We start from the raw sequence: 55573 nt of genomic DNA, 5'->3' as shown, positions 1-55573 counted from the left end.
GGGCCTGGGCCTGCTGCGTGGTCTGCGCCGCGCACGGCGCGAGCCCCTTCCAGGCCACCAGCACCGGCGCGGTGATCCGCCGCATCGTGGACACGGGCCCGGCACCGGACGCGCTCGCCGCCGTACGTGCCCTGGACCCGGCCCTGGCGGAGGCCGTCACCCGGGCCCTCGCCCCGGACCCCGCCGCCCGCCCGGCGGACGGGACGGCCCTGGTCACGCTCCTCACGGCGGACCGGGGCCCTGCGGACATCCGCGCCGAGATCACCCGGGGCTGGCAGACCCTGGCGGTCTGACCCCGGGGGCTGCGGAGACCCGCCCGGGAAGCCCACCCCGGACGCCCGCCCGGGCGGCGACGCGGTGCGGGTCACACCCGGGAGCTGTTCCGCCCCACGCCCCGCACGGCCTATCGTCGGCGCATGTTCGCCGCATACGCAGCCCGCATCGACCGCGACCAGCCCCTCAACGGCCTTGAACTGGGGGAGCGCCCGGAGCCCGAAGTCCGCCCCGGGTGGACCACCGTGACGGTGAAGGCCGCGAGCCTCAACCACCACGACCTGTGGTCCCTGCGCGGGGTCGGCATCACCGAGGACGCCTTCCCGATGATCCTCGGCTGCGACGCCGCCGGAATCGACGCGGACGGCAACGAGGTCGTCCTGCACTCCGTCATCGGCGAGAGCGGCCACGGCGTCGGACCGTACGAGAAGCGCTCGATCCTCACCGAGAAGTACCAGGGCACCTTCGCCGAACGCGTCACCGTACCCATCTGGAACGTCCTGCCGAAGCCGCCGGGCATCAGCTTCGAGGAGGCCGCCTGCCTCCCCACCGCGTGGCTGACCGCGTACCGCATGCTCTTCACCAACGCGGGTGTCCGCCCCGGCGACGCGGTCCTCGTACAGGGCGCGGGCGGCGGCGTCGCGACCGCCGCGATCGTCCTCGGAAAGGCGGCCGGCCTGCGGATGTACGCCACCAGCCGCGACGAGGCCAAGCGGAAGCGGGCCGTCGAACTGGGCGCGGTGGACGCCTTCGAGCCGGGCGCGCGGCTGCCCCAGCGCGTCGACGCCGTGATCGAGACGGTCGGCGCCGCCACCTGGTCGCACTCCGTCAAGTCCCTCCGCCCGGGCGGCACCCTGGTCATCTCCGGCGCGACCAGCGGCCAGGCCCCCTCCAACGCCGAGCTGAACCGCATCTTCTTCCTGGAGCTGAAGGTGGTCGGCTCGACGATGGGCTCGAAGGACGAACTCGAAGACCTCCTCAACTTCTGCGCGGCGACGGGCGTACGCCCCGTGATCGACCAGGTCCTCCCCCTCGACCGGGCCCGCGAGGGCTTCGAGCGGATGGCCGGCGGCGAGCTCTTCGGGAAGATTGTGCTCACCGGGTCTTGAGAGACGCGGGGGGCACTGTTTGGATCACCGGCATCATCTGCGTCATCTGACTTGCGATGCCGGACGGCCGAGGAGTGCCCCCATGCGCAGCAGCAGCAGCAGTACGTACGGAAGATTCGCGCTTGTCGGAGTGAGCTGCGCGGCCCTGCTGGCCGGCCCCACCGCCGCCCACGCGGCGGAGCCGAAGCCCTCGCCCGCGATTCCCAAGCTCACCGACGATCAGGGCCGCACCCTCACCCTGCGCGGCTGGAACGTCGAGGACAAGACCAACCGGGGCGAGAAGGCCCTCACCCTCATCACCGAGAAGCACTTCCGCGACATGAGCGCGCAGGGCTTCAACTTCGCCCGTCTGCTGGTCTATTGGGACGACATCGAGGCGGTGCGCGGCCGCTACAGCGAGTCCTACCTCCGCAAGATCGACCGCATTCTTGCCTGGGCCCACAAATACAACATCAAGGTCCTCCTCGACGGCCACCAGGACGTCTTCGGCCCTGCCTTCGGCCACCGGGGCATCCCGGAGTGGGCGACCCGCACCGACGGCCTCCCCTTCACCCCCAACCCCGACGACTGGTTCTCCGAGTACTTCCAGCCCGCCGTGCAGCGCGCCTTCACCCACCTCTACGAGGACAAGGACCTCCAGCAGGCCCAGGCCAAGGTCTGGCGCCTGCTCGCCGACCGCTTCGGGGACCACCCCGCCGTCTTCGGCTACGACTTCCTCAACGAGCCGATGGGTGAACTGAAGGAGGGCGAGGACCTCCCGACGGCGGCCCGCCGCATCGAACGCGACCAGATCACCCCGATGCACAACCGCCTTGCTGCGGCAGTCCGTTCGGTCGACCGGAGCAAATGGCTGTTCGTCGAACCGACCCCGATCGTCGGCGAGGGCGTCCCGACGGGCCTCGGCGCCATCAAGGACCCCAAGCGCAAGGTCGTGTACGCCCCGCACTTCTACAACACCGCGATGGAGGCGGGCGCGGACTACGACCCGAAGGAGCAGTGGATCGAGCGCTACGAGGCGGCCGTCACCCAGTATCCGAAGCAGTACGGCGTCCCGGTCGTCGTCGGCGAGTGGGGCCCCCTGAACAACGACGGCCCCAACATGGGCACCTTCTACCGCGACGCCCTCGCCTCCTTCGACCGCTACAGCTCCGGCTGGGCGGGCTACGTCTGGTGCTACGGGGGCGGCTACTGCGCGGTGGACGCGGCGGGCAAGCTGCGCGGCCACAAGCAGCGGACTGCGGCGCCGTATGCGGTCAGTGTGGCGGGGCGGGCGTGGACGTCGTCGTACGAGGACGGTACGTACTCCCTTGCATACGAGGGGAGTTGGCGGGCCGGCGGGGAGACGGTGATCTCGGTGCCGCCGCACGCGGAGGGCTGGCGGGTGCGGGTGAGCGGCCGGGGCTGGACGGGGACGCGGGAGGTTCCGGCGGGGCGCGGGGAGAGGGTGCGGGTGTACGGGGTGCCGGGGGAGAGGGTCACGGTGACCGTGCGGCAGGGGCGGTAGCCCTGTCGGGGGCGGGGGCTGCGCCGCGCCGTGCGGGAGCACCCTTTCTGTACGGGCCCGCCCCTCCACCGCGCCCCTTCAGGGGCGCGGGACTGTGCCGATGTGCGACTGCCGCCGCGCGGGCGCGCTATTGCCGCGCCCCTTCCAGGGGCGCGGGGAACTGCGCGACCAGCCACCCACCCAGCCGCGCGGCTGAGCGCTTTAGGTGAAGGGGCGGGGCTGGGGCCTCCTTGGCCCAGCGGGCCGGGGCTTCACGTGCCCGGTACCGGGAGGCGCCCCGTGGGGCCCTGGGGCTGCGCGCATCCGGTGTGCCAGGTGCGGGCAGGGGCCGGTACCGGGGTGGGCCCGGATCGGGCGGGCCGCCCCCTTGCCCGCCCGTCCCGCCCCCGGGGGGGCGGCCCCCGCCGCCCAAGGGGGCGGGGGAGGTGGAAGGGGGGCGGGCGGCCCCCGCCGCCCAAGGGGGCTGGGGGAAGAGGGGTAGGTAGGGGGAGGCGGCCCCGCACCGCGCCAACAACCCCGCATCGTGCGCCGTGGCCCTGCGGGCCGGCTTTGCAGTGGAGGGGCTGGAGCGCGGCAAGCTCCGCTACGGCGACGTCCGCCACGACGTGGAGCGGCACGCCCGCCTGGCGACCGACCCACCCGTCAACCGGGGTTGACGGTCGCCACTCGTCAACGTAAATTGACAAGCATGAGCGAAGCAACCGATCTCGCCGCCAGGGCGGGAGACCAGGACCCGAGGGTCGGACTGCACGCCGTGGTCGCCCTCCGGCGACTGCTGGAGCAGTTGGAGGCCGTACAAGTACGGGGTGCTCGCAACCAGGGCTGGTCGTGGCAGGAGATCGCCGCCGAACTGGGCGTCAGCAAGCAGGCCGTGCACAAGAAGCATGGGGGTCGATGATGTTCGAACGGTTCACGGAGAGCGCCCGCCGGACGGTGACCGGCGCGGTCGCCCAGGCCGAGCGGCTCGACCACCCCGAGATCACCGAGGAGCATCTGCTCCTCGCCCTCCTCGACCAGGCGGAGGGCCGCGCCTACTTCGCCTTCACAGCGCTCGGTGTGCGCGACCGGCGCGCGGAGGTCGAGTCCGCGCTGGCGGACGCCCGCCGCCGGGGCGGCCTCTCTAAGTCCGAGACCGACGCCCTCGCCGACCTCGGGATCGACGTCGACGCCATCGTCCGCAGGGTCGAGGAGGCGCACGGGCCGGGTGCGCTGGGGGCGGGGGCCGCGGAGCCGGAGCCCGCCGGTCGCGCCCGGGGGCGGCGCAGGCGGGCGCTGCTGGACCACCGGCCGTTCACGGCGGGCGCGAAGAAGACGCTGGAGCAGTCGCTGAAGGTGGCACTGGGCCGGGGCGACAAGTACATCGGCGAGGAACACCTGCTGCTGGCGCTGGCGGTGCGGCCGGGCGTCGTCTCGGAGGTCCTGACGGACTTCGGGGCGGGGTACGGGGAGGTCGAGCGGGTGATGTTCGGGGACGGGAAGTAGCCCCACCCCTCTTGCTCGGAACGGGCGTTGTCAGACCCGGCCGCTATGGTCGGTGGAGTCTGACAACGCTCGTTTCGTCTGTTTGCGGGAGGTTCGCGATGGTGGTGGAGTCCGGTCCGGTTCCGGTGGAGTTCGTGCCTGCGGGGCGGGTGGTGGGGGAGCCGGTCACGAAGGTGGGCGGGCAGCCGGTCTGGCTGGAGTCCGCGCAGTGGCCGCTGTCCAAGGACTCGGGCGAACCGATGGAGTTCATCGGCCAGTTCGAGCTGCCGGGCGACCGCCTGGCGTACGTCTTCATGACGGAGAACGCGCCGGGCACCTTCGTCCCCGACGGCGGCGAGAACGCGGTGATCGTGCAGCCGGGCGGTCGCGTGCCGGCCTTCGTCGCCGGTGTACGTGACCTGACCTCCGGCCCCTCCCTCGGGGACGACCACCTGGCCGTACCGGGAAAGCTGGACGAGGACGGCGAGAGCTGGCAGTTCCTGGGCGGCCCGGGCGTGGAACCCCTGTGGCTCCAGGGCGAGGAGACGCCGGGCGAGGAGGAGGGCAAGCCGTGGGACCTGCTGGTCCAGCTCGACGCGACGGCGATGCCGGTGTACGTCAACTTCGGTGACGCGGGGATCGGTTACGCGTTCCTGGCCCCGGACGGGGGTGAGGGCCGCTTCCTGTGGCAGTGCACCTAGGGTGCTTGACCTGAACCTTGGTTGACGTACGAGAGTCGGGTCATCGAAGCCGACGACGTACATACATGCGTACGTACGCGAACCGAGGAGACCCCCGATGACTCAGCCCACTCAGCCCACGATCCTGGTGACCGGTGCGACGGGGAAGGTCGGCGGCGCGGTGGTGGCCCAACTGCACGCGGCGGGCGTGCCCGTACGGGCGCTGGTGCGGGGGAAGGCGCCGGACTTCCCGGACGGCGTGCAGGCGGTGCGCGGCGATCTCGCCGACCCCGCGTCGCTCGGCACAGCACTGGAGGGGGTCGACGCGGTCTTCCTGGTGTGGCCGTTCCTGAGCGCCGAGGGTGCGTCGGACGTGATCGACGCGATCGGGAAGCACGCCCGCCGGGTGGTGTACCTGTCGTCCGCCGGGGTCGCGGACCAGGCGGAGGAACCGGGCGAGGCGATCACCCTGTTCCACACGGAGCTGGAGCGGCTGGTCGAGGCGTCGGGCCTGGAATGGACGGCGCTGCGGCCCACCGGGTTCGCGGGCAACACGCTGGGCTGGGCGGAGGAGGTCCGCACCACGGGCGCGGTACGGGCGCCGTTGGCGCGACTGGCCCGCCCGCTGATCCACGAGGCGGACATGGCGGCGGTCGCCGTCCAGGCGCTGACGACCGACGCCCTGCTCGGCGCCCGCCCCCTCATCACCGGCCCCGAACTGGTCACCCAGGAAAGGCAGGTGGCGCTGATAGGTGAGGCGATCGGTCGGCCGCTGCGGTTCGAGGAGATCACGCTGGACGAGGCCGCCGAGGAGATGAAGGCCGCGGGCTACCCGGCGGAGCTGGTGGAGGCCATCGTGCCGGCCCAGGCCCAGATGCTCGCCGACCCGGAGCCGGTCAACGACGAGGTCGAGCGCATCACGGGCACTCCGGCGCGGTCCTTCCGGGAGTGGGCGGCGGACCACGCGGCGGACTTCCGCTGAGGGGCTAGAAGGGTGCCCCCGGGTAGCTGTACGGGTGGTCGCGTCCGGCGAGGGCCTCGCTGAGGGCGAAGCGGCGCTCGTGCTGGAGGCGGCGGTGCTCGATGGCCCGCTGGATCTGCTGCTCGACGAAGAGGTGCAGGTCCTCGTGGGCGGGGGTGGGGCGGCGCACAGGCGGTACGGGGCGGAGAGGCTCGGGTGCCTGGACGGCGGCGGGGCTCCGGTGCCGGCCCTGTGCGGGAAGCAGGATTCGTAGGACGAAGTGCAGGGCGTGGGCGATAAGGTCGCGCATACGTCGTTCACTCACTGTGTTTGAGTCGGGCGATGAGCCCCGTCAGGCCGCTTAGGACCGGCCTGTCGGGGCGTTTTCGTTCTGTGGGATGTGTGGGACGAGGGGGAGCAGGAGGACGCGGCGGGCGGTCCAGGCCAGTTCCATGCCGTGGAGGGTGGTGCGGAAGGTGTACGGGTCGCCTGCGTGCAGGGTGGCCATGGCCTCCCACTGGCCGAAGTCGAGCCAGGTGTAGGCGGCTTGGCGTTCGGTGGGGGAGAGGCCGGAGACGAGGGTGCGGAGGGAGGTGCGCATCCAGATCATGGCGCGGGTGGGTGTGGTGACGTTCACGGCCTGGCGGACGGTGGCGCCGCTGGTCCCGGCGGCGGTGAACTCGCACCGCCAGGCGGGCTCCGGGTTCACCGGGGTGCGGTGGCCGTGACCGGCAGGTGGGCCCAGACGGTCTTGCCGGGGTCGCGCGGGCGTACGCCCCAGTTGGCGCTGAGGGCGTCCACGAGGATCAGGCCCCGGCCGCTCGGGTCCAACGGGCCGTCGGGCTTGCGCAGTTCGGGCATGGCCCACTGGTAGGAGTCGGCCACTTCGATGGCGAGGATGCCGGGGCGGCGACGGAGGGTGAGGGTGAAGTGGTCGCCGATGCCGGTCGCGTGGGCGAGGGCGTTGGTGGCCAGCTCGCTGGTGATGAGGGTGGCGTCGTCGAGGAGGAGGCCGAGCTTCCAGTCGATGAGGGTTGCTTTGACGTGCTGGCGGGCGGCGGCGACGGAGGGTTTCCGGGAGCGGAAGGTGGTGCTGCTGGTGCGTCCGGACATGGCGTCTCCAAGTGGGGCCAAGTGGGGTTGGGCAGGCCGGAGTTGATCACCCACCGTCCCCTTTGTAGCACCGTGCGTGACGGTAATCGCGCTAGACCTGCAAGCCGACTGACGGCAAGCGGTTCAGTGATGCAAGCTTGCAGGATCGCTTCACCCTGAAGTGGCCGGCGTGCGTGCGCCGTTGGCGTGCAGACTGATGCCGAGGAGAGAGGGGACGGCATGCCCGCAGGTGGGAAGCCCACTGTGCGCAGTAGGCGGCTGGGCGCGTCACTCAAGAGGCTGCGGCTGAACGCCCGTCTCGACCAGGAACATGCGGCGGAAGCGGTTGACTGTTCGACAGCCAAAATCAGTCGGATCGAGTCCGGTTCGGTCAGCGCGCGGGTGGGTGACGTGCGGGTGCTGCTCGACCTGTACGGGGTGGAGGACGCGGAGGAGCGGCGCCGGCTGGAGAAGCTGGCGCGGGACAGCAACAAGCGGGGCTGGTGGATGGACTTCGGTGCGAAGTCCCGAGTGGTCGATCTGCTCGGTGACTTCCTCACGCTGGAGGCCGACGCGACGTACATCCGGACGTGGCAGCCCGTGTTCATCCCGGGTCTCCTGCAGACGCCGGACTACACGCGGTCGTTGGCCGAGGCCAATCCGGAAGTGATCACCGACGAGGCCGTTGACGCGATCGTCAAGGTGCGCCAGGAACGGCGGAGGGTGTTCGAGGACTCGGGTGCTCGCTTCGCGGCGGTGATCTGGGAGCCCGCCCTGACGAGCCCGATGCCGTCGTCCTCAGTGCATCTGGAACAGCTCGCGCACCTCCGGAAAATGGCGCGTCAGCCGAACATGACCATCCAGGTCCTGCCGGTCAGCGAGTGGGCCGCAGCCCGGGTGGCACCGGCCTTCGTGGCGCTCGCCTACGCGCAGGAGGCGTCGCCGGAGGCGATCGTCCTGGACACGCTGTCGAACAGCGTGATCCTCGAACAGCACGACCTGATGGCTGGATACGTCCACGCCTTCGACACGCTCAGGTCGGCCGCCCTCACGCCGAGCCAGAGCGCGGCCTTCATCGGCAACACCATGAGCAGCATCAGCGCAGAGAACGAGGATTCGTGAGCGACAAGTCCATCGTCAGCCCCTTCCGCAAGTCGTCGTACTCCGGCGGAGGTGAGGGTACGGAGTGCGTGGAAGTCGCGCGGCTGGCGGAAGGCGGGTGCGCGGTACGGGACACCAAGGGCCGTGACCGGGCGACTCAGTTCTACGGGGCCGCTGGGTGGAACGACTTCGTAGCAGGCCTCAAGGAGGGGAGCCTTCGGCGATGAACCGACGCACCGTGACCGGGTTCAAGAAGTCCAGCGCATCGCAGGGGGGTTCCCAGGAGTGCGTCGAGGTCGCGCAGACCGCCGACGGTGGCCGTGCCGTACGGGACACCAAGGACCGCGGCCGGGCGACCCAGTTCTATGGACTCGCTCAGTGGAACGTTTTCGTTTCTGCTCTCAAGGAAGGGGCGTTCCGATGATTGACCGGCGCGTCACAACCGAGTTCAAGAAGCCCAGCGCGTCACAGGGGGGTTCTCAGGACTGCGTTGAGGTTGCCCACACCGTCGATGGCGGTCGTGCTGTGCGCGATACCAAGGACCGTGGCCCGGCGACCCAGTTCTACGGTCCCGCCGGGTGGAACACGTTCGTTGCCGCCCTCAAGGAAGGGGCCCTCGGGCGGCAGACCGGTGCATCGTGACCGGTTCAGGGCAGCCTCCTGGTCCAGGGGGCGGCTCGGCCGTCGAGTGTGTCGGGGTGGCCCGGACCGCGAACGGGGCACCCCATTTCACTGCCCCGCCGCCTGGGGTGAGTTCCTCGCCGCAGTGAAGGCGGACGCCACCCGTCAGCCCGTGCGAAAACGCGATCCAACCCTTGCCCCGTACTCGAAATGTCGCCGGTACGGGGCAAGGGTCCGAGGGGAGGCTTCTCCGGCGGCGTGACTACGAGGTGGCAAGCATGGCCAGGTAATGCGGGTTGTACATGACTCCGAGGACGTTCCCGAACGGGTCGAGGACCGACGCGCCGACGAAGCCCCCGCCGAAGTCCCGTGGCGCCTCGTGCTCCTTCGCGCCCATGGAGCCCAGTCGGGCGAGGGTCGCGGGCACGTCGTCCACGTGCCAGTAGACGACCGCACCGGTCGGACCGGTGGCCTCCCGGTCCTCGGTGCCGCCCAGCTGACCCGCGTACGCGCTGTCCAGCAGGCCCAGTTCGTGCTGGTGGTCGCCGAAGCGGAATTCCGCGTACCCCGGCCGCTCGAAGTACGGTTCCACGCCCAGCAGTTCGATGTACCAGCGCTTCGCGGCGGCCAAGTCGGTGGCGTGGAACCTGACGGTGGTGAGTCCTCGCAGCACGGTTGCTCCTTCATCGCTCCACTGATGCGTGGGGACCACAGTAGAGACCGTCTAGGTCAGGTTCTGGCCTAGACGGGCCTGCGGTCCCCGCAGCAGGGTGCGGAGCCTAGCGCTCCGGTCGCACCAGGCCGCGGAACGGGCGGAAGTGGAGGGCGGCACCGGCGGGTTGGTCCTCGTACCCGGCAAGCGCGAGGAGCCGTCGTCCGGTCTCGGCGACGAAGAAGTGGGCGGCCCCGCTGCTCCGGCCGGTCCGGCGGTGGGGTGCGTAACGGCCCGGTGGGTCGGCCGAGTACAGGGCCTGGACGGCATCGCCCAGAGTCTGCTGGTTGCGTGGGTCGGCGGCGAAGATCCGGTGTGCTTCGGAGGTTGTCCACTGGGCGAAGTTGAGGATCGTACGGCCGTCGGAACCTGCCAGGCAGTGGCGGGCCAGGTAGGCGGCCGGCAGCGGAGCTTTCTCCCAGGCTTCCATGACGCCGGACATGACGCGTCGCTGGTGTTCGGGCCCCTCGGTGTGTCGCAGCGAGGCCAGGACGAGGCCCGCGTCGGGGCGGGCAGGGTCGGGGGGGCGATCGGCCGGAGGTCGGGGGCGGTGGCAGTCATGGCGCGACTCTCCAATCTCGACCGCGATCGAGGTCAAGTGGTGTGTGTGGCGCGGTTGTTGCCGAAAGCGGGGGCGGCATGCTTCGGGGGTACAACCCGGATTTTCCCCGCCCCGGTCGTCACTCCAGCATGAGGTCTTGCTGGCCCAGGAAGGTGAGGGGTACGCCCCACTTGGTCCGGGCGTTCACCAGCGTGGCGTTGGCCATGGTCAGGGCTCCACGAATCGCCTGCACCCCGTCGTGGCCGTGCGACTCCCCTCCTTCCGAGCTGCTGCTGAGCGGCTGCCCGTCCGGGCGTGTCAGTCCCGAAATGCGGTAGGTGCACACCCATTCGTCCTCACCGACGGGCAAGGGCGCACCGAAGGTCACCACGATTTCGCGCTCTTCCCCTGCTTCGAAGATGCGAGTGGCGATGACGTTGAGGTGTTCGCTCATCGGGGTCACCACGTGACGAGCGGAGGGTAGTTCCAACGGTCCTGTTCACAGTGCGTCCACCGCACGGTGGTGGAGTTCCAGCATCGTGCCCGCACGGCTTTGTGCTCCTTCGAGGAGTTGGGCAGGGAACCTCATGGACAAGCCGCCTTCCGTGAGTCTCCTCCGAAGGTATGCGGCCGACACGGACCAGGCCCGAGGGGTTGGGGCCAACGGGTGATGGGCCTGTCGCCGGAGTGGGAAATCTCGGCCGTTCAGCATGGGCACCTGTGGCTCATCGGCTTCAGTAGTCGCGTGGCGGGTCCGGGGTGGTGAGGGCGCCTGTCACCGCGTCGATCCGTACGGCGCGTTCCGCCTTGCCACGGGTGCCGACGTTCACCAGCCACAGGGGGCGCCACTGCTCGTGCACCTGCTCGGCCAGGAGGAAGCCGGAGCCGATCACCGTACTGCCGCTGGCCCGCGCCGCCCGACGCTCCGCCTCGGTGCGGCTGAGACGCGGGGCCGGGAGGACGGGGTCGGGGGCGAAGCGGGTGGTGAGTGCCATGAGGTCGCCGCCGCCGGTGAGGGTGAAGTCCAGGCGCATGGGCATCAGGACGCCGTGGCGGTAGCGCCGGTAGGTGACGAGCGTCGGGCCGCCGACCGGGCCGAGGCGTTCGACACGGGGACGGAGCGCACGCGTCTGCCCGGGGAACCAGCGGGCGGCGAACTCCTCCGCGCGTGCCCGGATGCGGCGGTCGTCCCAGTGCCCCCGGGTGCCCTGGTGGTCGTACGACTCCGCCGAAAAGATCCGTTGGTGGTCCCAGTCCAGCTCGGTGCGGCCCTTGTCGGTGTAGACGGCGATGCGCAGCGGCTGGTCGCCGAGTTGTGGCGTCTGCTGGATCCTGTTGATCCGGGTGCCGGGCCCGAAGAGGGCGGTCGAGGTCGCCCGGGCCCAGCGCAGTTGGGAGGCTGTCAGGTCCTGGCCGTCGGAGAGGCCCGCCACAGGGGTGATCGCGGTCTGGAAGAGCGTCAGGACGGCCAGCGCGCCGCACGCGGTGAAGGCGGTGCCCCGCACCACCTCGGAACGGGGAAAGGCACCCGCACGCTCGCGCAGCCCGAGCAGCAGGGCACCCGCTGACCAACCGGCAGCCGCACCCAGGCAGTTGAGCGTGAGATCGATGAAGGTGCAGCTACGGCCGAGGGGGAGAAGTGCTTGGGCCAGCTCCACCCCCGGAACGGTCAGGCAGACCACGCCGAGCGAGGTGAGTGGACGGCGGGTGGCGAGGACGAGAAGGAGACACGGCAGCGCGAAGATCACCGCGTTGAGCTGGCCGGGGACGGTTTGCAGTGCCCCGTGCAGGGAGGTGCCGGTCGCGCACACCCGCTCCGCCGGGGCAGCGTTGTGCCCCGGAGCGAGGGTGACCGCCAGGGCCCCGGCGAAGAGTACGGCCGTCGCTGCGGCCAGGTAGGGGCTTCGGTCCCGGGCGCGGGCCCACAGGGCGGCAGGCAGCGCGAGGAGTGCCGCCAGGACGAGGAAGAGGGCTGTCACTCCGGGCAGCGCGTTGACTGAAGCTTCGATCACGGGATCTTCCCTGAACAAGGAGAAACGCCCGGCACCGGTGAGGTGGGTGCCGGACGGTTGTGGCGGGAGGGGATGGGTCAGCAGGGGTTGAGGGGCGGGGCCCAGTACTGACCCTGGTCCTTCTCCGCCAGGCCGCCGACGGCCGAGCAGGTGGAGGGCACAGCCTTTCCGCCGAAGCTGTGTCCCTTGGTCTGTCCGCTCTTCATCAGGTACGGCGGGGAACTGTTGGTGTTGTTCGCCGTCCGCATCAGGAAGATGACGTTGATTGCCCCGCCCTTTTTCTTCTTGTACGTCACGGCGGAGTAGTAGAGGGACGAATTGCCGCTGACCTCACGTCCGTTCTGGACCGATGAAGTCAAGGTGCCGTTGCTGAGCTCCGTCGTCACGTCGCGGGCGACCGCGTTCAGGCTGGTGGCCGCGAACACGCATCCCGCCATCAAGCCGACCGCTGCACTTCTCCACGCTGCCAAGGAATCCTCCACGCTCTCGCTTGCACATGTGCGTGGAAAAATTAAGTCAGGGCCACGGAATGCCGGTCCACGGCATGCCTCATGACGCCACCCGGAGGGGTGAATTAGTCGTACGGGTACGGGAGTTCCACGTTCCAGGACCCCGCCGCCAGAAGTAGGACACTCAAGCGCGAAAGTGTCCTACTTTTCGGCGTGCATGCCGCCCCGGCGGGTGAGGGAGGCCGGGTTACTTCTTCGGGCCCCGCAGCAGGGACTCGATGTGGGCCGCCGTCGCGGCCAGGCGGGCGCGGGCCTCCGTGAGTTGGGACGGGGTCACGCCGTGGTCGCGGGACGCGTCGCGGACGCCGTCGCGGAAGCGGTCCAGGAGGCGGTCCAGTTCGCGGGCCGGGTCCGAGCCGGGCTTCGTGTCCTCGTGGGCCCAGTCGGGGAGCGGGGGTGTGGGGGTGTCGTCGCGTACGGCGTCCTCCCAGACGGAGCCCGCAGCGGGCTTGTCGGCGCGCTCGACCGTGATGTCCGGGGCGTCCTTCGGGGCCTCGTGGCCCTTGCCGAAGCGGCCGAAGTCCTTGCCCCAGGCGCGGCTGAACTCCTTCTCGATCTCGGCCAGTCCGTCCCGTACGGCAGAGGGCCAGTCGCCCTTCGCCACGTGCTCGCGGACCTGTTCCTCCACCCGGCGGGCCGCCTGCTGCATGTGCTCGCGAGCCCGGTCGGCGGTCTCCTTGGCCTGGCGGCGGGCGTCCTGCGCGTCCTGACGGGCGCGGCGGCTCTCGTCCTTCGCGCGGCGGGCCTGCTCCTTCCACTCCTGGCGGGCCTTGCGCATCTCCTCCTTCGCGGTGCGCCAGGCCTCGTTGTCGACCCAGGGGCCACCGGTGCTCCAGTCGTGGGGCGTCCCCTCGGCGGGCTTGCCCGAGGCCGCCGCCTGGGCCTTCATCTCGCGGCGCAGGTCGCCTGCGGCGCTGCGTACGTCGTCGCGGATCTCGGCGGCCAGCTCGGAGACGGACTCGCGGATCTCCATCTCCAGGTCCGCCAACTCGCCGCCCCGGTCGGCCAGTTCGGCGCGGCCGGCGTCGGTGATCGAGTAGACCTTGCGGCCGCCCTCGGTGGCGTGCGTGACCAGGCCCTCGGCCTCCAGCTTGGCGAGGCGGGGGTAGACCGTGCCGGCGGAAGGTGCGTACAGGCCCTGAAAACGCTCTTCGAGCAGGCGGATGACCTCGTAGCCGTGGCGCGGGGCCTCGTCCAGCAGCTTGAGGAGGTAGAGGCGGAGGCGGCCGTGGGCGAAGACGGGAGGCATGTCAGAGGACCTTTCCGGAGGGCGAGTCGGAGGAGGGCGACGGGGAGGCGGGAGGGGTGTCCTGCGGGGTGTCGCCCGTCGGTGCGCTGCCCGAGGGTGCGTCGCCCGTCGGTGCGTTGCCCCTGGGTGCGTCACTCGTGGGCGCGCCATCCGTGGGTACGTCGTCCCAAGGCGCGTCGTCCGCCGGGGGCTTGTCCACCGGGGTCTCGTCCGTCGGCGGGCGGCGCAGCAGGGCGATCGAGCCGGAGACCGTCGTCGCGCGCAGCTTGCCCGCACCCGTGCCCAGCGTTCCGGTGATCTTCTTCTGCGCCCACTGGCCGGACACCCGCAGGTCCTCGAACGCGTTGGAGACCGACCCGCTCGTCGTGTTCGCCTCGACCTTCGCGTCCGCCGGGTGCGGCAGGCGGATCGCGACCTCGCCGGAGACCGTGGTCAGTGCGATGTCGGCGGGGCCGTTGCGCGCGGGGTCCACGTCGATGACCATCGCGCCGCCCACCGACTCCGCCCGTACGGACGAACCCGCCCCGTCGACCATCGTCAGGTCGCCCGAGACCGACTTGAAGTGCAGGTCGCCGGTGAGGGAGTGGGACTCCAGGTTGCCGGAGACTGTCTCGGCGTTGACCTTGCCGGTCAGCCCTACCAGGGTCGTGTCGCCGGTGACGCCGCGCACGTCGGCGCGGCCCCGGATGCCGGACACGACGGCGCTCGCGCCGACCACGCCCACGCTGACCTTCGCCCCCGAGGGCACGGCGAGCGTGACGGCCGCGGAGCGGTGCCAGCTCTGCCGGTCAAGGAAGCTCAGGAAGCCCCGCTTGCTCTTCCAGGGCAGGTCCACGTACGTGACGGTCAGCGTGCCGCCCTCGTGGGTGACGATCAGCGGCGGGCCGTCGATCTCGGTCACCTCCAGCCGGGCGCCGGCGGACGGGTCGTCCGTACCGACGACGTTCACGGCACCGTTGACGATCTGGACGCTCAAGGCGTCGACGGGCTCGTCGAAGGTGAGTTTCTGCGGTTCGGTGACGGACCACTCGGTCATGGCGATCTCCCCGGTCTGGACGTGACGCGGCATTGCGACGCAACATATCGCGTCTTCTTCTGAACACGATATATCGCGGTTGGGTGAAGTCAACATAAGAGTGGGGGGACGTGGGAGGTGGGTGCGGGTTAATTGACCTAGCGTGGGTGTTATGTCGCACCCTGTTTCCCCGTCCGTGCACGCCACCGGGGCCCTGCTCCTCTGCCGGGCGCCGGTCGCCGACGTACGCCGGGCCCTTCCGCTGCCGCACGAACGCGTCCTGCTGGCCCCCGCCGGGGACGGCTGGAGCGTGCTCGTCCCCGAGGGCAAGCCGTGGCTGGCCACCGGCGGCGAGCACGAACCCGTCGACCGGGTCCTCGCGGGCTGGGCCTCCGCGCTCGCCATCGGCACCAACTGGCCGGTGCTCGCGCTGTGGTGGGACCCCGGCCAGGCGGGCTACACGCTGGCCTCGGGCTTCCGGCGGACCGTCGGTTACGAATGGCTCGCCGACGGCACGCCGCTCGGCGAGGACGAGGCGATGCGGACCTTCGCGGTACGGCTCGGGCTCGACCCCGTGCACGACATGGAGAGCCTGGAGGCGCTGGCCCGGCCCGACAGCGACGCGGACGCGCGGGCGCGGCTGCTCGGGCTGATCGCGGTGCTGCACCGGGTGGGCCTGGAACTGCCGGTCGGGCTGGCCCCGGGCGAGAGCGCGGACCGGCTGCGAGAGGTGGCCCGGGTCGGGCCGGAGACGGTCGCGGTGGAGTGGTCGGGGTGGCGGGACGCGCTCGACAGCGGTCCGCTGGCGGAGTGGGTGCGGGGGCCCCGTGCGCGTGCCCTGGGGGCGGCCCAGGTGGGGGTGGGGGTGCCGATGGTGGTGTGGGGGTGGCGGAGGGGGGCCGCGGGGTGGGCGGTGGCGGGAGGGCTGATGGTGGTGCAGGGGGTGGTGGGCTTGGCCTATGACCGGGTGCGGGCGGGGGCCTGACGGAGCCCGGTGCGAGGGGCGCCCTGGGGCTGCGCGCATCCGGTGTCGGGGGTGCGGGCAGGGGGCGGTGTCCGGGTGGGCCCGGATCGGGCGGGCCGCCCCCTTGCCCGCCCGTTCCGCCCCCGGGGGGCGGCCCCGCCGCCCAAGGGAGCTTGGGAGAGGTAAGGGGGTGCTGCCCAAGGGGGCGAGGGGAGAGGGAGGCGAGGGAGGCGAGGGGCTACTCGTCCTCGTCGTCCTCGTCGTCGAGGCGGGCCAGCCACGTGGCGAGGCGTTCCACCGGGACCTCGAAGTCCGGGTTGAGGTCCACGAACGTACGCAGCTGCTCGGCGAGCCACTCGAAGGTGACCTCCTCCTCGCCGCGCCGCTTCTCCAGCTCTTCGATGCCACGGTCGGTGAAGTACATGGTCAAAGAATAGAACGGGCCCCACCGGGGTGTGCCCCCCGGCGCCGTGCCCCCGGGGTACGCTGCCCCCCTGTGCCCGCCTGGCGGCAATGGCCGGAACCGGCCCCTCCACATGGGGCAGTCCCAGTCCTGGGTGGACTGGATGGCCTTCCACCCCTTCACCCGCGCCTGCACCCTCGTCCAGGCAGGTCAACGCACCGCCCCGTTCTGGGAGTTCGAGCCCCAGCCCATCTGAGTGCGCAAGCGGGCCCGCCCCCCGCGAAGACCTCTCGCGGGGGGGCGGGCCCAGGAACGTACAGCTCGGAGCGTCAGCGACTAGGCGTCGAAGACCTCGTTCACCAGCGCCTGCTGCTCCGCCTGGTGACGCTTGGCCGAGCCGACCGCCGGGGACGAGCTGTGCGGGCGCGAGATGCGGCGCAGGCGCTCGCCGTGCGGGATGTCCGCGCCGACGGCCAGGTCGAGGTGGTCGATCAGGTTGAGGGCGATGAAGGGCCATGCGCCCTGGTTCGCCGGCTCCTCCTGGGCCCACAGGTACTTCTCGGCGTTCGGGTACTTGGCGATCTCGGCCTGGAGCTCGGCACCCGGGAGGGGGTACAGGCGCTCGAGGCGGATGATCGCGGTGTCCGTGGCGCCGCGCTTCTCGCGCTCGGCCTCCAGGTCGTAGTAGACCTTGCCCGCGCAGAAGACGACCTTGCGGACGGCGGCCGCGTCGACCTTGTCGTCGCCGATGACGGGACGGAAGCCGCCCGTGGTGAACTCCTCCGCCTTCGACGCCGCCGCCTTCAGACGCAGCATCGACTTCGGGGTGAAGACGATGAGCGGCTTGTGGTGCGGGTTGTGGACCTGCCACCGCAGGAGGTGGAAGTAGTTGGAGGGGAGCGTCGGCATGGCGACCGTCATGTTGTTCTGGGCGCACATCTGGAGGAAGCGCTCCGGGCGGGCGGACGAGTGGTCCGGGCCCTGGCCCTCGTAACCGTGCGGGAGGAGCAGGGTGACGCCGGAGGTCTGGCCCCACTTCTGCTCGGCGGAGGAGATGAACTCGTCCATGACGGTCTGGGCGCCGTTGACGAAGTCGCCGAACTGGGCCTCCCAGATCACGAGGGACTCGGGACGGGCCAGCGAGTAGCCGTACTCGAAGCCCATCGCCGCGTACTCCGAGAGGAGGGAGTCGTAGACGTTGTAGCGGGCCTGGTCGTCGGAGAGGTACTGGAGCGGGGTGTAGTCCTCGCCCGTCTCCTGGTCGACGAGGACCGCGTGGCGCTGGCCGAAGGTGCCGCGGCGGGAGTCCTGGCCCGCCAGGCGGACCGGGGTGCCCTCCATGAGGAGGGAGCCGATGGCGAGGGTCTCGCCCATGCCCCAGTCGATCGTGCCGTCGTCGATGGACGCGGCGCGGCGCTGCATCTGCGGCATCAGGCGCGGGTGGACGTGGATGTTGTCCGGGATGTTGACCTGCGACTCGCCGATGCGCTTCACGGCCTCCTGCGAGATCGCGGTGGTCACGGCCACCGGGAACTCGGCCTGCGGGTCGCTGTAGGGCGCGGCGGCCGGGGTCGAGGTGGCCTCGCGGACCTCCGCGAAGACCTTCTCCAGCTGGCCCTGGAAGTCCTGGAGCGCCTGCTCGGCCTCTTCCAGGGTGATGTCGCCGCGACCGATGAGGGACTCGGTGTAGAGCTTGCGCACCGAGCGCTTCTTGTCGATCAGCGTCACCATCTGCGGGTTGGTGAACTGCGGGTTGTCGCCCTCGTTGTGACCGCGGCGGCGGTAGCAGATGAGGTCGATCACGACGTCCTTGTTGAACGTCTGGCGGAACTCGAAGGCCAGGCGGGCCACGCGGACCACGGCCTCCGGGTCGTCGCCGTTCACGTGGAAGATCGGCGCCTCGATCATGCGGGCCACGTCGGTGGCGTACATCGAGGAGCGCGAGGACTCCGGCGCGGCGGTGAAGCCGACCTGGTTGTTGATGACGATGTGCACGGTGCCGCCGGTGCGGTAGCCGCGCAGCTGAGACATGTTGAAGGTCTCGGCCACGACGCCCTGGCCGGCGAAGGCCGCGTCGCCGTGCAGGGCGACGGGCAGGACGGTGAAGTCCGTGCCGCCCTTGTTGATGATGTCCTGCTTGGCGCGGGCGATGCCCTCCAGGACCGGGTCCACGGCTTCGAGGTGCGAGGGGTTCGCGGCCAGCGAGACCTTGATCTGCTCGCCGTCGAGGCCGGTGAAGGTGCCCTCGGCGCCCAGGTGGTACTTCACGTCGCCGGAGCCGTGCATCGACTTCGGGTCGAGGTTGCCCTCGAACTCGCGGAAGATCTGGGCGTACGACTTGCCCACGATGTTCGCGAGGACGTTCAGGCGGCCGCGGTGGGCCATGCCGATGACGACCTCGTCCAGGCGCGACTCGGCGGCGCTGTCGATGACGGCGTCGAGCAGCGGGATGACCGACTCGCCGCCTTCGAGGCTGAAGCGCTTCTGGCCGACGTACTTGGTCTGCAGGAAGGTCTCGAAGGCCTCCGCCGCGTTCAGGCGGCGCAGGATGCGCAGCTGCTCCTCGCGCTCGGGCTTCGAGTGCGGGCGCTCCACGCGGTCCTGGATCCACTTGCGCTGCTTCGGGTCCTGGATGTGCATGAACTCGATGCCGGTGGTGCGGCAGTACGAGTCGCGCAGGACGCCGAGGATGTCGCGCAGCTTCATCATCGACTTCGAGGCGAAGCCGCCGACGGCGAACTCGCGCTCCAGGTCCCACAGGGTGAGCCCGTGCTCGTTGATGTCGAGGTCGGGGTGCTTGCGCTGCTTGTACTCCAGCGGGTCGGTGTCGGCCATGACGTGGCCGCGCACCCGGTAGGAGTGGATCAGCTCGAAGACGCGGGCGGCCTTCGTGACGTCGTCGTCGTGGCTGGCGTCGATGTCCTTGAGCCAGCGGACCGGCTCGTAGGGGATGCGCAGCGCCTTGAAGACGTCGTCGTAGAAGCCGGTCTCGCCGAGGAGGAGGTTCGCGACGATGCGGAGGAACTCGCCGGAGGCGGCGCCCTGGATGACGCGGTGGTCGTACGTCGAGGTCAGGGTCATGACCTTCGAGATGCCCAGCTTGTTCAGGGTGTCCTGCGAGGTGCCCTGGAACTCGGCCGGGTAGTCCATCGAGCCGACGCCCATGATGACCGACTGACCGGGCATCAGACGCGGGACCGAGTGCACGGTGCCCAGGCCGCCCGGGTTGGTCAGGGAGACCGTGACGCCGGTGAAGTCGTCCATCGTCAGCTTGTTGTCGCGGGCGCGGCGGACGATGTCCTCGTACGCCTGCCAGAACTCGAAGAAGTCGAGCGTCTCGGCCTTCTTGATGCCGGCGACGACGAGCTGGCGGTCGCCGTTCGGCTTCACCAGGTCGATCGCGAGGCCGAAGTTGATGTGCTCCGGCTTCACCATCGTGGGCTTGCCGTCCTTCTCCGTGAAGGAGTAGTTCATCGACGGCATGGCCTTGATGGCCTGCACCATCGCGAACCCGATGAGGTGGGTGAAGGAGATCTTCCCGCCTCGGGCGCGCTTCAGGTGGTTGTTGATGACGATGCGGTTGTCGAAGAGCAGCTTCACCGGGACCGCGCGCACGGACGTCGCCGTGGGGACCTCGATGGAGGCGTTCATGTTCTTCGCGACCGCGGCGGACGGGCCGCGGAGGGTGACGTACTCGGGACCGGCCGGGGCGGACGTGGCCTCGGCGGCGGGAGCGGGCTTCACAGGTGCGGCCTTCGGTGCAGGAGCGGGTGCGGGTGCCTTGGCGGCGGGAGCCGGCTGGGCGGGAGCGGCGGGGGCTGCGGCCGCGGGCTGCGCGGCCGGCGCAACTGCGGGCTGCGCCGGGGCGGCCGGGGCCTGGGCGGCCGGGGCGGGCTGGGCCGGAGCGGGCACCTGGGCGGCGGGAGCGGCCGGGGCCTGGGGGGCCGGGGCCTGTGCGGCGGGGGCCGACTTCTCCGTCGTACCGCCGGTGGCTCCCGGCTTGTAGTCGGCGAAGAAGTCCCACCACGCTCGATCGACGGAGCTGGGGTCCTGGAGGTACTGCTGGTAGATCTCGTCGACGAGCCACTCGTTGGGACCGAAGGCGGCGGCTGGGTTCTTCCCCTGCCCGTCCTGGTCGGTCGATGAATGACTTGAGCTACTGGTGGACTGAGACGACACGGCGTTAACCGCCCTCTTCCGCTTCGCAAGGTGGTGGACAGCGGAAATAAAGGCTACGCCTCCCCGGCCGGGAGATGCAGACCGGGCGGGGCATCCGTCGCGCAAGTCACATCGGAGAGCTGGTTTCGACGCACGAAATGGCGGGAAACAAGCGTGGTTCCGGTGTGGACCGCGCGTCAACGGGGTGCGAGCCGGGTGCATCCGACCGAGGACACGACCTTTACCCCCGCATCCTGGCAGGACGAACGCAGAACGTCCGTTTCTGGTTCGAACCCTACGTCAACTGCGCGAAGAGGCGGTCCCCGGAAGGGTGACCTGAATCCGGCAACCGCGTTCCGATTCGGCCACCCCGATCCGGCCGCCGTGCAGATCGACCGCCCAGCGCGCGATGGCCAGGCCGAGACCCGTGCCGCCGTCGCTGCCCGAGGTGGGCTTGGCGGGCGATTTGCCCTGGTTGAAGCGTTCGAAGACCCGGTGCCACTCCGACTTGGGTATGCCCGGACCCTCGTCCAGCACTTCCAGGTCCAGGCTCTCCGGCAGCTCCCCGCGCCGCGCCCGCACCGTGACCCGGCCGTGCGGCGGGGAGTGCTTCACCGCGTTGTCGATCAGGTTGGCGACGACCTGGTGCAGCCGCTCCTGGTCCGCGTGCGCGGTCAGCTCCGGAGGGGAGACGTCCAGGTGGAGGTGTACGTCCTTGCGCATGTGGTGTCCGGAACCGGAGGCCAGGTTGCGCTGCGCGGCGGCCAGGTTGGCCTCCTTCAGCACGCCCGACAGATACGGCCACACCTCGAAACGGCGCGCCTTCAGCGGTACGACACCGTTGTCGAGGCGGGCCAGGTCAAGGAGGGTCTCCACGAGCCCGCCGAGCCGCTCCGTCTGCTTGAGCGCGGTGCGCATGGTCTCCGGGTCGGCGGCCACGACGCCGTCCACCACGTTCTCCAGTACGGCACGGAGTGCGGCGATCGGGGTGCGCAGCTCGTGCGAGACGTTGGCGACCAGTTCCTTGCGGTTCTGGTCGACGGCCTGGAGCTCCTCGGCCATCCGGTTGAGGGTGGTGGCCAGGCCGCCCAGCTCGTCGCGCCGGTTCTCGCCGTCGATCCGCCCGGTGTAGTCGCCGTGCGCCATGGCGGCGGCGACCTCGCGCATCTCGTCGAGCGGCTTGGTGAGGTTGTGCGCCACGAACTGCGTGATCAGCATCGACGCGATGATCGAGAAGACCGTGATGAAGCGCAGCTCGGTCTTGGTGGCCAGCGCCACCATCACCAGCCCGGTGGTCAGCGCCACCGACACCACGACCAGCGCGATCAGCTTGCCCCGGATGGTGAAGGGGCGCAGCGTGAAGGGCCGGGTCGCGAGGGCCCCGACCTTGCCCAGCAGCGTGCCGGGGCGCAGCCGCTCCCGCAGCGGTCTGCGGACGCGCTGCCCGCAGTCGCCGCATCTGCGCGCCGGGCGCGACGGCTCGCGCCGCTGCTCCGGCACCCGCCGTCGCAGCGACCCGCGCTTGGCCTGGGCCGCACTGCTCACGGCGCCGGCGTCTCCAGCGCGTAGCCCACGCCGTGCACCGTGCGGATGCGCTCCGCGCCGATCTTCCGGCGCAGCGCCTTGATGTGGCTGTCGACGGTACGGGTGCCCGAGGCGTCCGCCCAGTCCCACACCTCGGCGAGCAGCTGCTCGCGGGAGAGGACGGCGCGCGGCGTGTTCGCCAGGCAGACCAGCAGGTCGAACTCCGTGGGAGTCAGGTGTACGTCCTCGCCGTGCACCCGCACGCGCCGCTGCGCGTGGTCGATCTCCAGCTCGCCGAGGCGCAGGATGCCGCTGCGCGGAGTGGCGGCGGCGATCGTGGCCCGCTCGACCCGGCGCAGCAGGACGTGCACCCGGGCGGCCAGCTCGCGCATGGAGAACGGTTTCGTCATGTAGTCGTCCGCGCCGACCCCGAGCCCGACCAGCATGTCGGTCTCGTCGTCGCGTGCGGTGAGCATGAGCACCGGCACCGGACGCTGCGCCTGCACTCTGCGGCAGACCTCCAGGCCGTCGAAGCCGGGCAGCATGATGTCGAGGACCATGAGGTCCGGCTGCCAGGCCTCGGCCGTGTCGACGGCCGCCGGGCCGTCGCTCGCCGTCTGCACCTGGAAGCCCTCGGCCCGCAGCCGGGCCGCGATGTTGTCCACGATCGTGGAATCGTCCTCGACGACCAGTACCCGGCGCTGGGCGCCGGGAGTGGCCGCGAGGCCGTTGTGGCTGGTGTGTGTCTGCTCCATCGCCCCGCCCCTGGAGTGCGTTCGTAAGATCCCGCGGTCAGATGAGCAGCGTACGGGCACTGACCTGCCCGCGGCTACGCGGTGCAACTGCCTGGCGGGGCACCGAAAGCGACGCCTCGGGCAAGTCCTTCCGGATCGCCCGAATCTCACTGAATACGACATTCCGCAATGACTCTTCGTAAGTCGCGGCGTCACAACTCGCCCTGCGCACAAGGAAGTAGACGTTGCGTAGGCGTGGTGCCCCGCCGTGTCGGCCCAGTGACCCGTTGTTCACTGCGGCCATGGTTGTACACGCAAACGTGGGGAACCTGTGAATGTTGTCTCGCGCGGGGTCCCGGGGGCCGCCGGGACCCCGCGCGAGGCTCGGGGAGAGGGGGCGGATCAGGCGCGCGGGGCGCCGTGCTTCACGTAGCTCTCCAGCTTGCGCAGCTCGCGCGTGCCGTCGATCGAGGTGCCGTACGTACGGTCCCAGGTGATCGGCGCGATGGTGACGTGGTTCTTCTCCAGCAGCCAGACCTGGTCGGCGTCCTTGCGGCTCTCGTCGCACTCGCCGCCGGAGGACAGCTTGCCCTCGCACAGGCCCATGGTGATGTCGAAGCTGTCGCCACCGTTCTTCTGCTCGTAGTCGTGGTAGACCGCCGCACCGTTGCCGACCCGCGTCCACACCGGCGGCCTGACCTTCTCGCCGTTGGTGGTGTCCGGGTAGTCGACCTTCACCGCGAACTTGCCGGTGAGCAGCTTGTTCTGGCGCATCCCGGCCAGGAACTTCGCGCCGAACTCGGCGGTCGCCCGGTACGTCTGCACCGGGAAGAGGGTGTTGGTCGCGTCGCCCTCGGCGCTGAACGCGATGGCCGGGATGTTCTGGTCGACGGCGGCGACGGCCGCGCCGACCGTGCCCGAGTCGTTCACGCTCGCGGCGATGTTGGGGCCGGAGTTGATGCCGGTGAGGACGACGTCCGGGTCCTCGGTCCAGCCCGCCTTCGCCTTCAGGCCGCCGCGCAGGGCCAGCTTGACCGTGTCGGCGGGGGTGGCGGACGGGGTGTCCTTGCCGCACGGGCCGTCGGCCACGCACACGCCGAACACGGGGGAGCCGGACGGAGTGCCGGCGCAGTCGTTCTCGTACCCCTTGGGCAGTGCGGTACGGCGCTGCGCGGTCAGGACGCCGCCGTTGGTGACGGCGGTGCCCTTGCCGGACTGGACCTGCCAGGGGGCCATCACGACGACGTCGGCACCGGCGGCGCACATGGCGCGGCGCAGCTCGTAGAGGCCGAGGCCGTCGGAGTTGGAGGGCTTCGCGGCCTGCATGCCGTCGTCGTTGGAGATGAGGATGCGCAGGCCGGCGAGCGGCTTGCCGGTGGGCTTCTGCGGGTGGTGCTTCGACGCGGCGGCGGGCTGCTTGGCCTGTGCGGCGGGGGCGGAGACGTACGCCGTGGCACCGAGACCGGCGGCGACGGCACCGGCCGTGGTCAGTGCGAGGAGATTGCGACGAGCGGAACGCATGGGATGGCAGTCCCTTCCAGGCAGAGAGTGTGAGTGCGTGGAGGGCTGCGCGCACGCCACGAGGGCAGAGGTGCGCAAAGGGGAAGAAGAGCGGTCCGGGACCCGGCCCCCCACAGGCGGGCCCCGGACCATCGGCGGGGGTTGATCAGGAACCCCCGCAGTCATGGGGTGGAGCGGCGGGCGGCCCCGGGGCCGGCCGGTCGACTCGACGACCGGCGGCCTCCGGGACGGGCCCGGCCGGCTCAAGGACGGGCCGGCCGGTTCACGGACCGGCGGCCTCCGGGGGCCTGCCCGGTCAGAGCTCCAGGCCGTGGCCGTACGGGAAGACCGGGTTCTCCGTGTCGTTCGGGACGTCGGGGCGGGCTGCCTCGACCGCGGCCATCGAGCGCGGGAGCTCGAAGGGCAGGCGGCCCTCCGCCTTCGCGCGGCCGAAGGCCACGTCCAGGAGCGCCGCGTCGCTCGCGCCGAAGTCGGCGATGACCGCCGCCGCGTGCTCCGCGATCTCGGGGATCACGGCCGCCCGCTCCAGGTTGATGCCGACCAGGGTGGGCACGGAGTCCAGCAGACCCACGATCCGCGCGAGCTCCTCGCCCTCGAAGGCCAGCGTGCCCGAGTGGAAGAAGGACTCGAACTTGTTGGCCCGCTCCTCGTAGGGGGTGCGCAGGCGGATCACCGCGAAGTCGGCCTCCGCCGGGGTGGCGACGACCTCGCCGTACTCGCCCGCGACCGCCGCGTCGACGTTTTCGACGTACAGCTTCGGACGGCCGGAGAGCGGGAGCGCCAGCTCGCGGTTGGACAGGACGGTGAGGGAGCGGCGCTGCGCCCGCTCGCCCGCGGCCTTGAAGTCGGCGCGGCCGACGGTCTCCTCGGCGAGGTCCACGTCGACGTAACGGCTGTCGAAGAGGCCGAGGACGAACTTCTCGCGCAGGATGCGGCGTACGGAGACGTCGATGCGCTCCTCGGAGATGCGGCCCGAGCGGACCAGCTCCACGATCTCCTCGGGGCAGGCCTCGCCGCCGAACTGGTCGCAGCCCGCGTCCAGCGACTTGGCGACCAGCTCCGGGCGGGACAGGTGCTCGACGCCCCAGGCGCGCGCCGGGTGCGGCTCGCCGAAGATGTTGGCCTCGGTGAGCAGACCCCAGTCGGTGCAGACGATGCCCTCGAAGCCGAGCCGGTCACGCAGCAGGCCCTGGATGACGCCCTTGTTGAAGCCGAAGCCGACCTCTTCCCAGTCGGTGCCGATCGGCTGGCCGTAGTACGGCATCATCTGCGAGGCGCCGGCCGCGATGGCCGCCTTGAACGGCTCCAGGTGCAGGTCGCGCATGCCGCCCGGGTAGATCTGCTCCTTGCCGTGCGCGAAGTGCGGGTCCTCGCCGTCCTTCTGCGGGCCGCCGCCGGGGAAGTGCTTGACCATGGTGGCGACCGAGTGCGGGCCGAGCTTCTTGCCCTGGAGACCGCGCACGTACGCCTGGACCAGCTCGCCGGTGACCTTGGCGTCGGAGCCGAAGGTGCCGTTCTGGCGGGACCAGCGGGGCTCGGACGCGAGGTCGATCTGCGGGTGCAGGGCGACCCGGAAGCCGACCGCCAGGTACTCGCGGCGCACGATGTCCGCGAACTCCTCGACCAGCTCGGGGTCGTTGATCGCGGCCATGCCCAGCGGCTCCGGCCACGCGGAGAAGGCACCGGCGTTGAAGGACGCGCCCACGTTGTCGGTGAAGGAGTGGCGGGGGTCGGTGGAGAGGGAGACCGGGATGCCCAGGCGGGTGTCGGCCGCCATCTTCTGCACGTTGTTCGCCCAGATCGCCATCTCACGCGGGCCGTAGGTGCCCAGGAGGTTGAAGTGGGTGAGGTGCTTGCCCTCGATCATCTCCGGCGTCGTGAACGGCAGCATCGAGCCGTCCGTCTCGGTGACAAGGCTCCCGTCCGCGTTCATCATCAGCATGTCGTGGAACATCTGCCCGGCCTTCTCCTCCAGCGTCATGCGGGGGAGCAGGTCGTCGACGCGCTGGTCGGGGGTGAGGCTGGGGTCCTGGTAGGGGTGCATCCGGTACTCCTGAGGGGTGATGCGAGGGGGGGGGCAAGTGGTGTGCGGTGGTGGGGAGTTGCCGCTCCCGTGAGGTCGGGTCTAGGTGACCGACCTGATCAGCCGGGCGGCCACCGCGCCGCCCGCCGCGCAGAGGGCGCCGAAGAGGAACAGCGCCCCGTAGTTCTGGCCGCCGTCCGCGCTGCCCGCGCCGATCGCGAGGACCGCCGGGGCGATCATCGGGACCAGCGACTGCGGGAAGGCGATGGCGATGTTGAGCACGCCCATGCCCTGGGCGGAGCTGTCCTTGTCCGGCAGGACGCTCGCGCCGATCGCCATGTCGACCGACAGGTACAGGCCCTCGCCGAACCCGAAGACCGCCATGGCCAGCAGGAACAGCCCGTACGACGGGGTGACCGCCATCATCCCGAGCGCGACCGCGACGAGCGCGGCGGACGCCAGGACGAACGGCTTCCGCTTCCCCCACCGGTCCGACAGATTCCCGCCGAGCAGCGAGCCGACGACCGTCGAGCCGACCATGATCAGCGTGCCGAGGAACATCTTCTGCGCGACCTCGGACCGGCTGAAGCCGAGCCGGTCCATCAGGAAGTACACCTGGTAGCTGGTGACGCAGGAGTCCGCGACGAAGATCATGAAGCGGGCGCTGAAGTACCGGGCGAAGTCCGGGTGCTTGCGCGGGCTGATCCAGAAGGAGCCGAAGAAGTCCTTCGTACGGTACGGAGGGAACGTGCCCGGTGCGGCCGGGCGGTCCTTCATCACCGAGGCGAGATAGACCACCGCGACCAGGCCGATCGCGCCCGGCACCAGGAATGCCAGCAGCAGCGAGCCGTGGAAGAGCTGGGCCAGGAACGACCCGGTCACCATCGCCACCGAGATCATCATCCCGACCAGCCCGGAGACGCGGCCCCGCTGGTGCTCGGGGATGAGGTCCGGGAGGCAGGAGGCGAGGGCGCACAGCGCGGCGTTGCAGCCGAGCTGGGCGACGGCCCAGCCGAGGGTGAGCGTGAGGATCGAGTCCCCGAGCGCGACCACGGTCAGCCCGCCCAGCGCCACCGCCATGCCGCCCAGCAGCCAGGGCCGGCGGCGGCCGAAGCGGCCGGTGGTGCGGTCCGACAGCGCGCCGAAGAGCGGGTTGCCGAGCATGGCCAGGACGGCGCCGACCGACAGCACCAGGCTGAGCCGCCCGCCGCGCTCGCTCTCCGGGACCAGCTGGGCCACGCGCAGGGCGAGGGTGACCAGGACCGGGGTGAGCACGGTGAGGTAGAGCCCGAGCTGGGCGAAGGCGAGGCCGAGGACCAGCGAGCGGGGGGCGTCTTCCGGGGTGACCGGGGTGCCCTGTGCGTCCGGCGCGGGCGTTACACGTGTCAACGCCGTGCCTGCCGCCGCTGCGTCGCGGTCCGTGACCATGGGGAACTCCGGGGGAAGAAAGCCGGCCGGCGTCGGTGTCGGCCCGGCGAGCACAGGCTAAACGCGAAAACCGAGTGCCTACTAGGTTTGTGGCGTGTTGCGTGGCTCACACGGCATATCCGGGCGGAACGGACGGGTCTGGGCGGGCGTCCAGGAGCGCTCTAGGGTGGGTCGCATGGCACCAAGCACGGGGGGCGCGACCCGAAAGAGCGCAGGTCGGGGCAGCTATGCGGTGGGCGAGGCGCGCCGCCAGCAGATCCTCGACACGGCGATCGAGCACTTCGGCCAGTGGGGCTTCCACGCCTCGTCCATGGCCCGGATCGCGCACGACTGCGAGATCACGCAGGGCGGGCTGCTGCACCACTTCCGCAGCAAGGAGGACCTGCTGCTGTCGGTCCTCGCCCAGAGCGAGCAGCACGACATGGAACAGCTCTTCGCGACGGACCCGGCGACGGTGGTCGAGGGCATGGAGGCGGTGATCCGCCTCGCCGAATCGAATACGAGGCGGCCGGGGCTGGTGCGGATGTTCAACGTGCTGGTCGGCGAGGCGGGCAACCAGGGCCACCCGGCGCACGACTACTTCCGGGCGCGGTACGAGAGGGTGCTCGACCATACGGTCGGGGTGCTGCGCGCCGGGGTCGCCCGGGGCGAACTCCGCGCGGACGTGGACGTGTTGGAACTCGCCCAGGAGCAGATCGCGGTGATGGACGGGCTGCAGTTCCAGTGGGCGCTGGACCCGGGGGCGATGGACATGCCGGGGAGGCTGAGGGGGTACATGGACCGGATGCTGAGGGCGGTGACGGTCGGGGGGACGGGGCTCGGGGCCGCGTAGCCGGGGCGGACCCCGGGGCCTACGCCTCGGTCCGGGCGCCCTGCCACACGTACAGGCCGCCGCCGAGGACGTACACCGTCCCCGCCGTGACCCAGGCGGCTACCTGCGGGCCCGGCTGCATCAGGTACGCCCACACGGCGGCCGGTCCGCCCGGGGTGCGGGGAGCGGCGAGGTAGGCGGCGCTTCCGTACGCCGTCATCGGCAGCCAGCTCAGCCGTGCACCCAGCACGGCCGCGCCCGCCGCGGCCTGGCCGACGGTCCCCAGGGTGTTGCGCATCATGGCGGGTGCGCCGAAGGCCTCCGGGTGCCCCGGCACCGCGAGCCCGAGCAGGGCGACCGCGAGCGCGGTGAGCAGGGCCAGGTGGAGCAGACGCCTGCGCCACCACGGGCGTACGGCGGTCCGGTCCAGCGTGTCGGAGCGGGTGAGCAGGCCGGTGCCGACGGCCGCGGCGGCGAGCAGAGGGGCCAGGAAGGTCACGACGACGCGGGCCCGGTGGTCGAACTCCGGCAGCCCCTCCAGCCGGGCCGAGGACCAGGCGGCGAGCGCGGCCGTGGCGAAGAGGACCGCGAGGGTGGTGGGAAGGCAGCGCGAGCGGGCGTACAGGAACCAGGGGGCGAGGCGGACGGGGCTCGTGGGCCCGGCATCGGTGCGGGCTCCGGTGCCGTTCACAGCTTCGGCATCTTCTTCGGGTCGCAGCTGCGGGCGGCCGCGACGTACCGGTCGAGCCAGGACGCGCGGGCGGCCGGGGCCATGGCGGCGAGCGGGGCCCGGAGGTCGGTGTCCCGGACACTGCCGTGCGGGGGCGTGCCCGGCAGGACGGTGTCCGCGGGCGCGAGCCAGGCCAGCACGGTCTGCTGGAGCTTCGAGAAGCGCTCGGCCTCGGCCGGTGTGAGCTTCTCCGTGCTGCACCTGCCGAAGAACGGGAGCATCTGCGCGGTCTCCCGGGCGAACGCGGCCGGGTCGACGACCTCGTCCCGGACCACGTTCCAGCCCCGGCTCAGCGAGGGGAGGCGGACGTCGATCGGCCCGAGCTCCGCGTTGTTCGCCACGTACGTGTAGGGCGGCGTCGACATCTCCTGCAGCCGGTCGTGCAGTCCGCCCAGCGCGGCCCGGATCGCGGGCAGCAGCTCGCGGTCCGGGTCGTCCACGCAGACGGTCGGGCCCGTCTCGCCGCTCCCGCAGGCCCGGACGCCGGGCGTCGGGACGTGCCGCCACATCCCGGGACCGAGGTCGGCGATGAGGGTTCCGGCCGCGACCGCCATGGCCAGCGGCAGGACGGCGAACGCCCTGCGGCGGGCGGCGTACACGAGGAAGGCGGCGGCGGCCAGGCCGCCCGTCCAGGCGGACATCACCAGGGGCTGCCACCACAGGGGTACGTAGGTCGTGTCCACCTGCTCGGCGGGGCTCAGCAGGCGCAGGTCCGAGCCGAGGTAGGCGGGGAACCCGAGCCCGAGGTAGGCGCAGACGGCGAGCAGCGGGGCCGTCAGCCGCCACGGGACCAGCCGTCCCGCCACGAAACCGACGGCGGTGATCGACACGAGGAACGTCAGATCGGTCACGGCGTACGACACCAGCGGCCTGCCCCGGTGGGCGTACGGCAGGGTCGCCGCCAGTACGACGACGAGCGCGACCAGGTACCCGATCAGCACCCATGCGGTGAGCGGGGCGACCGCCACCAGGGTCTTGGCGGGCCGCCCGCGCGAGGCGGTGGCGAGCAGCCCGACGGTGCCCCGCCGCCGCTCGCGCCCGCCCTGCCAGCACCCCGCCGCGACGGCGAGCGGGCCGCCGAGCAGGACGGCAGCGGACTTGAGGAGCGACTGGGTGCCGCCCCAACTTCCCTGCCACTGGACGCTCTTGCTCAGCATGGCGGCGAGCAGGACGGCGGTGACGGTGGCCCCCGTCCAGGGGGCGAGGCCGCGCAGGAACTCGCTGCGGAAGGGGGAGTGGCGGTCGGGCAGGGGGGCCTTCAGGGCCCGGAGGGCGGGGCGGCCGGGGGCGGTCGTGGTCATCGGCGGGCCTCCGGGAGGAGCTGGCGGTGGGAGCGGAGCACGGTGGTGTAGCCGCGCTCGATCGGGTTGTCGCCGAGCGGGTCCGCCTCTTGGCCGGGACGGCGCTCGTCGCCCAGCGCGCTCAGCTCCCCCGGCGTCCCCCGATACGCGACCCGCCCCGCGTCCAGCAGGGTCACCTCGGTGCAGGCCGTGGCCACGTCCTCCACCAGGTGGGTCGAGACGATGACGGTGGAAGCAGTGCCCACGTCGCGGAGCAGTGCTCTGAATTCGAAGCGCTGCTCCGGATCGAGACCGGCCGTCGGCTCGTCCAGGAGGAGCAGTGCGGGGTCGTTGACCAGGGCCTGGGCGATGCCGACCCGGCGGATCATGCCGCCGGAGAGGGACTTCACCTTCGCGTCGATACGGTCCGCCAGGCCGACCCGCTCCACCACCCGTTCCACCGCCCCGGGGACGGACGCGGCGGGCATCTCCTTCAGCCATGCCACGTACGCGACGAACTCCCGGACGGTGAATCCCGGGTAGTAGCCGAACTCCTGGGGGAGGTAGCCGAGGCGGCGGCGGGCCTCCGTCCGCTCACGGTGGTTCGAGATGTCCCCGCCCAGCAGCGACACCCGGCCCGCCGTGGGTGCGGCGACCGTCGCCAGCACCCGGATCAGGGAGGTCTTGCCCGCACCGTTGGGGCCCAGCAGCCCGTGCACGCCGGGGGCGAAGTCCAGGTCCACCGCGTCCAGGGCCAGGGTCCGCCGGTGCCGGACGGTCAGCCCGCTCACCGTCACGCCGCCGCCCTTGTCGCTGCTCACGCTCGCTCCATTCGGTCGAAGAAGGTACGTCGTACGGTCAGCAGGCCCGCGCACACCACGGCTGCCGCCGCCCAACTCGCCTGCGGGGCAAAGGCGTCGATGTACGGGGTGATGTGCAGCGGCAGTCCTTCCTCGCCCAGTGCCGGGGCCGTCACCGCCAGCGCCCAGCCGCCGCCGACCACCGCCGAAGCCCTCCGGCAGCCGATCCAGCTGCCGAGTGCCAGCGCGCCCAGGGCCAGCGCCAGCCCCGGCAGCAGCCAGGCCGCCGCCCCCGGCACTCCCTCGGCGGCGGGCAGCACCGCCCCGGCCGCCGTCAGCACCGGCATGCTCAGCCCCAGCGCGCACGCCGTCCGCCGGAGCAGCAGCCGTAGATTGCCGCCCGGCATGGAGGCGTGCAGCTCGTGCAGGGGGTCCGTGTGCCTGCCGTACGAGGCCGCGACCCCGGCCACGGGTACGACCGGGGCGACGGCCAGCAGCAACGGCCGCGCCACCGCCTGCCCCGCCCCGTATGCGAGCAGCACCGCCCCGAGTGCCACGAGCAGCACACCCACCACCCACCCGAGCCGCAGGGCGGGGCCGAGGGCCCAGAGGAGGCGGTGGGTGCGGAGGCGGCGTTGGGCCGCAGGGCTTCCGGCCTTCGCGGGGGCCCTGGGGGCGCGAGCGGTCGATACGGGTGCCCCGGTTGTCCCTGCGGCCCGTGCCATCCCAGTGGGGTCCGCCCGACCCGGCAGCGACTCCACCAGACGCAGCAACTCCGCCCGTCCGAGGGCCAGTTCCGGACCGGCCGCGCCTGCCCGGACCGCCTCCGACACCCGTCCCGCGCACGTCCCGCACGCCTCCACGTGCTTCTCCAGCGACCACGCGTCCGGCTCCGGGGCCGTGCCCGCGGCGTAGCGGGCGGCCGGGTCCGGGGGGACGTGCCAGGAAGGGGGTGGGGGCGGGGTCCCGTGGGTGTTCATGCGGTTCCTCCCAACGGGTCGGATTCGGGGGTGAGCTGGGCCAGTGCCGTGCGCAGCTCGCGGCGGGCGCGGGCGGCGCGGGTCTTGACCGTGCCCTCCGGTATGCCCAGCAGGCGGGAGGCCTCGAGGGTGGTGAGGCCGTCGACGACGGTGGCCCGCAGGACCTCGCGCAGCTCGGGCGAGATGCGGTCCAGTGCCGCGCCCACGTCGCCGAACTCCAGCCCGGCGAGGACGTGTTCCTCCGCCGAGGGGGAGGGGGTGGGCGGCGCGGGCTCGGCCCGGAGTGCGCGGTCGGCCCGGGAACGTACCCGCTGCGCATCCACCAGGCGGCGGACCGCGATCACCCACAGCCAGCCGCCCGCCTCTCCGCCCCGGTGCGAGGCGGCGGTCCGCCAGACGGTGACGAAGGTGTCCTGGAGGACGTCCCGCACCGTCTCCGGGTCGGGGCAGCGCCGGGTCAGCCGGGCGTGCAGCCAGCCCGCGTGGCGGTCGTGGAGGGTGCCGAGCGCGGCGGAGTCGCCGCGGGCGACCGCGCGCAGCAGGGCGGCGTCGTCCTCGGCCTCGGGGTCCCCTGCGGGGCGCAGCAGTCTCACGCCCCTCTATCGCTCGGCGTCGCTCGATCGGTTCACGGTGTCCGCCGGACGGTTCACCGGGGACGGGTGGACGTTCCCGAACCTGTGAAGGTTGCCTCAACTCTCACAGGTGTGAGGTGTGTCATAGACGGGGCGGGAGATTCGGGCGGAGGCTGAGCGTTGTCCTCGTCGAAGAGGGACAGAAGTACCGCAGCAAGCGAACGCGAGAGACGCGGCCGAGGGACACGGGCGTGGCTTGACGATTCCGGCCGCCCGCCCCAGTGCGCGGTGCCCGGGGGAATGGGGCCTCACGCAGTGGACCGCATCAGTACCAGTACGACACCGCAGGACCGGGACGAGATGTCCGCCCCGCCCGCCGGGGACCCCGCGGACGCCCGGCGCGCGCTGCCGGACCAGCGCGCGGTCACCGGAATGGCCACGGCCACTGCCACCGCGCCCGCGGGCGCCACGGACCCGGGGCGCGAGACCGCCGCCGACCGTGCCGGCGAGCCGGGGACCGTACGACCGGACAGTGCGCCCGCCCCCGACCGCCGCTGGCACCTCTGGCACCTCCTGCCCACCCCCACCGGCACCCCCTTCACCTTCGGGTACGCGCTCGTCCTCATCGCCACCTCCCTCTACGCCGAGCTCGGCGACCCGGCCACCGTCGACTCCCTCCTCCGGGCGTCCAGCACCGACGTCGCCCACCTCACCCACACCCCCGTCCTCGCCCTCGTCGGCAGCGCCCTGTGGGTCGCCGGGGGGCTGGCCTCCCCGTACGCCCTCGGGTTCCTGGTGATCCTCACCGCCCTGGAACGGCGCATCGGCGGGCTGCGGACCGCCGCCGTCTTCGTCTTCGGGCACGTGGTGGCCTCCCTCGCCACCGAGATCCCGGTCGGCGTCGCCGTCTGGGCAGGGCATCTGCCCGAGACCTCCCTGCACCGTCTCGACTTCGGGATCAGTTTCGGGCTGATGGCGTGCGTGGGTGCGCTCGCGGGCGTCCTGCGGATCACGTGGCTGCGGTGGGGACTGCTGGGGGCCGTGGCGCTCGTACTGCTTCAGGACCTGATCGCGTACGCCGATCCGCTGACGGCCCTCGGGCACCCGCTGGCCCTGTGCCTGGGGCTGGCCACCTGGCCCGTCGTCCGGCGCTGGAAGGCGGCCCGCGCCGCGCCGTCGTACCTGTAGATCACAAATGGGTGGCCGATGACTTCGTCCCCTCCGTACGGTCGGTCCGTTGTGACGACTACGGAGGGGACGGTCATGAGCACCGCCGACTTGCAGAAGCAGCTTCAGCACACCGCCGACGAACTGGTGGAGAGCGGGGCCGAGCGGGGTCTTCAGATCGCCGTGTACCGGCACGGTGAGCTGGTCGCGGACGTCGCCGCCGGGGTCGCCGACCCGGCCACCGGGCGTGAGGTCCGGCCCGACACCCCCTTCTACAACTTCTCGATCGGCAAGGGTGCGACGGCGACCCTCGCGCACGTCTGCGCCGAGAAGGGGCTGTTCTCGTACGACACCCCGGTCGCCGAGCTGTGGCCCGAGTTCGCCGCGCACGGCAAGGAGCGGGTGACCGTACGCCATGCGCTGAGCCACTCCGCCGGCGTCCCCGGCATCCCCTCCGCCACCACCCACGCCGAGCTGTGCGACTGGGACACCATGTGCGCCGCCCTCGCCGACGCCGAGCCGTGGTGGGAGGCCGGGACGGCGGTCGGCTACCACGCCTTCACCTTCGGGTTCCTGGTCGGCGAGATCGTCCGCCGGGCCACCGGGCGCGAGCTCTCCGAGGTGCTGCGGACCGAACTGACCGGCCCACTCGGCATCGCCGACGAGCTGTATCTGGGGATGCCGGAGGCCGAGCACGGGCGGCTGGCCCGGCTGGAGGAGTCCCCGGCCCGCGCCGCGAGCTTCGACCTCGACGCGATCCCGGACGACCTCCCCATGTTCAAGGCCGCCCCCAAGCACCTCTTCCCGGGCGCGGAGTTCGGCAACAGGACCGACATCCTGGCCGCCGACATCCCGGCGGGCGCCAAGACCTCCGCCCGGGCGATCGCGCGGGTGTACGCGGCCGTGCTCGGGGAGGTCGACGGCGTACGGCTGCTGTCGCAGGACCGTACGCGCGAAGCGACCGCACCCGCCGCGAGCGGGACGGACCGGCTGATGGGCAACGAGTCGTCCTGGGCGCTCGGATACGCACTCGGCCTGCCCGACGGAACCGCCACGCCGACCGTCCTCGGTATGGGTGGCGTGGGCGGCAGCTGGGCGGGCGCGGACACGGCGACCGGCACCACCTGGGCGGTCACCAAGAACGCGCTGGGCGACCTGTCGACGGTCGCACGGGTGACGGAGGCCGTGCGCAACTCCGCGTGAACGTCGGCTAGTTCAGGCCGGGCAGGGCCGCGATCACGCGGTCCAGCTTCGGCAGCTTCTTCATGCCGTCCGTCGCGACCTCGTGGCCCTGGTAGATCACGGCGGTCGTGATGCCGTCCATGACCGGCGGGTCGGCCATCGACACCCTCGGCAGCTTCGCGAAGTCGGAGTCGGCGAGGGCGTCCTTGAGTTCGGCCAGGTCCTTCGGGCTCATCCGGCCGGACTTCGGGGGCTTCTTGCGGTCGATGGTGGTGTAGCTGCCGTCGGTGCTCACCAGGACGCTGCGGTGCCGTCCGTCGATGCCGCCGGAGGCGGTGGCGGCCACCAGCCGCTCGCCCTTCGGGGGTACGGGGGCGGGCGGTACGGAGGCGGAGGGCGCGGGGTCGGTGGCGGGCGGGGGAGCCGAGGGGGACGGGGGAGGGGTGGGAGCCGGGGCGGCGGGCGTGCTCGCGGAGGGCGCCGTCGGCGCGGAGGAGCCCCCGGTGGGGGACTTCTTGCCGTCGTCGCAGCCCCCCAGCAGGAGGGTGGTGCAGAGGGCGGCGGCGGAGATCGCCGCTGTCGTGACCGTCGCCGCCGTCGACCGCGCGGATCGGGTGGACCGGGTGGATCGCATGATGCTCCCGTCGTGTGCCGTGCCGTCAGGTGCCTGCTGGTGCCGTTTGCTGTAGGTGCCGCTTGCTGTGGCTCTGATTGCTGTGGCTCTGACGTACGGACCACGCCCATCCGTTCCCTCGCCGGGGCTTCCGTTTCCTCGCGGGGGCTTACGGGCGGAACACCCCGGTCAGCGGCGAGTGCCAGTGCCAGCCCAGCGTCGTGTACAGTGCGCGGCCGTCGTCGGACGCGCCCAGCACGCAGTCCCGGGCGCCCTGCTCGGCCGCGTGCGCCTGGAGGGTGCGCATCACCAGCGTGCCCAGGCCCCGGCGCTGGTGGAGGGGGTTGGTCTCCACCTGGTCGATGACCGCTGTGTGCCCGGTGACGGCCACCTGCCCGCGCACCCCGAGCGCACCGTCGGCCGCCAGCACCAGGACCCGGGTCACCCCGTCCCGGGTCCAGCTGCGCCGGGTGTAGCCGGTCGGCACTTCGGGGACGGTCGCGTCCGGGTCGAGCGCGAGCGACATCAGGTGGCCGGGGGCGTCGTACTCCCACCCCTCCGCCATCCACGGCGCGACCGCCTCCGGCGGCTCCACGAACTTGATCCAGGTGCCCGGTGCCGTGTCCGCCCGCAGCAGCTTGCGGACGGTCGCCTCGTCGGAGGCGTACGTGTCGAACAGGACGTGCCGGGTGACGGCCTTCGGCATGCCGATGTCGATCGTCACGCCCCACGGCTGCGGCACCGGGTCGGCGGTGCCGCGCGAGAGCGCCCAGCCCTCGGTCCAGGCGCGGACGGCATCGTTGGTGGTGGTGAAGGCCATCAGATCCCCCGATGTAATAGTCAGAATTCGATGAGGGCTATTACATCTCCTCGTGCCGTCCGCCGTCGACGTCTGATCGCTCAGAGCGAACACGGGTTGGGGAACACTGGAGCGCTCACATGCATTGAGTCCACATAGCTCAACTTCACTGCCCAAGGGGAGATCATGGCATCGACGTCCACACCGCTCACCCTGCCCGTGCTGCCGCTCGACGACGAGGTCGTGCTGCCCGGGATGGTGGTGCCGCTGGACCTGTCCGACACCGAGGTGCGCGCGGCGGTCGAGGCGGCACAGGCTGCCGTACGTACCAATGGCAGCAAGCCGCAGGTGCTTCTTGTTCCGCGCATCGACGGCACGTACGCCGGGACCGGCGTCCTCGGCACCGTCGAGCAGGTCGGCCGCCTGTCCGACGGCGACCCCGGCGCGCTGATCCGCGCCCGTGGCCGCGTCAAGATCGGCGCGGGCACGACCGGGCCGGGCGCCGCCCTGTGGGTGGAGGGGGCCCGGATCGACGAGTCCGACCCGGACCCGCTCCCCGGCTCCGTCGCCGAGCTGGTCAAGGAGTACAAGGCCCTCGCGACGACCTGGCTGAAGAAGCGCGGCGCCTGGCAGGTCGTGGACCGCGTGCAGCAGATCGAGGGCGTCTCGGCCCTCGCCGACAACTCCGGCTACTCGCCCTTCCTGACCACCGCCCAGAAGGTCGAGCTGCTCGAAACGGCCGACCCGGTCGCCCGCCTGCGCCTGGCCCTGGCCGCCCTCAGCGAGCACCTCGCCGAGCAGGACGTCGCCGAGACCATCGCCAAGGACGTCCAGGAGGGCGTCGACAAGCAGCAGCGCGAGTTCCTGCTGCGCAAGCAGCTCGACGCCGTACGCAAGGAGCTCCGCGAGCTGAACGGCGAGACCGAGGGCGAGGAGTCCGACGACTACCGCGCCCGCGTCGAGGCCGCCGACCTGCCGGAGAAGGTGCGCGAGGCCGCCCTCAAGGAGGTCGAGAAGCTGGAGCGCTCCAGTGACCAGTCCCCGGAGGGCTCCTGGATCCGCACCTGGCTGGACACCGTCCTCGAACTCCCCTGGAACGAGCACACCGAGGACCAGTACGACATCCGCGGCGCCCGCGAGATCCTGGACGCCGAGCACGCGGGCCTGGACGACGTGAAGGAACGCATCACCGAGTACCTGGCCGTGCGCAAGCGCCGCGCCGATCGCGGTCTCGGCGTGGTCGGCGGCCGTCGCGGCGGTGCGGTGCTCGCCCTCGTCGGACCTCCCGGCGTCGGCAAGACCTCCCTCGGCGAGTCGGTCGCGCACGCCATGGGCCGCAAGTTCGTACGGGTCGCGCTCGGCGGCGTACGGGACGAGGCCGAGATCCGCGGTCACCGGCGGACGTACGTCGGGGCCCTGCCCGGCCGCATCGTGCGCGCCATCAAGGAGGCCGGCTCCATGAACCCGGTCGTCCTCCTCGACGAGATCGACAAGGTCGGCTCCGACTTCCGCGGCGACCCGGCCGCAGCCCTCCTCGAAGTCCTCGACCCCGCCCAGAACCACACCTTCCGCGACCACTACCTGGAGGTCGAACTCGACCTCTCCGACGTCGTCTTCCTCGCCACCGCCAACGTCCTGGAATCCATCCCCGAGGCACTCCTCGACCGCATGGAACTGGTCCGCCTCGACGGGTACACCGAGGACGAGAAGGTCGTCATCGCCCGCGACCACCTCCTGCCGCGCCAGCTCGACCGCGCGGGCCTGGAGCCGGGCGAGGTCACCCTCGACGAGTCGGCGCTGCGCAAGCTGGCGGGCGAGTACACGCGGGAGGCGGGCGTACGAAACCTGGAGCGCGCGGTCTCCCGCCTGCTCCGCAAGGTGGCCGCCCAGCACGAACTCGGCGACCGCGAGCTGCCGTTCGCGATCGACGACTCCCACCTCCGCGACCTGATCGGCCGTCCGCACCACGTGCCCGAGTCCGCCCAGGACCCGGCCGAGCGGCGCACGGCGGTCCCCGGCGTGGCCACCGGCCTCGCCGTCACCGGGGCGGGCGGCGACGTCCTCTTCGTCGAAGCCTCCCTCGCGGACGCCGAGACGGGCGGCTCCGGCCTGACCCTCACCGGTCAGCTCGGTGACGTGATGAAGGAGTCCGCGCAGATCGCCCTCTCCTTCCTCCGCTCGCACGGGGCCGAACTGGAGCTTCCTGTGCGGGACTTGAAGGACCGGGGCGTGCACATCCACTTCCCGGCGGGCGCGGTCCCCAAGGACGGCCCGAGCGCGGGCATCACCCTCACCACCGCCCTCGCCTCCCTCCTCTCCGGCCGCCTGGTCCGCACCGACGTGGCCATGACCGGCGAGGTGTCCCTGACCGGACGCGTCCTGCCCATCGGCGGCCTGAAGCAGAAGCTCCTCGCCGCGCACCGGGCGGGCGCCACCACGGTCGTCATCCCCAAGCGGAACGAGGCCGACCTGGACGACGTCCCGGCCGAGATCCTCGAAAAGCTGGAGGTCCACCCGGTGACGGACGTCCGCCAGGTGCTGGAGATCGCACTGACTCCGGCGCAGGTGGCGGCGCCGGTCGCCGCGTAACGGCACCTCATGTGCGGGGGGCGGTACGGGAGTTGCTCCCGCACCGCCCCTCTCCCGTACGGCGAGCCGCCTGGCGCCCCCCACAGGCGCCGGTGATACAGATACATGCCATGGACATCGGAATAACCCTGCCCCAGTACGGCACCCACGCCCGCGCCGATCTGATCGCCTCCTACGCCCGCGAGGCCGAGGAGATCGGCTTCGACTCGCTCTGGGTCGGCGACCGGGCGCTCACCCCGGTCGAGCCGAGCGACGTCTATCCCGGCTACACGGCCGAGAACCCGTACCCCGAGGGCTTCAAGCACTTCGTCGACCCGTTCGTCGCCCTGTCCGTGGCGGCGTCCGCGACCACCCGGGTCCGCCTGGGCACCAGCACCCTGAACGCCCCCTGGTACCCGCCCCTCCTCCTGGCCCGCAGCCTCACCTCCCTCGACCTGCTCAGCGGAGGCCGCCTCGACCCGGGCTTCGGCATCGGCTGGATGCGGGACGAATACACCGCCGTGAACGCCGACTTCACGCAGCGCGGCGCACAGCTCGACGAGATCCTCGACTTCCTCGACGCCATCTGGTCCTCGACCCCCTTCTCCCACACCGGCAAGACCTGGCAGGTCCCGCTCTCGTACGTGGACCTGCGCCCCGTCCAGCCGGGCGGCCCGCCGGTCTACCTCGGAGGCTTCGGTCCCGCCGCGATGCGCCGCGTGGGCCGCAGGGCGGCGGGCTGGGTGGGCGTCGCGATGCCCGACGCGGGCCACACCGCGCTGTGGGGCATCGCCCGCCGGGCCGCGGAGGACGCGGGACGCGACCCGGACGCGCTGCGCCAGCAGATTCGGGTCAACGTGGCTCCGGGGCAGTCGGCGGAGGACGTCGCGGCGATTCTCCGCTCGGTGCGGGGGTGGGGTGCGGAGGGGGCCTTCGTGGAACTCCAGCAGCGGGTGCGGGAACCGGCAGAGGCGCTCGAACTGGGCTCCAGGGTAAGGGACTTGGTGCGGGCGGGCTGAGCGGCCTCGAGACTCGGGCGCAGGCGACCGGTCACGTGTGCCCCGCCGCGAATACGCCAGCCTTCCCCCGGTGCCAGGTCGTGAAGTGGACAGGGCCGGGCACCGCGGCCACGCTCTGGGGCGCCGCCTTCGCTCCCCGGACGAAGGCGGGGGGAGACCGGGCGCGACCTCCCCCGCGCGCGGGCCGAAGGGGACCGGGAACTCCGACGTGCCTGCGCATGCATGAGGTTGCGACCGGTGCGGCGGCCCCGGAGCCGGACGAGGGGGCCCTGACCGGGACGAGGCCCTGCCGGGCGGAAGACGCATGCGCGCACCCCGTTTTCGGTCATCGCCGCCACCTGCCCGGGTTGGCCGGGAACGCGAAGGACATGCCCCTGCCGCGTCACCAGGATGGAGTCCCTGGAGAAGGCTGAGACCACGGGGGGACGCCATGTACGTCTACCAAGATCCTTCGAGCGGCGGGGAATGGGCATGCGCGGCACCCTGCCCCCGGCTCTCCCCGGGGGTGGTCCGCTATCGCGGATACCGGCTGGCCCTGGACGCCCCCCGCCGCCGGCTGGAGTTACCCACCGCCACCGTCGCACTCGTACTCAACTTCGAACACGAGCTGCTGCTCTCCGATGCGGTACGGAGTCCGGACGCGCGGCAGGGACCGGAAGTGGCACGGGCGCACCGCTCGCTCGTCTCCGGGCTCAGGACCTCGGCAACGGTGGGCGAGCACGGGGGGCGGCTGTGCGGGATGGAGATCGTTCTCGCGCCGTGGGCCGCCTTCACCCTGTTCGGAACCACCCTGCAGGGCTGTTCGGAGCGGATCGTCGACGCCGGTGAGCTGCTCGGCCGCCGCTTCGACGAACTCCTCGAATCCCTGGCGGGACTGCCCGGGTGGGCAGAGCGCTTCCAGCGGCTCGACACCGTACTCACCTCCTGGGCGGACGGGGGTCCGGGCTGCCCGCCGCAGGTCATGTGGGCATGGGACCAGCTCGTCGGCACGTCCGGCCGGGTACGGATCGGACAGGTGGCCGAAGCCACCGGCTGGGGGCCGCGGCAGTTCGAGAACCGGTTCCGTCAGCACATCGGTGTCCCGCCCAAGTCGGCGGCGCGCATCCTGCGGCTGCAACGGGCATTGGGGCTGCTCGCGAGGGGGATTCCCCCGGTGGAGGCGGCGGGGACAGCCGGTTTCTACGACCAGGCGCACCTTACCCGGGAGGTGACGGCCATGACCGGCCGGCCTCCGACGCGCCTGCTGGCCGCCCGCAGGGCCGCACCCCCGGGAGCCGGGGCACGCGACCGCCTGGACGGACACGTCACCAGCGTCCTGCTCCCCGCGTGAGTGCGCATTCGTCCAAGACACCCGCGGCGGTGAGGTGGCACCGTTCCTCGCGCCCCGGCACGTCGTCAGGGCATCACCCATCACGGGAGAGGGCACATCATGTCTGCTCGCACACGCATCGGGCTTCTGGCCGGGGCAGCCGCGCTGGCAAGCGGCTTCGCCTTCGCACCGACCGCCGGGGCGGCCGGTGCCGCCGAGGGAGCCTCTCAGGAGACCGCGGCGAACACCTGCGACACCGGCTACTACTGCGTCTACTGGAACGCCAACTACGGAGGGAACGAGTACCTCTTCGGCGGCAACAACTCCAGCTGGGCGCGGTGGGCCATCTTCAACGACGACTCCTCCTCCTGGAACGGCGGCACCTCGGGCAAGGGCGTGATCCTCTACGGCGACGAGGGGTACAGCCGTCCGCTCGGCTGCCTGCCGCAGGGCAGGGGCTGGACGCAGCACCGGCCCAACGACGACGGCGAAGGCAACCAGTGGACGTGGTCCTGCTGACCTCGTACGTGTGATCGACCCCAGTGGCTCCGGCCCGGGCGGGTACGTCCCGCCCGAGGTCGGCTCCCGCGTTCCCAGGAGGCCCCGTCATGCACCTCGTCCCTGCGTCGCGCCCCGCTCGGGGACTCACCCGCGCCGCACTCCTCCTCGTCATCGTGACCGCGTGCGCGGCGCCTGCGGACACGCCGCCGACCAGGTCCGCGGCCCGCCCGGTCACGGGCGCCGACCTCGCACAGGCCCGGGGCGGCGACGCCGAACGGCGGACGCTCTTCGACGCCGAGCAGCGGCTCACCGCCGCGTGCATGCGGGAACGCGGCTGGTCGTACCAGCCCCTGACGTGGCACGCCGACGTGCCGCAGCCCGAGGCGGACCCGCGTCGGGCGGACGACGTGGAGCTGCGCCGTCGTGCCGGGTACGGGGCCGCGGTCCCGGAACGGCCGTCCGCCGACCCCAACGGGGTCCGCCTGCGGGCGATGGGCAAGGCGCAGCGCGAGCGGTACGGACAGGCGCTCTTCGGAACTCCCGGGCACCGGATCGAAGTGAAACTCCCCGACGGCACCGCATTCATGAACACGGACGGCTGCATCGCGCAGACCGAGAACCGGCTCTACGGCGACCTGAAGGTGTGGCTCGGGGCACAGATGAGCGTGATGAACCTGGAAGGAGAAATCAGCCGCAGGAACTTCGCCGATCCACAGGTCGAGCGGACGGTGCGCCCCTGGCGTGCCTGCATGAAGGAAGCCGGCCACACCTATCCGGACCCGGAGGCGGCCAAGGCCGCGTTCGTAAGCGCCTACGGGGAACTCGCGACACGCGCCGGCCGGAACCCGGGCGGTGCGCAGGAGCTCCGGCGCCGAGAGATCCGGGTCGCGGTGGCCGATGCCACGTGCGACCGGCGCGTCGGCCGGGCCAGGACCCTCCGGGCGCGGGACGCCGCGCACCGCGACGAGGTGGCCCGGGAGCGCGCGGAGGCTCTTCGGACTTACCGGACGCTGCGCGAACAGGCGGCGGCCAGGGCGGAGTGAGGCCCGCGGCGGAGCCCGGCCACGCCTCCGTGCCCGGTGCCGGGGGCGCTGCCCGACGAGGCCGCACCCCCGGGGAACTCAGGAAAGCCACCCCCTCGTAGCCGCCTGCGCCCCCGCCTGGAAGCGGGTTTCGGCGTTGAGGGATTCGAGGAGTCGAGTGATCCGGCGCCGCGCCGTATGGACATGGACGCCCAGGCGCCGGGCGATCGCCTCGTCCTTGAGGCCGGCCGCCAACAGGCCGAGGAGTTCCCGCTGCTGACCGGTCACGGGCTGGTCCGCCCCCGCCTCCGCCCCGCTCAGCGGTATGGAGCGCTCCCACACCGTCTCGAAGAGCGGCATCAGCGCGTTCCGCAGGAGAGAGTCCCCGACGACGAGGGCCGAGGCCCGGGGGTCACCCGCCTCCGTCGGCGGGAGCAGGGTGATCCGCCGGTCGATGCCGATGAGTTTGGTCGGGACGCCGGAGGTGACCCGCGCCCGCAGCCCCCGCGCCGCCAGCGCCGTCAGGGACCGCATCCGGCCCGGGAAGCCGAGCCCCTCGCGGTCGATCACGGCGCGCACCGTGATGCCCCGGTCGAGGAGCGCCTCGATGTCCAGCGCGGGAGGCCGCTCCGGATGGGCCGCGTCCGTCTTCACGTACGGCGGCCGGTCGAGGATCACCACCTCCTGCTCGGCCGAGGCGAGGAGCGACTCCGCGCGCTCCCCGATCTGCCGCTGGCCGGTGACGACTTCTATTCCTCCCTCGGAGGCACTCTGCGATCCTGCGGTGAGCCGCCCGGCGATCCGGTCCGCCGACATCATCAGCTGCTCCAACTCCGCTGACCGGATATGAAGTTCGGCTTGACGGCGGTGGATGAGTGTGCGGATCGCGGCGGCCGGCGCGGCGGGACAGAGCGCGCCGTCGGCCCCGCGGACCGTGAATCCGGAGTCTTCGAGGCTGGTCAGGGCCTCGTCGATCCGGAAGTACGGAAGGTCCAGCAGATCCGCCAACTCGCTTGCATGGAAGGCCCGTTCCCTCAAAAGGGCCTCATAGACGCGTCCCTCGACCTCCCCCAGGCCGAGGCTGTGCAGTTCTTCCCCCTCGATCATGGGCCGAATTCTTTCGTGGACACACCATGCACACAAGTGTGCGTGTCCACATCTGAACACACGGGAAACATTGCCGACTTGAACACACAGCGACTTGCATGGCGATGCCCGACGACCGCCCGAAGTCCGTTCGTCCCGTGGGAGGGGAAGCGTGCAGCACAAGACCCGAGTGCGTGCAGCAAGACCTGGCATCACAAGTGCCGGTATATCCAAGGGGGTTGCCGCGACGTTCGCCGCGGCCGCCCTCCTCGCAGGTGTGGTGCCCGCCGCGCAGGCGGCCCCCGCGGCCCCGGCAGGCCCCGCCGCCGAGGTGATCCCGGGGACGGACACCGCGACCCCGGCCCTCGTGGACGGCATCAACGAGCCCGCGAAGGCGACCGGCAGCGCCGCCGACGCGGCCGTCGGGCACCTGACGGAGAAGAAGAGCCGGTACCGCATCGGCAACCCGAAGGGCGACCTGAAGGCCGTCTCCGCCCAGGCCAAGGGCGGCACGGAGACCGTACGCCTGCAGCAGAAGTACAAGGGTCTGGACGTCCTCGGCGGCCAGTACGTCGTCCGCATGGAGAACAAGGGCGGCAAGCGCAGCGTCGTCGGCACCTCCGGCAAGTACTTCACCGAGCTGGCGACCGGCACCACCGCCACCGTCTCGGAGAAGACCGCCGTCGAGCGCGCCGTCGCCGCCGTGACCCGCGAGCTGAGCGGCAAGAACCTCAGCCTGAAGGACGTCCGCAAGGCCGAGGGCCAGAAGTCGAAGGCCGCGACCGCCCTCACCGGCACCGCGGGCAAGCTCGTCGTCCTCCCGCAGGGCAAGGGCGTCCTGACCCGCCAGGTCACCGTCAAGGGCAACGACCCGGTGACCGGCGAGGCCGTGCTGCGCCAGGTGTACATCGACGCGAAGGCCGGCTTCCCGGTCCTCCAGTACAGCTCGATCAAGACCTTCGGCACCCCGAAGCAGGCCCCGAAGGGCAAGGGCACTGCCCCCAAGGGCGCCGCCAAGTCGGCCGCGAAGGCGCTGGGCCCCGGCGACGCCACCGGCACCGGTGTGAAGACCGACGGCACCAAGGTCGACCTGAACCTGTACTACGACACGTCGCGCAAGGAGTACACGCTCAGCGACTACGTCCGTATGCAGGACAGCTCCAAGAACCCGATCACCACCTGGGACGCCCGCGGCGTCGAGGCCGACGACGCGGCCGGCAAGTGGCCGTCGGGCATCAAGGAATTCGGCTCACCCGTCCAGGAGTTCGGCAAGGACGCCACCGACGCGGGCGCCATCGACGCCCAGTGGGCCGGCACCCAGGTCTACGACTACTACAAGACCAAGCACAACCGCGACAGCCTCGACGGCCGCGGCATGACCATCAACTCCCTGGTGGGCGTGACCAACGGCGGCCAGCCGTGGGTCAACGCCTTCTGGGACGGCTCGAAGATGGTGTACGGCGTCGGCGACGACGAGTACAAGCCGCTGGCCTCGGACGTCGACGTGGTCGGCCACGAGATGACGCACGGCGTCGTGGAGAACACCGCCAACCTGGTGTACGTCGGCCAGTCCGGCGCCCTCAACGAGGGCCTCGCCGACTACTTCGGCAACGCCATCGACACCAACGCCTCGGGCACGTCCATGGACGACCCGGACTCCGGCCTCCTCGGCGAGGACCTGTGCCGCACGCTGCCCAAGGGCGAGTGCGCGCTGCGCGACCTCAACGACGGCCGCACCACCTCCAAGGACTTCCTCGGCGTCTCCTACGACGTCGACAACGGCGGTGTGCACCTCAACTCGACGATCTTCTCGGGTGCCCTGTGGGACATCCGCCAGGACATCGACAAGGACCTCGCCGACCGCATCGTCTACAAGGCGCTCTCCGAGTACCTGACGCCGCTCGACGGCTTCACCGAGGGCCGCAACGCGATCGTCGCCGCAGCAAAGGACCTGAAGGTCTCGGCGAAGGACCAGAAGGTCATCACGCGCTCCTTCAACGCCCACGGCATCGTCGCGGGCTGGGAGGAAGCGCTGGGCATGGACTCCGACACCCTGCTCGGCAAGCTCAACACCTCGGGCACCGGTGCGGGCGCGGGCGGCGGCCAGTACGCCGTCTCCAAGTCCAACGACGACGGCTCCGAGCCGTACTCGGTCTACACCGGCCGCACCGACGGCAAGGGCGCGCCGAAGCTGGTCAGCCCGAACGACGGCCGCTTCCACGTCTACCCGGCGACCGACGGCAAGAACGTCGTCTGGGCGGCGTTCGGCACCACCAGCATCGACGTCCTGGTCCGCCCGGTCGCGGGCGGTCCGATCAAGAAGGTGTGGTCCTCCTACACCGGCCTGTCGGGCCTCCGTATCGACGGTGACCTGGTGGTCTGGGAGGAGAACGACCCGTTCGGCGGGCGGCACGCCGCGTACAAGAACCTGAAGACCAATGAGCAGGCGTACGTCGACGGCGGCCGCTACCACCTCAGCTCGGCGCTTCCCTCCGTCAAGGACGGCAAGGTCGCGTACGCCAAGCTGTGGCCGGTGAACGGCCAGTACAAGCTGGACGTGGAGCTGCTCGACACCAAGACCAAGAAGACGAGCATCCTGCCGCAGACGGCGACCGTGGAGAGCCTCGGTCAGACCGGCCTGTCCAAGACCCACGTCTCCTGGCTGGTGGACGAGAACGCCGCGGACGACGGCCAGATGGCGGTCCGCCGTGCCAACCACGACGGCACCAAGCTCATCGACCTCAGCCCCGAGGCCGGTGCCAAGGCGCTCTTCGCCACCGACCTGACCGCCTCCGAGGAGGCCGTGACGGTCACCGCGGTGCTGCCCGACACGCAGTGGCGCAACGAGACGCTGCCGAAGCTGTGGCAGTTCGACGCGGCCGGCATCCGTGCGGGCGAGCGCGTCTCCTGCAACCGCGGCGACCAGGCGGGCGCTTCGGCCGACACCGGCAAGCGCGTGGTGTGGATCGACGGCACGACCAGCAACACGGACCTGGTGGTACGGGACCGTGCGGCGGGCCGCTGCTGATCGCCCCCCGGCGTGACTGTGTGACCCCTTGAACCGGACCCCCGGCGCCCGTGCGCCGGGGGTCCTTCACGTCACCCGTTGGCCAGCGCGCGCACGCGGTCCAGGGCTCCGTTGAAGCGGTTGTGGTCGCCGACGATCGGGCCCGTCGAGGTGTACTGCCACATCGTGTACGTTCCCCAGCCGGCCGGCAGCTCCCCGACCGTGGTGTTGTAGCGGGCCACCCACAGGGGGCTGGTGCTTGCGAAGCCCGCGTAGTTGCCGGTGCAGGTCTTCCACCAGCTCGTCGCCGTGTAGATGACGGCGTCGCGGCCGGTGCGCGCCTTGTACGTGTTCAGGAAGTCGCGGATCCAGGCCACCATCTGTGCCGGGGACTTGCCGTAGCACTGGGCGCCGTACGGGTTCCACTCGATGTCGAGGGCGCCGGGGAGGGTACGGCCGTCGCGGGACCAGCCGCCGCCGTTGCTCGCGAACCAGTTCGCCTGGGTGGCGCCGCTGGAGTTGTCGGGGAGGGCGAAGTGGTACGCACCGCGGATCATGCCGACGTTGTAGGAGCCGTTGTACTGCTGGGCGAAGTAGGGGTTCTTGTAGCTCGTCCCCTCGGTGGCCTTCACGTAGGCCCACTTGACGCCGCTGCTCCACAGGGCGGCCCAGTTGACGTTGCCCTGGTGGCTGGAGACGTCCACGCCCTCGGTCTGTACGGCGCGGGGGGCGCCCGGCGGGAGCCCGCCCTGCCCGTCGTGCTCGACGACGCCCATGCCCATGTGGGCGGAGCCGGGCGGCGGGGGAGGGGTGGGGGCGGCGGTCGCGGCTCCTGCGGCCAGCGCGAGGGCGGCGGTTGCGGCCGTGAGGGCGGTTGCTGCGGATCTTGCTCTGAGCACGTGCATGTGCGTGCCTCCGAAAGATCGACAAAGCGACTGAAGCGGCCTTGCCGTACTGAAGCTACGCACGTAGACCAGAGGGACGGAAGGGGGTCTCTGCGCCGACATTGGTCCACACCTGCGAAATACTGGACGAACTGCGGCGATGGCTGCCGCTGAAAGTTTCCGGGTGCGGTCCGGGAGCGACGGGATCAGGCAAGAAGGGGCATCGTGGATCAGGAATTCCTCGCGCTGGAGCGGGAGTTGGCGCTTTTCCTGCGCCGGGCGCGGGCTTCGTCGGGGGACATGGCCCGGGAGGTCCACCCGGAGCTGGAGCCCGCCGCGTACGGGTTGCTCGTACGGCTGGACGAGGTGGAGCGGCAGCGGGCGACGGAGCTGGCGGCCTGGTTCGGGGTCGGCAAGGCGACGATGAGCCGTCAGCTGCGGGCGCTGGAGGAGCTGGGCCTGGTGGCCCGGGAGCCCGATCCCGCCGACGGCCGGGCCTCCCTCATCCTCCTCACGCCGGAGGGGCGGGACCGCTTCCGCCGGGTGCGGGACGCGCGGCGGGCGAGTTACGTGCAGAAGCTGGCGTCGTGGGACCGGCGGGAGGTGGCGGAGCTGGCCCGCCTCCTCCACCAGTTGAATACGAGGGCGGGGGAGTAGGTTCCGCTCGGCGGGGGTCGGGGCCACTGCCCGGGGCCACTGCCCGGGGGCTCTGCCCCGGACCCCCTGAATGCCCCCTACAGCTCCGCGAAGACGACCGCGGCGTCGTCGTGCCGCTTCCCTCGGGCAGGGCCCTCCGGCTCCAGTTCCAGGGAGCGGACCCGGCCGATCAGGCCCTCCGCGCCCTCCTTGCGGAGGACGGCCAGGCAGTCGGCCCACGTTCCGGCGTGGAAGAGGTCCACCCAGCGCGACACCCCGTCCGTCATGGCCGCGAGCGACCGGACCGACGCCCGGGGGGTCGAGCCGGTCACCGCACGGTCCGCCACCGAGGGGTCCGCCGCCGCCGTGAAGAAGCCGCCCTCCGCGTTGCGGTAGACGTCCGCCGTGGCGTGCGAGCGCAGGGCCTCGCGCGGGACGCGGTCCAGGCGGTCGTCGAGGACCGCCCGTACCTCTCCGGACGGGTCCTCCAGGAGCAGTACGGAGTCGGACAGGACCAGGTGCTCCACCCGGTCCGGCCCCCAACGCACCACGACCGCCGTCGCCTGAGGCGTCCGTACGTGAGAAAGGTCACAGGTGGAGCGGTGGGCGTCCGCCGTGCGGGCGATGGCGGCGGACAGGGCCTCGCGCAGGGGCAATTCCGGCCGGGAAGCGGACAATTCGATCAAGGAGCCGCCGAGGCGCGCCGTGAACCACGGCACCGAGTGCACGCACCCCGTTTCGCTCGGTGGCGGTGTCACTCCGTCCAGGACGACCAGCACCCCGCTCCCGTCGGCCGAGCCCCCGGCTCCTCCCGCAGGCAGTGCCACGGATGTCCAGTCCTCGTTGGGGCGTTCGGGGTTTCCGGGGGCGGTGGAGAGATCGATGCGCATGCCGGCCAGTCTGCCGGACCCGCACGCGCCGTCCCGCAGGGGCGCGAATTGGCCCATACCAGCAGGTCAAGCTGCGGCAATTGGGTCGGAATGATCCATTCCGGGAAGCTGCGGGGGTGCATCCTGCCAAAGCCCGCACGGAACTTCCAACCGGCGCACGGGAGTGGGTCCTGACGGTCCGTGACGAAAGTTGTTTGCCAACTCCCGAGTGATGTTCACTCGTTCGGGTGGCGGGGCGGATGATGTGCGCCTCCCTCCCCGGGGCGCTGGAAGGGTCGAAGGCTCCAACAGGGGTGGGGGCGCTCGGTCCGTACGTACCGGAGGTACCAGTCGTCACCTCGGCCAGCTGGGCGATGAATCTGGGCGGACGAAAGCAAGGATGCGAGCACCGGTGCAGAACAAGCGGCCTCGGGGCGCGAGCAAGGGCAATGACGGCCAGGGCGAGGTCACCCCTGCCGGTGGCGTGGGCGCGGCCGGTTCCCCCGACCCCGCCGCGGGGAAGGGCGGCAAGCGCCGCCCCAAGCGGGTCCGCAACCGCCTCGTCGTCTCCGTCGCCGCCGTCGGCGTCCTGGTGCTCGCCGCCGGAGCCCCCTCCCTGCTCACCGCCTCCGACGAGCTGACCGGCAGCCAGCGCCTGCTGGACCTCGCCGAGCTGAACAAGCAGGCCGTCGCCCTCGCGCACTCCCTCGCCGACGAGCGCGATGACGCCACCTCCCGCAAGGCCGCCGCCGAGGGCGCCAAGAGCCGTGACAAGGGCGGCTCGGCCGGCGAGGGCACCTCCCGCGTCGACCGGCAGATCACCGAGCTCACCGGCTCCGGCACCGACCTCCCCGCGAGCCTGCGCGGCGCCCTCGCCAAGGTCTCCGGCCTGCGCAAGGACGCCGACAGCGACCGGATCGACCCGCTCGCCCTGCACCGCGCCTACACCGCCGCCCTCGACGAGCTGCGCTCCCTCACCCGCGACCTGGCCCGCGAGACCCCGCCGCGCGCGGGCGGCTCCGGCACCGCACCGGCCACCCTGGGCAACGCCGTCGAGCAGGCCGCCGCCACCCGTGGCCTCCTGCTCGCCGCCCTCGCGGTGCCGCGCGGCGAGTCCACCCGGCAGGTCGACCCCGCCACGGGTCTTCTCGTACGCGTGGAGAGCGGCGACGGCAAGAAGGTCCGCGACCAGCTCTCCGCCGCCGCCCAGCAGGCCCGCCACCGCGAGCAGGCCGCCCTCGCCGACTTCGCGCTGGCCGCGCCCGCCAAGGACCGCGACTCCGTCGCCGCCACCGTCACCGGGCCCGAGGTCACCACCGCCGAGCAGTATCTGAAGGCTCTCACCGACGAGCCGACCCTCTCCGCCGCCGACCGCAGGCTCGGTGCCGAGAAGGTCGGGGCAGCGCTCACCGCCCGCCTCGACCGCATGCGCGGCGCCGAGGCCGCCCTCGCCTCCGCGCAGGCCGAGAACCTCGCCGCGCTCCGGGACGACGACGTCAGCTCCCTGGAGTGGCGCGTCGGCCTGCTGGCCGCCTGCTTCCTGCTGGCCGTCGGCATCTCCACGGCCATAGCCCGCACCCTCACCCAGCCCCTCGCCGCGCTCCGGCTCGGCGCGGCCCGGCTCGCGGGCAGCCCCGAGACCGAGGAGCCGGTGCGCTACACCGGCCGCAACGACGAGTTCGCCCAGGCCGTACGGTCCCTGAACGCCCTGCACGGCAAGTTCCTGGAGCGGCACGCCCGCACCGAGAAGCTCGCGGGCGACCGTGCCCACCTGGTCGGCCAGCGCGAGACCCTCGATGCCCAGCGCCGCACCCTCGCCGTCGAGAACAGCCAACTCGCCGCCGAACAGGCCGAGTTGCTGGCCCGCGCCCAGGACGCCACCGCACGCCTGGACGAACTGCGCGCCACCGTCCACTCCTCCTTCGTCAAGCTCTCGCTGCGCACGCTCTCCGTCGTCGAGCGCCAGCTCGCCGTCATCGAGACCCTGGAGGAGCGCGAGCAGGACCCCGACCGCCTCGCCACCCTCTTCAAGCTCGACCACATGGCGACCGTGATGCGCCGCCACGGCGAGAACCTCCTCGTGCTGGCGGGCACCGACCACGGCGTCGCCCACACCGGGCCGGTCCCGCTCGTCGACGTACTGCGCGCCGCGATCAGCGAGATCGAACGGTACGAGCGGGTCACCCTCCAGGCCCTCCCGCCGCACGCCCAGGTCGCCGGGTACGTCGCCGACGACCTCAGCCACCTGCTCGCCGAACTCCTGGAGAACGGCACCTCGTTCTCGCCCCCGGACGCCCACGTCAAGCTGTCCGGCTGGCTCCTTGAGAACGGCGAGATCATGCTCTCCGTGCAGGACGAGGGCATCGGCATGACCCCCGAACGCCTCGCCGACCTCAACGAGCGCCTCGCCGATCCGGCCGGCTACACCCCGCCCGCCGACAGCGACGGCCTCGGCCTCCAGGTCGCCGCCCTCCTCGCCGCCCGGCACGGCGTCCGCATCCAGGTCCGCGCCCAGGGGCAGGGCGGCATCACCGCCGTCGTCGTCCTCCCCAAGGCACTCCTCCCGGCCGAGCCGCCCGCCGTGCCGTCGGCGACCGAGACCCTGCACTCGCTGCCGGGCTCCGCCGCCGAGGCCAACTCCAACGTCCTGCCCGGCCGGAGTGCCGAACGCGGCCCGGACCAGGACCCGCTGATCGCCCTCGCGGAGCGGGCCGTCGAGGACGCCGCGCACGAACGGACACCGGACGAGTCGTCCGTACGGGAGGACGTGGAGCCCGTACGGGAGGAGCCTGCGCCCGTACGGGAGGAGCCGGCCGCGTCCGAGGCCCCCGACGTCGACCAGCCCACCCGCGAGATCCGCCTGCCCAAGCCCACCCCGGAGCCCGAGCCGGAACCGCGGCCCGAGCCTGCCCCGGCCCCCGAGCCACAGCCCGAACCCGCCCCCGCGGCCGAAGCGGAGCCGACCACTCCGCCGCTGACCGCCAAGGGCCTCCCCAAGCGCACCCCCAAGGTCGTCAAGCCGACGACCCCCGCCGCGCCGCCGCGCACCGGCGGTGTTGACGCCGAGGCCCTGCGCCGTCGCCTGGGCGGATTCCAGCGCGGCGCGCTCAACGGCAGGCGCGATGTCGAGGCGGAGATCGCCAACAGTGATAACAACGCCAGTGATAACAACGGGACGCACGGGGTAGACGGGGCAACCGGGGAACCCCCGGCCCGACGCACGACCGACCACCGAACCACGACCACGGGGCACGACCAGACCGACACCGAGGGGGACACCGTCGAGGAGGCACGCAGTTGACCGCGCCGATCACATACGGGCTCAGTACCGAAGCCCGTAATCTGCACTGGCTGTTGAGCAATCTGGTGGAGGAGGTGCCCGGCCTCGTCTCGGTCGCCGTCGTGTCCTCCGACGGACTGCTCCTGCTGTCCTCGGACCCCGACCACATGCTCCCGGACACCACACCGCGCCTGGTCAGCCCCAAGGGCTCCACCGCGGACCTGGCCACCATCGTCTCCGGCCTCGGCTCCCTCACCCTCGGGGCGGCCAGCCTGATGGAGGGCGGCGGCGTCAAACAGACGATGGTCGCCATGGAGTACGGCAGCCTCTTCGTGATGTCGATCAGCGACGGCTCGCTGCTCGGCGTGCACGCCGCACCCGACTGCGACATGAGCATCGTGGCGTACCACATGGCGCTCTTCGTGGGCCGGGCCGGACACGTTCTCACCCCCGAACTCCGCAGTGAGCTGCGCCAGTCGCTGGAGAGTGCCGACCGATGAGCGCGCACACTCCCACGGCAGGACGCCTCCCGATACGCGGCGAGGGCCGCCGCCCCGCCCGGGTGCGCCCGTACTCCCTGACCGGGGGCCGGACGCGCTTCACGCACGTACTCCTGGTGGAGACGTTCGTGGCGGCCCTCGAAGCCCCGCCGGAGAGACCGGAGTTGACCGGGCGTCAGACCTCTCACCGGGTCGGCCCCGAGATGCAGGCGATCGTCGAGATCTGCCGCCGGATGCGGACCGTCGCGGAGATAGCCGCCTTGCTGAAGATGCCGCTGGGCGTGGTCCGGGTCCTGCTCAGCGACCTGGCCGACCAGGGAAAGATCCGCGTGTACGGAACCGGCCACGGAGCCGGACGCCCCGATCGCGCACTGCTGGAAAGGGTCCTGGATGGGCTCCGTCGCCTCTGAGGCACCACTCGAAACACCTGCCGAACAAGCCCCTCCCGCCTGGCAGTTGGACCACACCCGCGCCCCCACCGCCGTGAAGGTCGTGGTCGCGGGCGGCTTCGGCGTGGGCAAGACCACCTTCGTCGGTTCGGTCTCCGAGATCACCCCGCTCAAGACCGAGGCGGTCATGACGACCGCCAGCGAGGACACCGACGACCTGTCCGCCACCCCGGACAAGACGACGACCACCGTCGCGATGGACTTCGGCCGCATCACGCTCGACGACGACCTCGTCCTGTACGTGTTCGGCACCCCGGGCCAGCAGCGGTTCTGGTTCATGTGGGACGACCTGGCACGCGGCGCGATCGGTGCGATCGTGCTCGCCGACACCCGCCGCCTCACCGACTGCTTCCCCGCGCTCGACTACTTCGAGAGCTGCGGCATCCCCTACCTCGTGGCCGTCAACCACTTCGAGGGCACCGACCGCTACGAGAGCGACGACGTCCGCGAGGCGCTCAGCGTGCCCCCGAACGTGCCCGTCCTCGTCATGGACGCCCGCAACCGCGTCTCGGTCGTGGAGACCCTCCTGACCCTGGTCGGCCACGCGCTCGACGCCACCCCCGCCTGAATCCCCTCCTTCCCCCGAGAGAGTCACCCATCCCCATGCGGAAGATCCTCATAGTCGGCGCCGGCCAGTCCGGTCTCCAGCTCGCCCTGGGCCTGCAGTCCAAGGGCTACGAAGTCACCCTGATGTCGAACCGGACCTCCGACGAGATCCGCTCCGGCAAGGTCATGTCGACGCAGTGCATGTTCCACACCGCCCTGCAGCACGAGCGCGACCTCCAGCTGAACTTCTGGGAGTCCCAGGCCCCCCGCATCGAGGGCCTCGGCGTCTCCGTCGCCGCCCCTGACGGTGCACGGGCCGTCGACTGGGTCGGCAAGCTCGACGGGTACGCCCAGTCCGTCGACCAGCGCGTGAAGATGGCCGGCTGGATGGACACCTTCGCCCAGCGCGGCGGCCAGCTCGTCATCCACGGCGCCGCCGTCTCCGACCTGGACTTCTTCTCCCGTACGTACGACCTGGTGCTGGTCTCGGCGGGCAAGGGCGAGCTGGTCCAGCTCTTCGGCCGCGACGCCTCCCGCTCCCCGTTCGACGCCCCGCAGCGCGCCCTCGCCGTCGCGTACGTCCACGGCCTGGGCCCGCGCCCCGAGCACCCGGACTTCGACGCGGTCCGCTGCAACCTGGTCCCGGGCGTCGGCGAACTCTTCGTGATGCCGACCCTCACGGTCTCCGGCCGCGCCGACATCCTCTTCTGGGAGGGCGTCCCGGGCGGCCCGGTCGACGCCTTCAAGGGCATCAAGGACCCGGCCGACCACCTCTCCCTCACCCTCGAACTGATGGAGAAGTTCCTCCCCTGGGAGTACGCCCGCGCCACCAAGGTCGAACTCACCGACGCCAACGGCACCCTCTCCGGCCGCTACGCCCCCACCGTCCGCAACCCGATCGGCCGCCTCCCCGGCGGCGGCGCGGTCCTGGGCGTCGCGGACGTCGTCGTCGCCAACGACCCGATCACCGGCCAGGGCTCCAACTCGGCCTCCAAGTGCGCCGCTTCCTACCTCGACTCGATCGTCTCGCACGGCGACGCCGCCTTCGACGAGGCCTGGATGCAGCGCACCTTCGACCGCTACTGGGACACCGCCCAGCACGTCACCAAGTGGACCAACGCCATGCTGGGCGTCCCGCCGGAGCACGTCCTGAACCTGATCGGCGCCGCCGGCCAGCTCCAGCCCGTCGCCGACCGCTTCGCCAACGGCTTCAACGACCCGGCCGACTTCGAGAACTTCTTCTTCGACCCGGAGAAGACGAACGCCTACCTGGCGTCCGTAGCCCCCTAGTGAGCCGGTCTTGAGTTGTGTGGTCGCCTCGTGAGTCGTGTTCTGTCGCCTCTTGCGGTGTTTGGCTGCGGTTGGTGA

At 71.6% G+C, this 55573-nt stretch carries 55 protein-coding genes and 1 pseudogene (1 of these 56 cut by a window edge); 29 read left to right on the top strand and 27 right to left on the bottom strand.

The annotated features are described in order from the left end of the window. The 8 genes and pseudogenes from IE269_RS00275 to IE269_RS00240 form a co-directional block, all read left to right on the top strand. On the top strand, positions 1–293 hold the final stretch of the coding sequence (locus tag IE269_RS00275) for a serine/threonine-protein kinase (RefSeq protein ID WP_189820618.1). The gene continues 1543 nt to the left of window position 1, outside the view; only the last 293 of its 1836 coding nucleotides appear in the window; its start codon lies off the left edge, out of view; the stop codon is at positions 291–293. 123 nt (positions 294–416) lie between these two features. After that, entirely contained in the window at positions 417–1382 is a 966-nt protein-coding gene (locus IE269_RS00270) for a zinc-binding dehydrogenase (RefSeq protein ID WP_189820617.1), read from the top strand. 82 nt (positions 1383–1464) lie between these two features. Then, positions 1465–2886, top strand: a complete 1422-nt coding sequence (locus tag IE269_RS00265) for a glycoside hydrolase family 5 protein (protein ID WP_189820616.1) — start codon at positions 1465–1467, stop codon at positions 2884–2886. Between the two features lie 500 nt (positions 2887–3386). After that, positions 3387–3542 (top strand): annotated as a pseudogene (locus IE269_RS00260) (GNAT family N-acetyltransferase); the annotation flags it as partial. A gap of 32 nt (positions 3543–3574) precedes the next feature. Continuing rightward, positions 3575–3784, top strand: a complete 210-nt coding sequence (locus IE269_RS00255; protein WP_189820615.1) for an RNA polymerase sigma factor sigma-70 region 4 domain-containing protein — start codon at positions 3575–3577, stop codon at positions 3782–3784. Then, positions 3784–4368 (top strand): Clp protease N-terminal domain-containing protein, encoded by a 585-nt coding sequence (locus IE269_RS00250; RefSeq protein WP_189821304.1) that lies wholly within the window; start codon positions 3784–3786, stop codon positions 4366–4368. Before IE269_RS00255 ends, IE269_RS00250 begins: the two co-directional genes overlap by 1 nt. 98 nt (positions 4369–4466) lie before the next feature. Then, entirely contained in the window at positions 4467–5048 is a 582-nt protein-coding gene (locus IE269_RS00245) for a YwqG family protein (RefSeq protein WP_189820614.1), read from the top strand. Positions 5049–5145: 97 nt separating this feature from the next. Continuing rightward, the gene (locus tag IE269_RS00240; protein ID WP_189820613.1) at positions 5146–6009 is read left to right on the top strand and encodes an NAD(P)H-binding protein; all 864 of its coding nucleotides are present in this window, start codon (positions 5146–5148) and stop codon (positions 6007–6009) included. Between the two features lie 4 nt (positions 6010–6013). On the opposite strand, the gene IE269_RS00235 is transcribed toward IE269_RS00240, so the two are convergent. Genes IE269_RS00235 through IE269_RS00225 form a run of 3 tightly spaced genes read right to left on the bottom strand, consistent with a single transcriptional unit; the run spans position 6014 to position 7101 of the window. Further along, complete coding sequence (locus tag IE269_RS00235; RefSeq protein WP_189820612.1) at positions 6014–6298, bottom strand: hypothetical protein; 285 nt, start codon at positions 6296–6298, stop codon at positions 6014–6016. 51 nt (positions 6299–6349) lie between these two features. Beyond that, positions 6350–6697, bottom strand: coding sequence for a hypothetical protein (locus tag IE269_RS00230; protein WP_189820611.1), 348 nt, complete (start codon positions 6695–6697; stop codon positions 6350–6352). Next, the gene (locus IE269_RS00225; protein WP_189820610.1) at positions 6694–7101 is read right to left on the bottom strand and encodes an ATP-binding protein; all 408 of its coding nucleotides are present in this window, start codon (positions 7099–7101) and stop codon (positions 6694–6696) included. Before IE269_RS00225 ends, IE269_RS00230 begins: the two co-directional genes overlap by 4 nt. Positions 7102–7320: 219 nt before the next feature. Between IE269_RS00225 and IE269_RS00220 the strand changes: the two genes are divergently transcribed. Genes IE269_RS00220 through IE269_RS00205 form a run of 4 tightly spaced genes read left to right on the top strand, consistent with a single transcriptional unit; the run spans position 7321 to position 8823 of the window. Further along, entirely contained in the window at positions 7321–8202 is an 882-nt protein-coding gene (locus IE269_RS00220) for a helix-turn-helix domain-containing protein (RefSeq protein ID WP_189820609.1), read from the top strand. Then, positions 8199–8408, top strand: a complete 210-nt coding sequence (locus IE269_RS00215) for a DUF397 domain-containing protein (protein WP_189820608.1) — start codon at positions 8199–8201, stop codon at positions 8406–8408. The genes IE269_RS00220 and IE269_RS00215 overlap by 4 nt, the downstream gene beginning before the upstream one ends. Further along, on the top strand, positions 8405–8605 hold the full coding sequence (locus IE269_RS00210; protein WP_189820607.1) for a DUF397 domain-containing protein: 201 nt from the start codon (positions 8405–8407) through the stop codon (positions 8603–8605). The genes IE269_RS00215 and IE269_RS00210 overlap by 4 nt, the downstream gene beginning before the upstream one ends. Further along, a complete protein-coding gene (locus IE269_RS00205; protein ID WP_189820606.1) occupies positions 8602–8823 on the top strand; it encodes a DUF397 domain-containing protein in 222 nt (73 codons plus the stop codon). The genes IE269_RS00210 and IE269_RS00205 overlap by 4 nt, the downstream gene beginning before the upstream one ends. A gap of 241 nt (positions 8824–9064) precedes the next feature. On the opposite strand, the gene IE269_RS00200 is transcribed toward IE269_RS00205, so the two are convergent. The 7 genes from IE269_RS00200 to IE269_RS00170 form a co-directional block, all read right to left on the bottom strand. Further along, entirely contained in the window at positions 9065–9475 is a 411-nt protein-coding gene (locus tag IE269_RS00200; protein ID WP_189820605.1) for a VOC family protein, read from the bottom strand. Between the two features lie 106 nt (positions 9476–9581). Then, positions 9582–9956, bottom strand: coding sequence for a hypothetical protein (locus tag IE269_RS00195; protein WP_189820604.1), 375 nt, complete (start codon positions 9954–9956; stop codon positions 9582–9584). A 238-nt stretch (positions 9957–10194) separates the two neighbouring features. Continuing rightward, entirely contained in the window at positions 10195–10509 is a 315-nt protein-coding gene (locus IE269_RS00190; protein WP_189820603.1) for a DUF6968 family protein, read from the bottom strand. A 280-nt stretch (positions 10510–10789) separates the two neighbouring features. Then, positions 10790–12067, bottom strand: a complete 1278-nt coding sequence (locus IE269_RS00185) for a hypothetical protein (RefSeq protein ID WP_189820602.1) — start codon at positions 12065–12067, stop codon at positions 10790–10792. A gap of 77 nt (positions 12068–12144) precedes the next feature. Then, positions 12145–12492: a hypothetical protein gene (locus tag IE269_RS00180; protein ID WP_189820601.1), complete on the bottom strand. Its 348-nt coding sequence runs from the start codon at positions 12490–12492 to the stop codon at positions 12145–12147. A 271-nt stretch (positions 12493–12763) separates the two neighbouring features. After that, on the bottom strand, positions 12764–13825 hold the full coding sequence (locus IE269_RS00175; protein ID WP_189820600.1) for a PadR family transcriptional regulator: 1062 nt from the start codon (positions 13823–13825) through the stop codon (positions 12764–12766). 1 nt (position 13826) lies between these two features. Then, positions 13827–14861, bottom strand: coding sequence for a DUF4097 family beta strand repeat-containing protein (locus IE269_RS00170; RefSeq protein WP_189821303.1), 1035 nt, complete (start codon positions 14859–14861; stop codon positions 13827–13829). A 151-nt stretch (positions 14862–15012) separates the two neighbouring features. Here IE269_RS00170 and IE269_RS00165 point away from each other — a divergent pair, with 151 nt between their 5' ends. Further along, positions 15013–15825, top strand: coding sequence for a hypothetical protein (locus tag IE269_RS00165; RefSeq protein WP_189820599.1), 813 nt, complete (start codon positions 15013–15015; stop codon positions 15823–15825). A gap of 217 nt (positions 15826–16042) precedes the next feature. On the opposite strand, the gene IE269_RS00160 is transcribed toward IE269_RS00165, so the two are convergent. Next, positions 16043–16228: a DUF6104 family protein gene (locus IE269_RS00160; protein ID WP_010061466.1), complete on the bottom strand. Its 186-nt coding sequence runs from the start codon at positions 16226–16228 to the stop codon at positions 16043–16045. Between the two features lie 112 nt (positions 16229–16340). Between IE269_RS00160 and IE269_RS42890 the strand changes: the two genes are divergently transcribed. After that, the gene (locus tag IE269_RS42890) at positions 16341–16463 is read left to right on the top strand and encodes a hypothetical protein (RefSeq protein WP_268253579.1); all 123 of its coding nucleotides are present in this window, start codon (positions 16341–16343) and stop codon (positions 16461–16463) included. A gap of 80 nt (positions 16464–16543) precedes the next feature. Here IE269_RS42890 and IE269_RS00155 read toward each other — a convergent pair whose 3' ends face one another. The 6 genes from IE269_RS00155 to IE269_RS00130 all read right to left on the bottom strand — a co-directional run bounded on the left by IE269_RS00155 (position 16544) and on the right by IE269_RS00130 (position 27595). After that, the gene (locus IE269_RS00155; RefSeq protein WP_189820598.1) at positions 16544–20386 is read right to left on the bottom strand and encodes a multifunctional oxoglutarate decarboxylase/oxoglutarate dehydrogenase thiamine pyrophosphate-binding subunit/dihydrolipoyllysine-residue succinyltransferase subunit; all 3843 of its coding nucleotides are present in this window, start codon (positions 20384–20386) and stop codon (positions 16544–16546) included. Positions 20387–20665: 279 nt separating this feature from the next. Continuing rightward, positions 20666–21721 (bottom strand): HAMP domain-containing sensor histidine kinase, encoded by a 1056-nt coding sequence (locus IE269_RS00150; protein ID WP_189821302.1) that lies wholly within the window; start codon positions 21719–21721, stop codon positions 20666–20668. Between the two features lie 185 nt (positions 21722–21906). Further along, positions 21907–22644, bottom strand: a complete 738-nt coding sequence (locus IE269_RS00145; RefSeq protein WP_189820597.1) for a response regulator transcription factor — start codon at positions 22642–22644, stop codon at positions 21907–21909. Positions 22645–23025: 381 nt separating this feature from the next. After that, a complete protein-coding gene (gene surE / locus IE269_RS00140; protein WP_189820596.1) occupies positions 23026–24144 on the bottom strand; it encodes a 5'/3'-nucleotidase SurE in 1119 nt (372 codons plus the stop codon). A 295-nt stretch (positions 24145–24439) separates the two neighbouring features. Beyond that, positions 24440–26188, bottom strand: coding sequence for a glycoside hydrolase family 3 protein (locus IE269_RS00135; protein WP_189820595.1), 1749 nt, complete (start codon positions 26186–26188; stop codon positions 24440–24442). 81 nt (positions 26189–26269) lie between these two features. After that, positions 26270–27595, bottom strand: coding sequence for an MFS transporter (locus IE269_RS00130; protein ID WP_189820594.1), 1326 nt, complete (start codon positions 27593–27595; stop codon positions 26270–26272). Between the two features lie 175 nt (positions 27596–27770). Between IE269_RS00130 and IE269_RS00125 the strand changes: the two genes are divergently transcribed. Beyond that, entirely contained in the window at positions 27771–28427 is a 657-nt protein-coding gene (locus IE269_RS00125; protein ID WP_189820593.1) for a TetR/AcrR family transcriptional regulator, read from the top strand. A gap of 19 nt (positions 28428–28446) precedes the next feature. Here the strand turns inward: IE269_RS00125 and IE269_RS00120 are convergent, their stop codons facing one another. From IE269_RS00120 to IE269_RS00100, 5 genes are read right to left on the bottom strand one after another with little or no spacing between them, the layout of a single operon-like run. Beyond that, positions 28447–29097 carry a hypothetical protein gene (locus IE269_RS00120; RefSeq protein WP_229897369.1) on the bottom strand — a complete coding sequence of 217 codons (651 nt, stop codon included), beginning with the start codon at positions 29095–29097 and terminating at the stop codon, positions 28447–28449. Then, a complete protein-coding gene (locus tag IE269_RS00115; protein WP_189820592.1) occupies positions 29094–30437 on the bottom strand; it encodes a hypothetical protein in 1344 nt (447 codons plus the stop codon). The genes IE269_RS00120 and IE269_RS00115 overlap by 4 nt, the downstream gene beginning before the upstream one ends. Then, positions 30434–31207 carry an ABC transporter ATP-binding protein gene (locus IE269_RS00110; RefSeq protein ID WP_189821300.1) on the bottom strand — a complete coding sequence of 258 codons (774 nt, stop codon included), beginning with the start codon at positions 31205–31207 and terminating at the stop codon, positions 30434–30436. The genes IE269_RS00115 and IE269_RS00110 overlap by 4 nt, the downstream gene beginning before the upstream one ends. 26 nt (positions 31208–31233) lie before the next feature. Further along, positions 31234–32196: a zf-HC2 domain-containing protein gene (locus IE269_RS00105; protein ID WP_189820591.1), complete on the bottom strand. Its 963-nt coding sequence runs from the start codon at positions 32194–32196 to the stop codon at positions 31234–31236. Continuing rightward, entirely contained in the window at positions 32193–32789 is a 597-nt protein-coding gene (locus IE269_RS00100; protein WP_189820590.1) for an RNA polymerase sigma factor, read from the bottom strand. The genes IE269_RS00105 and IE269_RS00100 overlap by 4 nt, the downstream gene beginning before the upstream one ends. 294 nt (positions 32790–33083) lie before the next feature. Between IE269_RS00100 and IE269_RS00095 the strand changes: the two genes are divergently transcribed. Together IE269_RS00095 and IE269_RS00090 are read left to right on the top strand one after the other, a co-directional pair. Then, positions 33084–33956, top strand: coding sequence for a rhomboid-like protein (locus tag IE269_RS00095; protein WP_189820589.1), 873 nt, complete (start codon positions 33084–33086; stop codon positions 33954–33956). A gap of 75 nt (positions 33957–34031) precedes the next feature. Then, entirely contained in the window at positions 34032–35138 is a 1107-nt protein-coding gene (locus IE269_RS00090; RefSeq protein ID WP_189820588.1) for a serine hydrolase domain-containing protein, read from the top strand. A gap of 7 nt (positions 35139–35145) precedes the next feature. Here IE269_RS00090 and IE269_RS00085 read toward each other — a convergent pair whose 3' ends face one another. Then, positions 35146–35751, bottom strand: a complete 606-nt coding sequence (locus IE269_RS00085) for a hypothetical protein (protein WP_189820587.1) — start codon at positions 35749–35751, stop codon at positions 35146–35148. 148 nt (positions 35752–35899) lie between these two features. Further along, on the bottom strand, positions 35900–36550 hold the full coding sequence (locus tag IE269_RS00080) for a GNAT family N-acetyltransferase (protein WP_189820586.1): 651 nt from the start codon (positions 36548–36550) through the stop codon (positions 35900–35902). A 165-nt stretch (positions 36551–36715) separates the two neighbouring features. Here IE269_RS00080 and lon point away from each other — a divergent pair, with 165 nt between their 5' ends. The 5 genes from lon (at position 36716) to IE269_RS00055 (ending at position 42969) form a co-directional block, all read left to right on the top strand. Then, positions 36716–39118 (top strand): endopeptidase La, encoded by a 2403-nt coding sequence (lon, locus tag IE269_RS00075; protein WP_189820585.1) that lies wholly within the window; start codon positions 36716–36718, stop codon positions 39116–39118. Positions 39119–39228: 110 nt separating this feature from the next. Then, a complete protein-coding gene (locus IE269_RS00070) occupies positions 39229–40116 on the top strand; it encodes a TIGR03619 family F420-dependent LLM class oxidoreductase (protein WP_189820584.1) in 888 nt (295 codons plus the stop codon). Positions 40117–40546: 430 nt separating this feature from the next. Continuing rightward, entirely contained in the window at positions 40547–41446 is a 900-nt protein-coding gene (locus IE269_RS00065) for an AraC family transcriptional regulator (protein ID WP_189820583.1), read from the top strand. Between the two features lie 99 nt (positions 41447–41545). Beyond that, positions 41546–41944 (top strand): peptidase inhibitor family I36 protein, encoded by a 399-nt coding sequence (locus tag IE269_RS00060; RefSeq protein WP_189820582.1) that lies wholly within the window; start codon positions 41546–41548, stop codon positions 41942–41944. An 89-nt stretch (positions 41945–42033) separates the two neighbouring features. Next, a complete protein-coding gene (locus tag IE269_RS00055; RefSeq protein ID WP_189820581.1) occupies positions 42034–42969 on the top strand; it encodes a hypothetical protein in 936 nt (311 codons plus the stop codon). Between the two features lie 78 nt (positions 42970–43047). Here IE269_RS00055 and IE269_RS00050 read toward each other — a convergent pair whose 3' ends face one another. Continuing rightward, positions 43048–44055: a helix-turn-helix domain-containing protein gene (locus IE269_RS00050; RefSeq protein ID WP_189820580.1), complete on the bottom strand. Its 1008-nt coding sequence runs from the start codon at positions 44053–44055 to the stop codon at positions 43048–43050. Positions 44056–44314: 259 nt separating this feature from the next. Between IE269_RS00050 and IE269_RS00045 the strand changes: the two genes are divergently transcribed. Beyond that, entirely contained in the window at positions 44315–47062 is a 2748-nt protein-coding gene (locus IE269_RS00045) for a M4 family metallopeptidase (RefSeq protein WP_229897368.1), read from the top strand. Between the two features lie 71 nt (positions 47063–47133). On the opposite strand, the gene IE269_RS00040 is transcribed toward IE269_RS00045, so the two are convergent. Beyond that, on the bottom strand, positions 47134–47940 hold the full coding sequence (locus IE269_RS00040) for a lysozyme (protein WP_438817510.1): 807 nt from the start codon (positions 47938–47940) through the stop codon (positions 47134–47136). 210 nt (positions 47941–48150) lie between these two features. Here IE269_RS00040 and IE269_RS00035 point away from each other — a divergent pair, with 210 nt between their 5' ends. Next, positions 48151–48582: a MarR family winged helix-turn-helix transcriptional regulator gene (locus IE269_RS00035; RefSeq protein WP_189820578.1), complete on the top strand. Its 432-nt coding sequence runs from the start codon at positions 48151–48153 to the stop codon at positions 48580–48582. 77 nt (positions 48583–48659) lie between these two features. On the opposite strand, the gene IE269_RS00030 is transcribed toward IE269_RS00035, so the two are convergent. Next, on the bottom strand, positions 48660–49451 hold the full coding sequence (locus tag IE269_RS00030; RefSeq protein ID WP_189820577.1) for a protein phosphatase 2C domain-containing protein: 792 nt from the start codon (positions 49449–49451) through the stop codon (positions 48660–48662). Positions 49452–49842: 391 nt separating this feature from the next. Here IE269_RS00030 and IE269_RS00025 point away from each other — a divergent pair, with 391 nt between their 5' ends. The 5 genes from IE269_RS00025 to IE269_RS00005 are packed head-to-tail and all read left to right on the top strand — an operon-like array spanning position 49843 to position 55495. After that, positions 49843–52731 carry a sensor histidine kinase gene (locus tag IE269_RS00025; protein WP_229897367.1) on the top strand — a complete coding sequence of 963 codons (2889 nt, stop codon included), beginning with the start codon at positions 49843–49845 and terminating at the stop codon, positions 52729–52731. Then, positions 52728–53210, top strand: a complete 483-nt coding sequence (locus tag IE269_RS00020; protein WP_189820575.1) for a roadblock/LC7 domain-containing protein — start codon at positions 52728–52730, stop codon at positions 53208–53210. Before IE269_RS00025 ends, IE269_RS00020 begins: the two co-directional genes overlap by 4 nt. Beyond that, positions 53207–53620, top strand: a complete 414-nt coding sequence (locus tag IE269_RS00015; RefSeq protein WP_189820574.1) for a DUF742 domain-containing protein — start codon at positions 53207–53209, stop codon at positions 53618–53620. Before IE269_RS00020 ends, IE269_RS00015 begins: the two co-directional genes overlap by 4 nt. After that, a complete protein-coding gene (locus IE269_RS00010) occupies positions 53601–54227 on the top strand; it encodes a GTP-binding protein (protein ID WP_189820573.1) in 627 nt (208 codons plus the stop codon). The genes IE269_RS00015 and IE269_RS00010 overlap by 20 nt, the downstream gene beginning before the upstream one ends. 35 nt (positions 54228–54262) lie before the next feature. Further along, positions 54263–55495 (top strand): styrene monooxygenase/indole monooxygenase family protein, encoded by a 1233-nt coding sequence (locus IE269_RS00005; protein WP_189820572.1) that lies wholly within the window; start codon positions 54263–54265, stop codon positions 55493–55495. Positions 55496–55573: the final 78 nt, after the last annotated feature.

Source organism: Streptomyces spiroverticillatus, assembly GCA_014650415.1.
GTDB classification, from domain to species: domain Bacteria; phylum Actinomycetota; class Actinomycetes; order Streptomycetales; family Streptomycetaceae; genus Streptomyces; species Streptomyces spiroverticillatus.
This window is presented reverse-complemented; position numbering and strand designations above follow the sequence as displayed.

Excerpts from the sequence above, each read along its gene's own strand:
- IE269_RS00190 (WP_189820603.1), bottom strand. The coding sequence starts at position 10,509 with ATGAGCGAACACCTCAACGTCATCGCCACTCGCATCTTCGAAGCAGGG.
- IE269_RS00220 (WP_189820609.1), top strand. The coding sequence starts at position 7,321 with ATGCCCGCAGGTGGGAAGCCCACTGTGCGCAGTAGGCGGCTGGGCGCG.
- IE269_RS00015 (WP_189820574.1), top strand. The coding sequence starts at position 53,207 with ATGAGCGCGCACACTCCCACGGCAGGACGCCTCCCGATACGCGGCGAG.
- IE269_RS00250 (WP_189821304.1), top strand. The coding sequence starts at position 3,784 with ATGTTCGAACGGTTCACGGAGAGCGCCCGCCGGACGGTGACCGGCGCG.
- IE269_RS00265 (WP_189820616.1), top strand. The coding sequence starts at position 1,465 with ATGCGCAGCAGCAGCAGCAGTACGTACGGAAGATTCGCGCTTGTCGGA.
- IE269_RS00060 (WP_189820582.1), top strand. The coding sequence starts at position 41,546 with ATGTCTGCTCGCACACGCATCGGGCTTCTGGCCGGGGCAGCCGCGCTG.
- IE269_RS00050 (WP_189820580.1), bottom strand. The coding sequence starts at position 44,055 with ATGATCGAGGGGGAAGAACTGCACAGCCTCGGCCTGGGGGAGGTCGAG.
- IE269_RS00170 (WP_189821303.1), bottom strand. The coding sequence starts at position 14,861 with ATGACCGAGTGGTCCGTCACCGAACCGCAGAAACTCACCTTCGACGAG.
- IE269_RS00135 (WP_189820595.1), bottom strand. The coding sequence starts at position 26,188 with ATGCACCCCTACCAGGACCCCAGCCTCACCCCCGACCAGCGCGTCGAC.
- IE269_RS00235 (WP_189820612.1), bottom strand. The coding sequence starts at position 6,298 with ATGCGCGACCTTATCGCCCACGCCCTGCACTTCGTCCTACGAATCCTG.
- IE269_RS00090 (WP_189820588.1), top strand. The coding sequence starts at position 34,032 with ATGAGCACCGCCGACTTGCAGAAGCAGCTTCAGCACACCGCCGACGAA.
- IE269_RS00195 (WP_189820604.1), bottom strand. The coding sequence starts at position 9,956 with ATGTCCGGCGTCATGGAAGCCTGGGAGAAAGCTCCGCTGCCGGCCGCC.
- IE269_RS00270 (WP_189820617.1), top strand. The coding sequence starts at position 417 with ATGTTCGCCGCATACGCAGCCCGCATCGACCGCGACCAGCCCCTCAAC.
- IE269_RS00115 (WP_189820592.1), bottom strand. The coding sequence starts at position 30,437 with ATGACCACGACCGCCCCCGGCCGCCCCGCCCTCCGGGCCCTGAAGGCC.
- IE269_RS00125 (WP_189820593.1), top strand. The coding sequence starts at position 27,771 with ATGGCACCAAGCACGGGGGGCGCGACCCGAAAGAGCGCAGGTCGGGGC.
- IE269_RS00165 (WP_189820599.1), top strand. The coding sequence starts at position 15,013 with ATGTCGCACCCTGTTTCCCCGTCCGTGCACGCCACCGGGGCCCTGCTC.
- IE269_RS42890 (WP_268253579.1), top strand. The coding sequence starts at position 16,341 with ATGGGGCAGTCCCAGTCCTGGGTGGACTGGATGGCCTTCCACCCCTTC.
- IE269_RS00255 (WP_189820615.1), top strand. The coding sequence starts at position 3,575 with ATGAGCGAAGCAACCGATCTCGCCGCCAGGGCGGGAGACCAGGACCCG.
- IE269_RS00175 (WP_189820600.1), bottom strand. The coding sequence starts at position 13,825 with ATGCCTCCCGTCTTCGCCCACGGCCGCCTCCGCCTCTACCTCCTCAAG.
- IE269_RS00030 (WP_189820577.1), bottom strand. The coding sequence starts at position 49,451 with ATGCGCATCGATCTCTCCACCGCCCCCGGAAACCCCGAACGCCCCAAC.
- IE269_RS00010 (WP_189820573.1), top strand. The coding sequence starts at position 53,601 with ATGGGCTCCGTCGCCTCTGAGGCACCACTCGAAACACCTGCCGAACAA.
- IE269_RS00105 (WP_189820591.1), bottom strand. The coding sequence starts at position 32,196 with ATGAACACCCACGGGACCCCGCCCCCACCCCCTTCCTGGCACGTCCCC.
- IE269_RS00080 (WP_189820586.1), bottom strand. The coding sequence starts at position 36,550 with ATGGCCTTCACCACCACCAACGATGCCGTCCGCGCCTGGACCGAGGGC.
- IE269_RS00240 (WP_189820613.1), top strand. The coding sequence starts at position 5,146 with ATGACTCAGCCCACTCAGCCCACGATCCTGGTGACCGGTGCGACGGGG.
- IE269_RS00245 (WP_189820614.1), top strand. The coding sequence starts at position 4,467 with ATGGTGGTGGAGTCCGGTCCGGTTCCGGTGGAGTTCGTGCCTGCGGGG.
- IE269_RS00205 (WP_189820606.1), top strand. The coding sequence starts at position 8,602 with ATGATTGACCGGCGCGTCACAACCGAGTTCAAGAAGCCCAGCGCGTCA.
- IE269_RS00055 (WP_189820581.1), top strand. The coding sequence starts at position 42,034 with ATGCACCTCGTCCCTGCGTCGCGCCCCGCTCGGGGACTCACCCGCGCC.
- IE269_RS00210 (WP_189820607.1), top strand. The coding sequence starts at position 8,405 with ATGAACCGACGCACCGTGACCGGGTTCAAGAAGTCCAGCGCATCGCAG.
- IE269_RS00145 (WP_189820597.1), bottom strand. The coding sequence starts at position 22,644 with ATGGAGCAGACACACACCAGCCACAACGGCCTCGCGGCCACTCCCGGC.
- surE (WP_189820596.1), bottom strand. The coding sequence starts at position 24,144 with ATGCGTTCCGCTCGTCGCAATCTCCTCGCACTGACCACGGCCGGTGCC.
- IE269_RS00005 (WP_189820572.1), top strand. The coding sequence starts at position 54,263 with ATGCGGAAGATCCTCATAGTCGGCGCCGGCCAGTCCGGTCTCCAGCTC.
- IE269_RS00130 (WP_189820594.1), bottom strand. The coding sequence starts at position 27,595 with ATGGTCACGGACCGCGACGCAGCGGCGGCAGGCACGGCGTTGACACGT.
- lon (WP_189820585.1), top strand. The coding sequence starts at position 36,716 with ATGGCATCGACGTCCACACCGCTCACCCTGCCCGTGCTGCCGCTCGAC.
- IE269_RS00225 (WP_189820610.1), bottom strand. The coding sequence starts at position 7,101 with ATGTCCGGACGCACCAGCAGCACCACCTTCCGCTCCCGGAAACCCTCC.
- IE269_RS00160 (WP_010061466.1), bottom strand. The coding sequence starts at position 16,228 with ATGTACTTCACCGACCGTGGCATCGAAGAGCTGGAGAAGCGGCGCGGC.
- IE269_RS00070 (WP_189820584.1), top strand. The coding sequence starts at position 39,229 with ATGGACATCGGAATAACCCTGCCCCAGTACGGCACCCACGCCCGCGCC.
- IE269_RS00065 (WP_189820583.1), top strand. The coding sequence starts at position 40,547 with ATGTACGTCTACCAAGATCCTTCGAGCGGCGGGGAATGGGCATGCGCG.
- IE269_RS00085 (WP_189820587.1), bottom strand. The coding sequence starts at position 35,751 with ATGCGATCCACCCGGTCCACCCGATCCGCGCGGTCGACGGCGGCGACG.